Genomic DNA, 41,011 nt, shown 5'->3' on the forward strand with positions numbered 1-41,011 from the left:
GTTGTGATGGAATGATCGTAAATAACCACTCCCATATTTAGCCGGGCGTTGGTAAGCGCCAAACGTGCATCGTCGATAAACATTCCGTTCAGGTTAGGCAGAATGGTCTCCATATTTCCGCGGCTTTGTCCCACCACCAGTACAACCGAACTTCCTTTCTCCAAACGGTCTCCTTCCGCCAATTCCTTTTCGTTCTGAAAGGCATTCAGTACCAGGTCGGTGTATTCCGACGGCTGGTAGGAAATACTGTCGATGGTTAACCCGCAGTTCTCGAGCAATACCTGCGCCTGCCGAAACGAAATATCGGTAAGTTTTGGAATTGTCACCATTTCTGCCTCGCTGGCATTAATGGTCAGGTAGATCAAGCGGCCTTCCTTTACCTGTTGGTTGGCTTTGGGCACCTGGTCGACCACTGCTCCCGGGCTAACGTTTTTGTCGTACACCGAATCGAGCAGTTCAACTTTTAACAGGCTGGCCTCGGCAACTTGTTTTGCTTCGTCGTAAGTCATCCCCGATAAATCTGGAACACTGTAAGAAATGCCGTGGTGCGTGTAGCTTTTAAGGCTGCTGAGGGTAATGGCCGTAAGCGCTGCTACCAGTACAACAGCAATAAGCAAATTGATCCAGAAGATCCGGCTGATCAAGAATTTTTTAAGACTCATACCTGTTTTTGTCGATCTGTATTAAGGAAACAAAAATAAGTCAAAAAAAGTATGTTGAAAGGAAATTGTCGGGGAAAGCGTGATGAAAATTCCGATAAGCTTAATACGTGAAGTTTTTTGCCGGAGGAAACGATTGCAGATACCCATAAACACGAAAAGGTAAAGGAATAAATCCTTTACCTTCCCGTCAAAATCTTTGAAGATATTAATTATCTTTTGTGTCTCGGTTCGTCCGAAACAGTCAGTTTTTTCCGGCCTTTGGCTCTACGGGCTTTCAATACTTTCCGGCCATTAGCCGTAGACATTCTTTCTCTAAACCCGTGTTTGTTTTTTCTTTTCCTGTTAGATGGTTGAAATGTGCGTTTCATTTCTATAAAGTTTTACTTGTTATTTCTAAAATTTCGGACTGCAAAAATAGTCTTTTTTTTATTTCCTCCAAAACTAAGCTGTATTTTTCGGCGAAATTAATCCTGATGTGTTTAAAGTTCAGTAACAGCTTCTTATCTATTTCGAAAAGATAAGTTTAACGGCTACCAGGATCATTAAAACTCCAAACAGCTTCCGAAGGGTTTTGTCGGAGATGTGAAGCGTGAAATGCGAACCGAGGTAAGCGCCCACCACAAACGTAAGAGAAAGCACCAGCGCAATCTTCCAGTTTACATAGCCGGCTTTCCAGTAGTTCCAGGCTGCCAGAATGCCAACGGGAGGCAGCATGAAAGCCAGGCTGGTACCTTGCGCTTCGTGTTGTGATATTCCGATAATGAATACCAGCGCGGGAATGACAATTATGGCGCCGCCGATCCCAAAAACTCCGGACAATACTCCTGAAAATAACCCGATTAGAATGAGGATGATTAATTGTCCAATGGTCATGATAATAAATTTATTGATCGTCCTGTTTCACGGAGAAACGAAATCCGATGCCGTGCAGGTTGGTGATTTTTACTGCCGGATCGTCTTTAAAATATTTGCGAAGCCGCGAAATAAAAACATCAAGACTTCGACCTAAAAAATAGTCATCCGATCCCCAAACTTCTTCCAGTATCTCATTTCGGCTTAGAACTTTGTTGGGGTGCTCGGCAAAATAACGTATTAGTTCAGCTTCTTTTAACGTAAGATTGCGCGTTTCGTTACCAATACTTAGTGAAAGGTCTTCGGGGTGAAAGCTAAATTTCCCGATTTGCATAAACCCGTCGTTCGCCGGTTTCAGGAAAGGCTGCGAATGGCTGCGTCGAAGAAAGATCCTGATTTTCAGTAAAAGCTCTTCCATACTAAAGGGCTTGGGAATGTAGTCGTCGCCGCCAATGGTGAGGCCTTTTATTTTGTCTTCGGTCATGCTTCGGGCTGTCAGAAAAATGATCGGAACCTGGTCGTTTTGTGCACGGATTTTTTCGGCCACCCGGAACCCGTCAATTTTAGGAAGCATTACATCGAGGATGATCAGGTCGAAGCTTTCCTGTTTAAAAAGCTGCAAGGCAATTTCCCCGTCTTCGGCTGCCGTTACTCTGAAACTGTTTTGCTCCAGGTTGTCTTTTACGATGAAACGCAAAGCTTCGTCGTCTTCTACCAATAAAATTCTAAAGGCTGTTTCACTCATTTTATGCGCTAATAATGATCGTAAAAATACTTCCTCCCGTTGGATTTTCACTCACGTGAATTTTCCAGTGATGGGCTTTAACAATTTTATAAACGTAATCGAGGCCAAGCCCGAATCCTTTTACGTTGTGAACATTCCCTGTAGGAACACGGTAGAATTTCCTGAAGATTTTCTTCCGGTATTCTTTGGGAATTCCAATGCCATTGTCGGCAAAACTCAACACCCATTGTTTTTTACTCCGGGTCAAAGTTATGACCATTTGAGGAGTGGTCTCGCAATATTTTACGGCGTTTTCGAGAATGTTGCTGAGCAAATTGGCAAAATGAAATTTATCGGCACTGATGGTGGGGTTTAATTCATCAAAATTGATTTCGATGTGCAGTTTTTGCCCGTTGTCGCTTTGACGGAACAGTTCGCAGTTTTTGTCAATGAACGATTTCAGTTCAATGACTTCGCGGTTTAGTTTTATCCTGCTTTTTTCGAGCGAGGCAAGGTTCAGTACCTTTTCTACGTTCTTCATCAGCCGGGCATTTTGATCCTGAATAATTCGCGCGTATTGGTGCAGGCGTGCCGGAGTTTCTGTAATATTTTCTTCGGTGAGCACTTTGGCCGACAAGGCAATCGACGAAATAGGGGTTTTTAGTTCGTGCGTGAGGTTATTGATAAAGCTTTTCTGTACTTCGGACAGCTGACGCTGGCGGATAATTACCGACAAAGTATAACCAAAAAAGAAAACCACCAGTACCAAAAGCCCGGTCATAAAATACCAGATCGAAAGCCGTGAACTGAAATAGGCTTTGCGGTCGGCAAAATGAATGGCAAAATAGTAGGTGTAATCTTCGTTGGTGGGAAAAGAATAGGCCGATGTAAGAACATCTCCGGTGGCAGTCACCAGAGTGCCTTCTTCCATTTGTTCTTCCTGCGGATTAAAAAGTGCAAATTCAAATCCATAATATATGTCGTGTTTTTTTAGCTGCTCCTCCAGGTTGTTCATCAGCAGTTCCTTGTCGAAAAGCACCCCCACATTTACCAGGTAGGTATTGTCCGAAATCATTTCAACGGGAGTAATGCTTTCAAAATTGGAAGTGGTTCCGGTGGCCAGCATAATCTGCCAGGCTACCTCTTTTAGCGCTACGCTGGCGCTTTCTGTAAATTGTTTTTCAGATAACTGGTAAGAATAGCGGATAAAGGCAAACTGAATCAGGAAAACCCCGGCAATGGAAACGGTAGCCAGCAGAATAATATATTTCAGAGTTTTGCCTTTCATTTATCAGTTGGGTATTGGCACATGAACGAAACTACTAATTTTTGCCCCGGGATTTGCCCGGTTAACAACTCATTAACAAAATATTGGGCTTGATTAACAGCCATTGCGCGAAACGCTTCCTACCTTTGTTTGACAGAAACGCTTATAGCTGACAAATTTAAAATATTTATTATGAAAAAGATTTTACAATTGCTGACTGTTTTCGCGTTGGTTATTGCTTGTAATTTTGCAATGGCACAGGGGAAAGCAAAAATTGTATTCGATGAAATGGAGCATAATTTTGGCTCTTTCAAAGAAGCAGACGGTGTGCAAACCACCACATTCAAATTTAAAAACAGCGGAGATGTGCCATTGGTGTTGTCCAATGTGCGTGCTTCGTGTGGATGTACAACTCCGAAATATACCCGTGAGCCGGTTGCTCCGGGCGAGAGTGGTACCATCGATGTGAGCTACAACCCAAAGAACCGTCCGGGCTCTTTCAATAAAACGGTGACGGTTAGTTCGAATGCCGAAAATGCAACCGTTGTTCTGAAAATATCAGGAACAGTTGCTCAGCGTGAAAAAACACTGGCCGAAGAGTATCCCAGAACCATTGGTGAACTGCGTGTAAAAACCAACTATGTTTCGTTTGCCAAATTGAAAATGGGTGAAACAGCCACGCAAGAGCTGGAGTTGGTTAACGATACCGACAAACCCATTGAAGTAGGTTTTCGTACGGTTCCCGGTCACCTGACTGCAAAGGTGGAGCCTTCCACCATTCCTGCACATAGCAAAGGGAATTTGATTGTGACCTATGATTCAAAGAAAGTGGATGAATATGGATTTACTTCGCACCGGATTTACCTGTCGTTAAACGGAAGCAACGATTATAAAAACTCGGTGGGCGTAAGTGCTACCATCGAAGAAGATTTTTCAGTCCTGACACCCGAACAGCTGGCCAATGCGCCCGTTGCAGCTTTCGAGCCAACTTCGTTTGATTTTGGCGACATGAAACAGGGAGATAAAAAATCGCATACTTTTCAGCTGACCAATAACGGAAAATCTGAGTTGCTGATCCGCCGGGTACGTTCATCGTGCGGATGTACCGCAGTTGCTCCATCCAAAAAAGTAATTGCACCCGGAGAAACAGCTCCGATCGAAGTTACATTTGATTCGAGAGGAAAACGTGGCCGTCAAAGTAAGTCGATTACCGTTATTACCAACGATCCTAAAAATCCGACTGCAACTTTGCGTGTGTCAAGCAATATAATTACCACTGCCGGTTAAGCATAATTGATGTTAATAATAATTCGAGGGTGTTGGAGATTCTGTCTTCAGCACCTTCTTTTTTATGCCGGAACGGGAAACTGCGTTTATTTATAGTATTTTTGAGGGCATAACAAACAATACAGATGACAGAAAAGAAGGATTTACACCACCATGTTGAGAATGATCCGGCTTTTAAAGGATTAGCGGTAAATGCCGGAATTGAACAACCCAACGTTGTGAACGACGATTCAATCAAACGTTTTTTGAATAAAAAAAGAAGGCTTTTGCCTGCAGAAGAATACGTAAAAGGTATTCTGGAAGGAAATATTACTTTGCTGAGTAAAGCGGTGACTTTGGTTGAAAGTTCCAAACGGGAACATCAGCAAATTGCACAGGAGATTATCAAAGAGTGCCTGCCTTACAGCGGAAAGTCAATTCGTGTGGGGATTACAGGTGTACCCGGAGTAGGGAAAAGCACCTTTATTGAAGCGATGGGAAGCTACATCACTTCCCGGGGGGGCAAGCTGGCTGTACTGGCAATCGACCCCAGCAGCGAACGCTCAAAAGGAAGTATTTTAGGCGATAAAACCCGGATGGAGGAGTTATCGGGCGACAAAAATGCTTACATCCGTCCCAGCCCGTCGGCAGGATCGCTTGGCGGTGTGGCCCGAAAAACCCGGGAAACGATTATTTTGTGTGAAGCAGCGGGGTTCGATCATATTTTTATTGAAACCGTAGGCGTAGGGCAAAGTGAGACTGCAGTGCATTCCATGACCGATTTTTTCCTGTTGCTGATGCTGGCCGGTGCCGGCGACGAACTTCAGGGAATCAAGCGAGGGATTATGGAAATGGCCGACCTGATTGCCATTAATAAAGCAGATGGAAACAACCTCGAAAAGGCAGAAATTGCCAAAGTGCAGTACCGAAATGCTATTCACCTGTTCCCCTCCAAGGATTCGGAATGGGCACCTCAGGTGTTGACTTGTTCAGCTTTCAATAAAATAGGGATAGAAGCTATTTGGGAGCAAGTGGAGAAGTACAAAAAGCTGACGCTTGATTCAGGTTATTTTCATCAGTTAAGAAATTCCCAGGCTACTTACTGGATGCACGAAACCATTGAGGAACAGTTGCGGAGAAATTTTTATGATCATCCGGAAATAAAAGAGAAATTAAAGGTGTTGGAGAATTATGTGCGAAACGATGCCATGAGTTCTTTTGTTGCAGCCGGCGAATTACTCGAAATGTACTCGAAATTAAAATAAAGACCGCTTTGTTTCGGCGCGGTTTTCTGTTTTGACAACGAATGCTGGTTTTATAATTTTGAACGAATGGCTACCCGTACAGTACAGGATTCTGAAATGTTTGAAAAGCCTTAGATTTGGAAAACCTTTCGGGAATAGAGGTGTTATTATAACTTAAAAATCAAAATTCAGGGAACAGACAGTGTATAACATCTTTTTATGATATCCGCGAAGGAGAGTAAAAATGAAGTTTCAATAGAAAAAACCATAGAAATAAAAAATAATTAAAATGAATTACGATGTAATAGTTATTGGCAGTGGTCCCGGCGGATATGTAGCTGCCATTCGTGCTTCGCAGCTGGGATTGAAAGTAGCTGTTGTCGAAAAAGAAAACCTCGGTGGTATTTGTTTGAACTGGGGATGTATCCCAACAAAATCGTTATTGAAAAGCGCGCAGGCCTTTGAATACGCAGTACACGGTGCCGATTACGGTGTGGCTATTTCAGGAGAAGTAAAAGCTGATTTTGAAGCCATGATAAAACGTAGCCGGGGTGTTGCTGAAGGCATGAGCAAAGGAATACAATTTTTGTTCAAAAAGAATAAAGTGGAGTCTATTTTCGGTTGGGGAAAACTTAGCGGTAAAAATACCGTTGAGGTAACCGACGATGCCGGAAAGAAAAGCACTTACACCGCGAAACACATTATTCTGGCAACCGGTGCGCGTTCGCGCGAATTGCCTAATCTTCCGCAAGACGGCAAAAAGATCATTGGTTACCGGAAAGCGCTTTCTCTGGAAAAACAACCGGAAAGCATGGTTGTGGTTGGTTCGGGAGCTATTGGTAGTGAGTTTGCCTATTTCTACCACACCATCGGAACCAAGGTAACTTTGGTTGAGTTTATGCCCACGCTGGTGCCCAACGAAGACGAAGAAGTGGCCAAACAGCTGGAACGTAATTTCAAAAAATCGAAGATGGCCGTCATGGTAAGTTCGTCGGTTGAAAGCGTTGATACCTCAGGAGACAAGTGCAAAGTAACCATCAAAACCAAAAAAGGACAGGAAGTGGTGGAAGCAGATGTGGTTCTTTCTGCAGTAGGAATCTCGCCTAATACAGAAGGCATCGGGCTGGAAGAGTTGGGTGTTGCCATGGAAAACGGACGTGTAAAAGTGGATGAATACTACCGCACAAACGTGGACGGTGTTTATGCCATTGGCGACATTGTGGCCGGGCCTGCTTTGGCACACGTTGCTTCAGCTGAAGGTATTGCCTGCGTGGAGAAAATTGCAGGAATGAATCCGGAGCCGATCGATTACTCCAACATTCCCGGGTGTACTTATACCAGCCCCGAAATTTCATCAGTTGGCCTTACCGAGGCAAAAGCCAAAGAATCCGGTTACGAAGTTAAGGTGGGTAAATTCCCGTATTCAGCCAGTGGAAAAGCAAGTGCTGCCGGTCAGAAAGACGGTTTTGTAAAGCTTGTTTTTGATGCAAAATACGGAGAACTGCTGGGCGCTCACATGATCGGCGGTAACGTAACTGAAATGATTGCCGAAATGGTGGTGGCCAAAAAACTGGAAATCACCGGTCATGAGCTGATCAAGACAATTCATCCGCACCCGACTATGAGCGAGGCCGTGATGGAAGCTGCCGCCGCCGCGTATGACGAAGTGATACATATTTAATAGCACATAGAATATAACAGGAAGCCCGTATAAAACTGCGGGCTTTTTTGTTGATTTTATTTCGACTAATAGTCGATTTTTTTCGAAAGGATCATAAGCTGCTGTTTATCAGTTTTGAATGTTTTGTATAATCATAATTAATTCTAAATTTGACCCTTAAAATCAACTACAGGTACCGGATAATTGCCCATAGTTTAATTTATTATAAGGGTCAATATCAAAGAATTAAAGTTATTTTACATGAAAAAACTAGCCTTGATCGCGGCATTGGTGATGCTGCTTCAAACCGCATTTGGTGGAGGTTTGCTAACCAACTACAACCAAAGTGCACAATATGTGCGAATGTTATCACGTAACGCTTCTCTCGACATCGATGGTGTTTTTTATAATCCTGCAGGTTTAACAAGTTTGCGGGATGGGTGGCATTTTGCTTTTTACAGTCAAACCATTTTTCAGAAAAGAGAGATAACTGCCGGATTTCCTTATCTGAACAGTCCTGATTATGAGGGCGAAACCACTATTCCGGTTTTTCCAGATTTGTATGGAGTTTACAAAAAAGGTAACTGGGCGTTTTCGCTGGGAGTGGGACCGGTAGCCGGTGGAGGAACCGCAACTTTTGACAACGGATTGCCGTCTTTCGAGATTCCTATCTCTAAGGCAGTTCCGGCTCTTGCAGGTCTTTCTCAAATTAGTCCCAACCTGGCTGTAACAGGATACGATCTTGATATGGAGCTGGAAGCATCTTCCATATTCTGGGGAATTCAGTTAGGGGCAACTTACGATATCAACGAGGTGATTTCTGTTTATGGTGGCGTACGTGTAATGCCATCAGTTAATACCTACAAAGGTTTTATTAAAAATGTAAAACTGACTGCAGGCGGACAAACCGTTGCAGCTCCCGAATTTTTAACCGGTGCTGCCGGGGTGGTGAATAACCTGGCCCAGGTTGCCTATACTGCCGCTTCGGGTTTGCAGCCTTTAATGGATGCCGGTGCTGGTCTTTATACTCTGGATCAGTTGGAAACAAACCAATATATTTCGGCGCAACAACGAGCTCAGATTGAAGGAGGATTGTTGGCCTTGGGTGTAAGCCAGGCTGCTATCGATCAAATGAATCTTGGAACGGTACAGGGAGCCTATACCGGAGCTGGTAATCAGTTGGCGGCACAGGGAGAATCGCTTAGCCAGAATGCAGCCTCGATGGAAGACCGTTATGTGGATGTGAAACAAAAAGGAATGGGTTTTACACCGATTATTGCGGTGAATATAAGTCCAAACGATGGTTGGAACATTGCCTTGAAATACGAACACAAAACGTATCTGAAACTCGAAAACGAAACGACTGTTGACGATATGGGATTGTTTCCCGACAAAGCCGAAACACAATACGACGTACCGGCTATCTTTACAGCCGGAGTTGGTTATCGCGGTTTGAAATGGCTGGAGGCTCAGTTGTCGTACAACCTATATTTTGACAAAAACGTTCACTACGGATACAATGTGCGTTACCAAACTACCGGGCAGCAAATGCTTCGGGAAATCGACAAAAACTATTACGAACTGGGGTTGGGATTGCAATTCAATTTAACCGACAAGTTTGCGATTAGTGTGGGCGGATTGCGTTCGGATATGGGAGTTGGCGATCTTTACCAGAGCGATTTCAGTTTTAGTAATTCTTCTCATACATTGGCGGGAGGGATTTGCTGGAAATTAACCGACCGGATCACACTGGATGCCGGAGTACTGAACACTTTCTACCAAAAGGAAAAAGTTACCTTTGCCGATCCGGTATTTGGAGACTACGACGAAAGCTACCAGAAAACTACCCTGAGTTTGTCAGCCGGTATTTCGTACAGCATTTTTTAGATCAATAACAGCATAGCAATTCATAAACGGGTGTAGACAAGTCTGCACCCGTTTTTTGTTTTGGAAGGGCGGAACTTAAAAACTTGATTGCGGAATTCTGATCCTCGATTCCCGATGCCGGTCCGTAACTGTGTGTTGTTAGTTTCAGCGGTCATCAATTTCAGCTGTATTTGATTTTAGACTAGAGAGTAGTGGACTTCCACTTAAACGACTGCTTGTCGATGGCGCGCTGAACAGCCAGAACCCCATCCAAGTGATCGTATTCGTGCTGAATGAGCTCGGCCATATCGTCTTCCAGCTCTTCGGTGTGCCTTTGCCAGTTGAGATCGAAATAAGAGACCGTTATTTTTTTGTGGCGTCTTACTTTTACAAGCAGGCTGGGAAAACTCATACAGTCGTCCCATAGTTCAATCATTTCATCACTCAGGTTTGAAAGTTCCGGATTGATCATCACCGAAGGTTTGTTAATGTGCAGCGCAATAATGCGCTTGTTCAGTCCGATCTGCGGTGCGGCAATGGCGCGGCCAAATCCATATGTTTTTTGAATGTCGAGGATGGCTTCCCACATCAGTTGGATTTGAGAATGCAGTCGCAATAATTCTTCTTTATCTACCGGCTCCGCAGTTTTGTAAAGGTCGGGATGACCCAGCAACAAAATATCTTTTATGGCCATGGCAGGTACTTTTGTTAAAAATACAAAAGCTGCCTCTTTAAACAGAAACAGCTTTTATATCCTCTTTTTAGCTATTATTTACGGTGAACTGGTTTCAATTTTCAGAACAAAATAAGTTTCCACAACAAAATTCATGGGAGCACTGTTGGTGGTTCCTGAAACCAAAACCGTTAGCTCTTGCTCTGATTTCAATATATTTCCAATTAGCACCAGTATTGAGCTGTTGATTTCAGGTTGTTGCGGCGGATTTGAAGACGCAATATTTTCGAAAGTAGCGATTACACCAATTCCTTCAATCGAAATATCAATGGAGTCAATACTTTGGTTGCTTTGTATTCCGCTGAATTTAACATAGAAATCTTCTACTCTTAACGACTTCAGATTGTCTATGAATTCTTTTAAATTTTCATCTTCCTCCAGCGACTCAGTCAGCGACTGGGAAAAGGCATAACTCATCGCTTCCGATTTTGTTGCGGTACTTGTTGTGTCTGCTACCTCAACCGGGACTTTTACCGACAGCGTGGTGGTGGAAACTTCTGTTGTGTTGCACGACGAAAACACAATCAGGCTATACAAAATGAGTGAAAGTGAGAAAATGCGTTTCATAAGAACATATTATGGATTTGTTACCACAAGATAAGACAAAAACGTTGTGCCGCGAAAGCTATTGGCCGAATTGTTAGGGGGCTTTAAAGATTTGTTCAAAAAAAGCTGCCCCCAACGAGGCAGCTTTGTAGAACTAACTGTGCAACAAATTTAGGAATACCCTTCCTAATTTAATTCAAATGTTTTATTGTAGATTTCTCCGCTAATCAGTTTGGTGGCCAGGGTAAACTTACTAATGCCCTCCTGGCGTAAATCGCTGATGTCGAACCTGAAATCGCGTGTAAACCAGGCTTCGCACAGGTCGTCGTTGGCGTTGTGCCTGATTTCAAATACCGGCACTTCATCGTTGCCGTTGATCGGATGAAGACGTGCCAGCGTAATGGTGTGTTCCTGGCAACCACCGCCGTAGGAAAGTCTGAAATACAGGCAGTCGCCGTCAACATAGGCATCGTGCATGTGTACCGGATCGCGAGCCAGGCTGTCGTAGTTCTCAAAATAAAGATCTACATAGGCCGCGCAGGATAATTCTTCCACATAGTTTATTTCGCAGGAAATCCCTTCTCCACACTTATTTACAACTTTACTTAACTTGCTGTATTCAATCAGTACCCGCTGTCCTTCCGTAAAAATAAAACCTTTGGGGTAGTACAATGGCTGAATGACTGTTCCGTTGTCGAGTTCAATCACAATTCCGCATCCACCGGTTCCGGCATAATCCATTACGGTTCCCGTTTCGGTAAGTAGCATGGGAGAGTCATCGTCGTTGCAGCTTGTTAGGGCAACAATAAATAAAATGAATATAAAAATGAGTTGTTTCATGGCTTTCTGACTTTTACATAAAACGAAGTAATCTTTGTTTTAGTCTGTTCATTCTTCATATTCCGGATGTAGAATTTTCTGTTATAAGCGAATACATTGCCAAGATGTTTTTGAACTGTAAAAGGTTGCGTGGCAATGATAAATTTTTGGAAACGGGTAGTCATAAACGGCTCTGGTAGCTAATTTTATCGCCGAAGTTCATTGTCTGTTTTTCTGAATTACAGTGGGAAGACTGGCCGTTTCATTGCCTTTGGTTTTTAGATGAACAGGAATCACCCAAAATCTTTTTTAAGTACTACGCAACCTTTTTGTTCCTGAATCCATCTAAGGGGTGATTTAGTAGTAATAACCGTGTAACCAATTTGCAAATGAAAGGGAGTAGAGACACGATACAAGTCGGCAATATTACTTACTTTTACGGCACATTTGCAATAAACTTTGGAAGACCTGAAACATATAATAGCAGAGTGTGCCTCGGGCAAAATGCGTGCCCAGGAAAAGCTGTACCGCATGTTTGCATCCAAAATGTTTGCAGTATGCCTGCGTTATTCGCGCGATAATGCCGAAGCGGAAGATAACTTGCAGGAAGGCTTTATGAAGGTGTTCGCGAGTATAAAAAGTTTCAGGCACGAGGGTTCTTTTGAAGGCTGGATGAGGAGAATTATGGTAAATGTTTCGCTGGAGAAATTCAGGAAACAACAGGTAATGTATCCGGTGGAAGATGTCTCCATTTATGAAAGTCAGCAATATTCTGACGAGATCATGGATGATATATCGGCACAGGAGCTTATGGAGTTGATCCAGGAATTATCTCCGCGTTACCGCATGGTTTTTAATCTTTATGTGATTGAGGGAATGAATCATGAAGAGATCAGCCGCGAAATGAAGATTAGTGTGGGTACCTCAAAGTCAAACCTGGCACGTGCCCGGGAAATACTGAAGGGAAAGGTGAAAGCACTATACAGTGACAAGGGAAAAAGTAATAATTCGGCTTGATGAATGATAAAATAAATAGGGACCAATTGATTCGCGACAAGTTTGAGAACTTTTCGGTGGAGCCGTCTGCGCATATCTGGACAAATATCCAGGAGCAGATTACTGCCAAACGTAAAAGGACCAGGATGATTTATGTGGGATGGATTTCGGCCGCGGCAGTGGTGGTTTTTGCTTTTATTGCCGGATGGCTGATGAATGACAGGGCCGATAGCAGTTCACGCGAGATGTTAAGTGAGCAGGTGGTTGTTCAGCCGGTAGAAACAGCTCCTGAGAATGCAAATAAGAAACCGATAACAGATAACGAAGAAGTCAGCAGCGGGGAAGCTGACCTGATTCCTGAAACCGTAACGGAAATAACAGAAAACAGACCAGCTGCGTTGTTGGTGGCTGAAAACCCGGTAAGGGAAGAAGACAAAAAATTGGTGTTGACAGAAACCGTTGAACGGGTTTCCTACAGCATGTTGCAAAGTATCCGGGGGTTTGCCAAAGTGGAGAACGAACTTACCCTGGCGCAAAAACACGATGTTTCTTCTGATGATGAAAAGACTCAAACCGTGGATGAAATTAGCGAGGCTGATCGCTTGTTAATTGCAGCCAATGCAAAAGACTATAATAAGAAATCACATTCAGAATCGGCCTGGATCATTGGTGCCAATGTGGCTCCGGGTTATGCTTCACATAAAACTTCCTACAGCAATCAGTACGCCCGTAATTTAAATTACGATTCGAGCGAAGGTTCCGGAAATGTAGGGGGTGGTTTGTCGGTACAATACAAAACCAACGATCGTTTGCGGTTAGAAACCGGAGTTTACTATTCCAAAAACGGCATGAAATCCGGTTCAGCGTCCTCTGATCTTCTTTATTCGGCCAGCCCTTCGCACGATTATACCACGGGGCAACCCGAGAACGTTACAGGTGAAGATAAGTTTACGAATGCCGTTGAATTGCGGCGGGGCGATATCTTAATGAATACGGCTGCGGGGGTGGTAAACATCACCCAAACACCTGCAAATGCCACTCTTGTTTCTTCCAATACCTTGGAGACCGGTGGCTACTCATCTGTAATAAGTACCGAGGGGCGTTTTTCACAAAATTTTGATTTCGTGGAAATTCCGTTGTATCTCCGCTACAATGTGTACGATAAAAAAATAGGGGTCGATATTATGGGAGGTATTAATGCCGGGCTGGTTGTTGGAAACAATGCCTACATTGAAAGTAACGGAAGCAGGCAACGGATAGGAAGCACCGAGGATATTTCGACCCTGAATATTGCCGGTACAGTGGGCGTTGGACTGAATTACGCCATAAGCAAACATATTTCGCTGGCTGTGGAACCTCGATTTAATTATTACCTCAATTCAATCAATACCAATCCCGACGTGGTTTATAAACCGTATCGCCTGGGTTTGCACACGGGTATATATTATCAGTTTTAGCAGGTAGTTCAGCGCATTTTCCATTGATCCCTGCTCCTGAAGATTTTTACGGCTATGTATTTTATGGTGAATTTTGATTGTTAATTTCATTCAATACCATTACTTTAGGTCGGCGAATTTCAAGTTTATGATTGAATAATATCGTGGTATGATGCAGAATACAATACTGATGTTGGCCTTCTTCTGGTTCGTTTTTGTTTCTCCGGTTGATGCGCAACTTCCAAAAGTGCAGGTAAAAGTAGTTACCTGTGTTGAATCTTTGGTGCCGAATGGCGTAGGGCGCTCGCGCATGTTTGAAACCGATCTGGAAGTAAACTACCTGGATTTCACATCCAAACAAACCGACGACAAAGGGGACCGGAATAAGAGTAATCGAAAGGATATCCGGATAAAAGATTACCAGGAAACCAAACTTTTAAACCTTTACAACGAAGGTGGTATTCGTTTCCAGAATCTTGCAACCAACGATGCTCTTATGATGTCGAAGATTAATGACATGCTGGCTCAGGGCTGGGATCTTTTTTATGTGGGAGCCGGTGTCGAGAGTAAAATGATCAACGTCAGTGTAAAAAAGGCGCTTCTGAAAGCCGGGCTTAAAGCGTTGATGGAAGATGACAGTAAAGAAGAAAACAAAAATGACCCTAACGGATTGTATATGACCCGTTATTACTTCATGAAAAAACTATAATAATCTGAAACAAAGTTGAAAATTCTAACTATGAAGAAAATAGCATTGGCAGTCGTCGTAATTATGATGCTTTCATCGTTTGCGCAAGGACAGGATAAGCCTGTTTTCGAGGTGAAAATAATTACAAGTATCGAGTCGATTATTCCCAACGGAATAGGACGTTCGCGTTTAATCTCCACCGATTCGGAAGTTGATTACCGCGAGTTTACAAGTACGCAAACTGAAGAAAACGGCGACCGAAACAAAAGCGACCGCGACGAGATCAGGATTAAAGATTACGATGAAACGAAGTTGCTTAACTTTTTCAATGTGGGAGGTATTCGTTTTCAAAACATTGCATCAAACGACGCATTGCTGACCTCTAAAATCAACCAGATGCTGATGGATGGCTGGGACCTTGCCTTTGTTGTTACCGGGGTTGAAAGTTACGGAGGCACCGATGATTCAAACGGTATTTTTATTACCCGTTATATTTTCAAAAGGGTAAAACCGGCCGAAGAAGCCACAGAATCCGGCGACCCGGTTGAAGTTCCCACTGGTTCGGAGCAGAATTAGTTTTCTTTAAAGCCGGTATTTTCCGGCCATGTGTCGTTGTTATAGTGTTCTGTTCATCAGTCGGTTTGAGAAAACAAATTGGTTTTATACCTTGTTACTGTGTAAAACTTAAAAACCAATCGATATGGCGAAAGTGAATGTTTACCTGTTGTTTAACGGCGACTGCGAAGAGGCTTTCAACTTCTATAAAAAGGCATTTGGGGGAGAGTTTCAAATGATGAGTCGTTTTAAAGACATGCCTCCCACCGAAGGTCAGCTACCCGAGCGCAGTGAATTGTCAGAAAGAATTTTACATGTTTCGCTCCCGATCAGCGAAGAGACTGTTTTAATGGGAAGTGACGGAGGGGGAGACTGGGCCGCTCAACACCGGGTTGGCAATAATTTTTCGGTTTCCATCAGTGCCGAATCCAAAAAAGAAGCCGACAGTTTATTCAATGCCTTATCGGAAGGGGGAGTGGTGACCATGCCCATGCAAAAGACGTTCTGGGGCGAGTATTTCGGTATGTTGGTCGATAAGTTTGAAGTGGGGTGGATGGTTGGCTGGCGATCGTGAGCTTGGGACCGTTTCTGAATGTGAATGGAAATAAAGCAATCATGATCCCGGGGAATCACCAATCGAAATGAAAGTTAAGATGGATACTTCTATCCGGACTTTGTCGGATATTTTACATTCAAAATTGAGAACTGGATATTTTTAAAAATTGACTTTCATAAAAAAAAGGTGCTCCCCGTCGGAAGCACCTCTCACTTATAATTATTTTGCCAATTAGGCTAACATTTGTTTTACCTGTTTGTAAACATTCTCGCCATTGAATCCGAGTTTGTTGTCGAGTACGGTATAAGGAGCAGAGAATCCGAATGATTCCAATCCCCATACTTTGCCGTTTTCTCCTACCAGACCTTCCAGTGTCACTGGTAAACCGGCGGTCATTCCAAAACGTGGAATGCCAAGCGGAAGAACACTGTCCTGGTAATCTTTGGTTTGCGCCCTGAATACACCTTCAGAAGGCACCGAAACTACCTGTACTTTTAATCCGTCCCTTTCTGAAAGCAATTCAGCTCCGGCTACCAAAGTGGCAACTTCAGAGCCGCTGGCCAGAAGTACAACATCGGGTGTTCCTTCAGGTTTGATAACGACATAAGCACCTTTTTCTGCCTGTAGTGCAGCCTGGTAAGCATCGCCTTCTACCGGAAGGTTTTTGATGTTCTGGCGCGAAAGAATCAGTGCCGAAGGAGTGGAAGTATTCTCAAGTGCCATTTTCCAGGCTACCGTTGCTTCGTTGGCATCAGCCGGACGAAGTACCAGTGTACTGTTGTGCCCTTTGTGGTTTTTCAGTTTTTCCATTAAACGGATCTGCGCTTCCTGTTCCACCGGCTGGTGGGTTGGACCGTCTTCTCCTACACGGAAAGCATCGTGTGTCCATACAAATTTAACAGGCAGTTCCATTAAGGCTGATAAACGGAGTGCCGGTTTCATGTAATCGGAGAAAACAAAGAAAGTACCGCAAACCGGAATAACGCCACCGTGCAATGCCATACCGTTCATGATGGCTGCCATGGTAAGTTCGCTTACGCCAGCCTGGAAGAATGAACCGCTGAAATCACCTTTTGTAAAGGCGGTTGTCTTTTTCAGGAATCCATCTGTTTTATCAGAGTTCGACAAGTCGGCTGAAGAAACGATCATGTTTTCGATTTCGTCAGCAAAAGCGGCCAGTACGGTCGACGATGCGGCACGTGTGGCAGTGTTGGCTTTTTGTTCTACTTTGGAAAAGTCGAAAGCAGGAGCTTCTTTTGCGAAGAATTTAACCAGTTTTGCTGCCAGTTCCGGGTTGGCTGCTGCCCATTCGCCCTGCGCTGCTTTTTTAGCTGCGGCAGCTTTGATCAGTTCTGCTTTGCGCTTTTCATACAGTTCTTTTACATCATCAAAAATCACAAACGGATTTTCCGGATTGCCACCCAGGTTCGCGATGGTTTTTTCGAAAGAAGCACCGGCTTCGCCCAACGGCATACCGTGTGTGGCACATTTACGTTCGAAATTGCTGCCGTCGGCCGTTAAAGCACCTTTCCCCATAATCGTTTTACCGATGATCAATGTAGGTCTCTCGGTTTCGGCGTTGGCTTCTTTTAGTGCGGTGCGGATCTGGCCCACATCATTACCTTCAATGGTAATTACTTTCCAGTTCCAGGCTTCGTATTTTTTGGCAGTATCTTCGAGCGATACTGCATCGGTTTCAGTTGATAGCTGAATGTCGTTGGAATCGTAGAACATAATCAGGTTGTTCAAACCCAAAAATCCTGCAATTCGTCCGGCACCCTGAGAAATTTCTTCCTGAACACCGCCGTCCGAAATAAAAGCATAGGTTTTGTGTGCCATCCATTCGCCAAAGCGGGCTACCAGAAAGCGTTCAGCGATTGCTGCACCTACAGCCATAACGTGTCCTTGTCCAAGCGGGCCTGATGTGTTTTCCACGCCGCGGGCTACATCCACTTCAGGGTGCCCGGGAGTGACGCTTCCCCACTGGCGGAAGTTGGCCAGGTCTTCCATGCTGTAAAATCCGCCCAGGGCAAGCACCGAATACAACATCGGAGACATGTGTCCCGGATCCAGGAAAAACCTGTCGCGGTTGGCCCAGTTCATATCTGACGGGTCGTAATTCAAAAATTCAGAATAAAGAATGTGTACAAAATCTGCTCCGCCCATTGCGCCTCCCGGGTGGCCTGATTTTGCTTTTTCAACCATTGACGCAGCGAGGATTCGAATGTTATCGGCTGCTTTTACTTCGATACTTTTACTCATTTTTAAATTTTTAATTCATAAACTATCAGGTATGGACAGGAAGTGCCAAAAATAACAAAAATGGGGGAAGATTAAGTGTCTTATTTACTGAATGATGTTAACGATTCGTTACGATTTAATGCAAGTGGCTGGAACTCATTCTTGTTTAGCTGATTTCCGAAAAACAAAAAAGGGAAGCCTTCCGGAGAAAGAGTTCCCTTTTTACGATATGCAATATTTTTCTTAACTATTCAGAATGCGAACCATGAAAATGCCATCCACTTTCATTAATTCGTCTTTTACAGAAGGATCAATGCTTTTTGATGTTACGTCGATAATGTTGTAAGCAATTTCTTCGTATTTTCGGTTTAACATATGATCGATATTGTGTCCTTTCGCAGCCAATATGCTCGATATCTGGCTTACCATGTTAGGTACATTTCTGTTGGCGATCAGGATACGGGCTCCGCCGGCACGCTCCATTTCGGCAGCGGGGAAATTCACCGAGTTTTTAATGTTTCCGTTTTCGAGGTAATCCTGTACCTGTTCCACGGCCATAATGGCACAGTTGGTTTCCGATTCTTTGGTGGAAGCTCCCAGGTGAGGGATGGAAATAACCTTGTCCATTTTCAGCGTATCTTCATCCGGAAAGTCGGTTACATAGCTGGCTACTTTTCCTGCCTCAATGGCTTCTTTCAGATCGGCGTGATTTACCAGTCCTCCGCGGGCAAAGTTCAGGATCTTCACCCCGTCTTTCATCATGGCAAACTTATCCTTGTTCAAATAACCTTTGGTTTCAGGTGTCAGCGGCACATTAATGGTTACAAAATCGGCTTGCGATAAAAGCACCTGAATGCCTTCCACCCAGGTAACTTCGCGGCTTAGTTTCAGCGCGTGTTTTACCGACATATAGGGGTCGTAACCGATCACTTTCATCCGCAGCGCCGATGCAGCGTTGGCCACCAGCACACCAATGGCTCCCAGACCGATAACAGCCAGTGTCTTTCCTTTGATCTCTTCGCCGGCAAAATTGTTTTTCCCTTTTTCAACCAGCGCACCTACGTTATCACCTTCCCCAATCAATGTTTTAGCCCAGTTTACTGCACCAATGTAATCGCGCGAAGCCATCAGCATTCCCGCAATCACTGCTTCTTTTACTCCGTTGGCGTTGGCCCCGGGAGTATTGAAAACTACAATCCCTTTCTCGGTACATTTATCTACCGGGATATTGTTGACGCCTGCGCCTGCCCTTGCCACCGCTTTCAGCGACGAAGGGAGTTCCATGTCATGCATTTTAAAACTTCTCAGAACGATGGCATCCGGGTTGGGGATTTCGCTGGCGATTTCGTACTGGTCGAGTGGAAAAAGCTTTAACCCGTCCGGGTCAATTTTATTCAAAGTCTGGATTTTGAACATGTGGCTAATATTTAAAGTTGATACTTTCTGTCGATGCAAGTGACAAATATCAGCATTTAATAAATAATTCGTAAGTAAATGCGGGGATTACTTTTCAATATGAAATTAACATTAAACGATTGGAAATAAAAAAAGCCAGACTCTACAGTCTGGCTAATCAACCTTCAACTACTAACCGATTTTATAACCCAAAAAATTATGAAACAATAGTTATGAACAATGTATTCTTGTATTGTTTACGCAAATAAATAAAGACTTTTAGTTCCTGTATGTAATCTAAGTCACACAAGCGCGGAAAAATCAATAAAATTTCGGGATTGTTCTATTTTCCCGTCTTTTTCGAGTTTTTTAAGTAAGCGGGAAATGACCTCGCGCGATGAGTTGAGTTGTAAAGCCAGGGTTTGGTGCGTGCCTGAGAAGGTTGTTGCGCCTGATTTTTTGTACCTGTCGATGAAAAATTTTTCCAGGCGTTCGTCCAGTTTCATAAAAGCCACTGCATCCAGTGCATCAATCAGTTCACGAAAGCGGTTTTGGTAGGTTTGCATCACAAATTGTTTCCAAAGCGGATAACGGCTGATCCACGAATCCAGCATTTCAACCGGAATGAGCAGTACCTCGGTTTCTTCTTCGGCCACAGCGTTCAAATCGCTTACCTGGCGGGTCATGCAGCAGGTGAGCGACATGGCGCAAACATCGTTTCCTTTGAGGTAGTAGAGCAGCAATTCGTTGCCGTTATCGCTGGTGCGCGAAACCCGGATTAAACCGCTTAGCACAAGCGGAAAGCTGGAGATAAACTGCCCCTCGCGAATCAGTGATTCGTTGGCCTGAAAAGTTTTTCTTACCGCTATGCGGGCGATTTCTTTTTGTAGCTCAGGTTCCAGAAAATTATATTGTTTTATAAAATCTTCCACAGTAGTTGAAACGTTGTCAACAAATTTAATTGAGATACCGGGTTTTCCAAAAAAAATGACCGTTAAGTGTATTAAACAGAATAATTATAAGGAAGGTCTCCGTGTCACATGCTTTTGGGCTTTCCGATGACACAAAATAAGATCAAAAACAGACTGCCGGAACTTTCCGAAGATCAGAACCCAATTGAAAATAAACTGTCGGTACTTTCCGAAACCCTGAATCCGGAAAGGAACAACCTTTCGGAATCGTCCGAAACCCTGCCCCTGCCAAAGTTGACACTTTCGGAGCCTCCCGCTAAGCTGTTTTTTCTCCGGTTCGGGCTTTCGGGAATGTCCGCTTACCGGAAAACGATTGAACGTTTAATTCTGCTGAAGTTCTGAACCATGGAAACGATCCCAGCAAAAAGAGCCGCTCTTTCAGGTAAGAGCGGCTCTTTTGTATTCTTTTGAATGGATTGTTTATTCAAACATATCCCTCATTTTGGCAAAAAATGATTTTTCGGAACTGGATGGTCCTTCCTGGAACCCCGGAGAACTTTGTAGTTTTTCCAGCATCCGTTTTTCTTCGTTGCTTAGTTTTTTAGGAATCCAAACGTGTACACGCACCAAAAGATCGCCCCGGCCGTATCCGTTTACATCCGGAATTCCTTTACCACGCAGGCGAAGAATTTTCTCGGGCTGAGTTCCGGCTTCTATTTTCACTTTTACTTTTCCTTCCACTGTTGGTATTTCAGCAGTGGTTCCCAGCGTAATGTCGGGGAACGAGAGGAAAAGGTTGTGGATAAGGTTGTTCCCGTCGCGCACCAGTTCTTCGTGGTCTTCCTCGGTGATAACCACCAGCAGGTCGCCGTTGATACCGCCGCGGCGCCCCAGGTTTCCTTTTCCCGAAACATTCAGCTGCATGCCTTCTCCAACCCCGGCCGGTATTTTGATGTTGATCACTTCTTCGTCGCGCACCACGCCTTCTCCGGCACAGTGGTTACATTTGTCGGTGATCATTTTACCATCGCCCTGACAGGTAGGACAGGTGGAGGTGGTTTGCATTTGCCCCAGCAGCGTATGCTGGATACGCGTTACCTGTCCGTTTCCGCCACAGGTGTTGCAGGTGGTGTACGACGAACCGTTTTTGGCGCCCGTGCCGTTGCAATGCTGGCACGCCACGTATTTTTTTACCTTGATCTTTTTTTCAACGCCGTTCACAATCTCGTTAAGGTTCAGTTTTACCTTCACCCGCAGGTCGGAACCCCGGCTGACACGTCGTCCGCCCCGGCCCCGGCTGCTTCCGCCAAAACCACCAAAACCGCCAAAGTGACCGCCAAATATATCGCCGAAAGCAGAGAAAATGTCTTCAATATCTGAAAAACCTCCACCACTATAGCCACCTCCGGCAGCGCCACCTACACCGGCATGGCCGAATTGGTCGTAGCGTTGTTTCTTTTCCGGATTGCTCAACACCTCGTAGGCTTCGGCAGCTTCCTTAAATTTCTCTTCAGCTTCGTGGTTCCCCGGGTTTTTGTCGGGGTGAAACTGAATGGCCTTTTTCCGGTAGGCCTTTTTTATTTCCTCCGGTGTGGCGGTTTTGCTTACTTCCAGTACTTCGTAATAATCTCTTTTTGCCATTTCCCTGATTTCTCCCAATTATTCTCCGATTACAACTTTGGCAAACCGGATTACCTTTTCGTTCAGGCAGTAGCCCTTTTGTATCACATCCACTACTTTTCCTTTCAACTCTTTTGAGGGAGCCGGAATTTTTGTAATGGCTTCGTGCAGATCCACATCAAACACCTCGTTTTGAGCTTCGATCTCTTTCACGTTGTTTTGTTTCAGGAATTCCTTGAACTTGTTGTAAATCAATAAAGTTCCTTGTTTTCCTGCATCTTCGTCTGCCACTTCTTTCAGTGAATCAATCGCTCTTTCAAAATCGTCGATCACCGGAAGGATGTTTACCAACACGGTCTCGCCACCCGATTTAATGAGGTCGGCCTTTTCCTTCAGGGTTCTTTTTCTGAAGTTGTCGAATTCGGCCTGCAAGCGAAGGTGTCTGTCCTTCATCTCGTCAAGTTTGGCCGTTAATTCTTCCATTTCTACTTCGTGTTTATCCTTCTTGCCTTTTTTCTTTTTATCCGATTTTTCTTCGGCAGCGTGCTCCGTCTGCGCGCTGTTGTCTGCTGTTTCCTGATTGGTATCTTTTACTTCTTCCGAAGTGGTTTCATTTGAAATTTTTTCTTCTGCCATTTTTACCCTTTTTTCTGAATTTGTCCATCAAAAATGTCATATAATTTTAATCGTCGGTCTTTTTCCCGGGTTTCTTTTTATTGAAACGAAAAAAGCTCCACTACAAATATCCCGTAATTACCTGGTTTCTTTGGCGGAAACAGTAAATACGGGGTAAATTGCTACGCTTGTATTGCAAATAGTTTGCCATGCAAATATAAAAGACAAATTGACACCCGACAGAAGCGTCAAGTGTCAATTTGCATGAATTCGTTTATTCTTAAAATAGTCTCTTTTTCAGCCTATTTCAGGTATTTGTCGAGGGCAGCTTCGAGGGCCGGCCCGCGCAGGTCTTTAGCGATAATTACACCGTTCTCATCCAAAAGGAAATTTGAAGGTACGCTTCTGATCCGGTAAATGGCTGCCAGTTTCGAATTCCATCCACCCAGGTCGCTGATGTGGTAAGGCCAGTCGAGTTTATCCTGTTTAATGGCTGCTTTCCATTGGTCAGCGGTACGGTCGAGCGAAACATTAAAAACAACAAAACCTTTACCTACGGTGAATTTTTTGTCTTTGTAGTGGTTGTAAGCTTTTACCACGTTGGGATTTTCCCTCCTACAGGGAGGGCACCAGCCAGCCCAAAAATCAAGCAGTACAACCTTCCCCTTTGTATCCGAAAGTTTAATGGTTTTCCCGTCGGGGCTTGTGCCTACCAGTTCGGGCGCTTTATTGCCAATTCCGGTTCCGAGTTGCTGGGCATCCAGTCCTGCTGTTCCCAGAAACAAAACGACGATGATAAGTGCTAATTTCTTCATTTCCTGTTTCAATATTTATAAGATATCAAAAATAAATAATCTGACTTTAGTAACGGAAAAGCTTACGTTTTGTTCTTTCACGCCTTTTCTTTTGACGATCAGATCCGGGTGATTTTTGCACCCAGTGCATTTAACCTTCCGTCGATGTTTTCGTAGCCTCTGTCGATTTGTTCGATGTTGTCGATCAGGCTGGTGCCTTTGGCCGACATGGCAGCAATCAACAGGGCAATCCCTGCACGAATATCGGGCGATACCATTTTGGTGGCACGAAGGCTGTGTTTGCGGTCGAGCCCGATGACAGTGGCGCGGTGCGGATCGCAAAGAATGATTTGCGCGCCCATGTCGATCAGTTTGTCCACAAAGAACAAGCGGCTTTCAAACATCTTTTGATGAATGAGCACACTTCCTTTTGCCTGCGTGGCCACTACCAGGAAAACACTCAGTAAGTCGGGTGTAAGTCCCGGCCACGGTGCATCGGCAATGGTCATAATCGATCCATCGATATAAGATTCTATTTCGTAGTGGTCGGTATCTTTGATCAACAGGTCGTCGCCCACCTGCGCAACATTGATCCCAAGTCTTCTGAACGATTCGGGAATAATACCCAAATGTTCGATCCCAACGTTTTTAATACAGATCTCGGAAGCGGTCATGGCAGCGAGGCCAATAAAACTTCCTACCTCGATCATGTCGGGAAGAATCCGGTGTTTGCAGCCTTTCAGCGAGCTAACTCCTTCAATGGTTAGAAGGTTGGAACCTATTCCGCTGATTTTTGCACCCATCGAAACCAGCATTTTGCACAGTTGCTGCAGGTAAGGTTCGCAGGCGGCGTTGTAAATGGTGGTGATTCCTTCGGCCAGTACAGCAGCCATAACAATGTTGGCCGTTCCGGTAACCGAAGCTTCGTCAAGCAACATATAGCTGCCGGTCAGTTTCTGTGCCGAAACCAGGTACCACTGGTTTTCCTTGTCGAAGGTAAATTCGGCCCCCAGTTTCTGAAGCCCGATAAAATGGGTGTCCACTCTTCGGCGGCCAATTTTGTCGCCTCCGGGCTGCGGAATAAAACCTTGTCCGAAACGCGCCAAAAGCGGACCGATGATCATGATCGATCCCCGCAAACCAATGGCTTGTTGTGTATACTCCGGGCTTTTTAAAAACTCCAGGTTAACTTTGGAAGCATTGAAACGGTATTGTCCCACTCCAAGTCTTTCTGTTTTCACACCCAGGTTTCCCAGAATTTCGATCAGTTTCAACACGTCGCGGATTTCCGGAATGTTGTCGATAAAAACATCCTGATCGGTTAACAAAGCGGCACAAATAACCTGGAGTGCTTCATTTTTTGCTCCCTGCGGTTCAATATCTCCTTTTAACGAGTAGCCTCCTTCAATCTTAAAAGTTGACATAAGTTTTTGGGATTTGAGAATGAAAACGGCTATTTCTTCTTTTTATTCGGAATTGGCTTCTTCTTTTTCCCTACTAGTGTTTTGGTATCGGCCAGGTGCATTCCTTCTCTGATGACCAGCTTCCCTTCTGACAGTTCTTCCAGATCGCCAAAAATCTTTTCGTCTTCCACGGCGTCTTTGTTCCAGGCCAGGTACGATTTTTTCATTTGGTTGGCAATCTGCGCAATCATGATTTCGCGTTCTTCTCCTTCATATTTCTCAGCTTCCTTTATCAGTAATTCCATGGTTCTTCCATAGTGTTTGTACTTAATATAGTGCTGGTTGTAAGGAACTTTATTGGGTTTTTCCAACAGGCTGTCGGGTGTTGGCGGTTCGTACGGATAATCAATATCCAGTTTGAAGTCGGCCATAATAGCGAGGTGATCCCACAGTTTATGGTTGAACTCCGGAACATCACGAAGGAAAGGATAAAGGTTGCCCATTACATCGATCACGGTTTGTGCCGATTTGTTCCTTTTTTCGCGGTCTTCAATGGTCATCAAATAGTCGACCATGTTTTGTATATTCCTCCCGTATTCAGGAAGGGCTAGTTTTTTTCTTTTCGAATTGTAATCCATCTAAAAAATCTTAAGTGATGTTTAATCTTCGTGTAAATGTAGGAATTGTTCCGAAGTGATGCTGCAAAGCTAATGATTTCCTGTCAATTCGCGAATATTTTTCATCGAAAGCCTGTTTAGCTTTTGATCCGGAGTTTGGCAAATTTTAAAAGCAATTGCTTTTGTCCGGTTGTTCGGAAAAATACAGTCGCCTTTAGATCGGGTGCAATGCCTTCAATTTTCAGAACTTTTCCTTCACCAAAACGCTGGTGTTGTACCGTCATGCCAGCCTGGATTTTTCCTGGATCGTCTCCCTGGAATGTATCCTGTGCGCGGCCGCTTTCTTTGAGAGAAACGAGTTTCTTGTTTAAAATGTTTTGCGACTCGCGTGTTTTAAAGGAAGAAGATGGCTGCCTTTGTGCAAAACGCTGTGCCGGACTGCTGTACGACACGTTGCTTTGTTCGGCAGAGGCTCTTCCCGAAACTCCTGTTGGAACTTGTCCTTCGGTGTAACGTTCATCCAGTTCTTCGAGAAAACGGCTGGGGGTGCAAAAATCGAGGTTACCCCAGCGGTAGCGCTGGTTGGCATACGAAAGCCAGGCATTTTCTTCGGCACGGGTAAGGGCTACATAAAACAAACGGCGTTCTTCCTCGAGCGATTCCTGCGTGGCCTTTTCGCCCTGACGTTGCGAAGGGAAGAGGTTTTCTTCCATCCCCACGATAAAAACATTTTTGAACTCAAGCCCTTTGGCCGAATGCACGGTCATCAGGGTTACCTTGTTCTTTTCCTCGTCTTTTTCGTTGTCCTGGTCGGTGAGCAAAGCCACATCTTCCAGGTAATTTTCCAGTTTATCCGGATCGCCCTGTTCTTTGGCTGAAATTGAAAACTCCTGGATACCGTTCAGTAATTCCTGGATGTTTTCGTGGCGGCTAAGTCCTTCGGGCGATTTATCGTTATACAGGTCTTTTAAAATACCCGTTTGCTCGGCAATGGTTTTGGCGGTTTCAAAAGCATCGCTTTCCTGCGATAGTTTTTGGAAACGGTCGATCAGGGCAACAAAACCCATCAGCTTTGTTGCGGTGCCTTTGTTTACCTGCGAGTGGTTGATTTCAGGAAGTGCGGTAAGAACTCTCCAAATCGAGGTTTCGTTGCTCACTGCCGAAACTTCGAGCTTGCCAACGGTTGTTTGCCCAATTCCGCGCGCCGGGTAATTGATGATCCGTTTTAGCGCTTCGTTGTCGTCGGGGTTAATGGTCATCCTGAAATAGCTCAGCAGGTCTTTGATTTCTTTCCGCTGGTAGAAACTCAGGCCTCCATAAATTTTATAGGGGATGTTTCTTTTTCGCAGCGACTCTTCAAAAATCCTCGACTGCGCATTGGTGCGGTAAAGAATGGCAAAATCTTCAAACTGGTAATGATCGCGCAGTTGAAGCTGTGAAATTTCCTGTGCCACCAGAAATCCTTCTTCGTTGTCGGTGAGTGCCGAAAGGATTTTGATGGGTTTACCCAGAGCATTTTCAGAGAAAACGTTTTTGGGTATTTGTTTTTTATTCCTGGCAATGATGCTGTTGGCCGCGTTCACAATCGTCTGCGTGGAACGGTAGTTTTGCTCCAGTTTGAATACCCGGTGATCGGGGTAGTCGTTTTTGAAATTGAGAATGTTTTCGATACGCGCCCCCCGAAACGAATAGATACTTTGTGCATCGTCGCCCACCACACAAATGTTGTTGTGTTTGGCCGCCAGTTTTTTGATGATCAGGTATTGCGAGTAGTTGGTATCCTGGTACTCGTCTACCAACACATAGCCAAAACGTTCCTGGTATTTCTTCAGAATTTCTTCATGATCTCGAAACAGAAGATTGGTAATAAGCAGCAGGTCGTCAAAGTCCATCGAGCCCGACAAACGGCATCTCTTTGCATATTCCTTGTAAATTTCCGAGATAGCCGGCATGCGCATGTTTTTGTCTGCCGAACGGATCTCTGGCGAATTGGCGTATGCCATCGGGGTAATGAGGTTGTTTTTCGCCATCGAAATTCGGCTGGCCACCACATTGGGTTTATACGTTTTGTCATCAAGCTGAAAATCCTTGATAATGGTTTTTATCAGGCTTTTGCTGTCGGAGCTGTCGTAAATGGTAAAGTTGGACGGATAACCGATGGTTTCGTGCTCTGCCCTTAAAATGCGAGAGAAAATACTGTGAAATGTTCCCATCCACAAGTAGCGGGCAACGTTTTCGCCGGCAACGCGGCCAATCCTGTCTTTCATTTCGCGGGCTGCCTTGTTGGTAAAAGTAAGCGCGAGAATGTTCGACGGGCGGGCACCCTGTTTTAGCAAATGGGCAATCCGGTAAGTCAGAACCCTTGTTTTTCCCGAGCCTGCACCGGCAATCACCAACGACGGGCCTTCGGTGCGTACCACCGCTTCCCGCTGAACTTCATTTAATTCTTTTAAATAATCGAGCACGTTTTATCCTTTCTGTTCAAAGCCACAAAAATAGAGTATGTATATCTAATCACCTTATTTCGCAGTGGCTTTTATCAACAAATTATCCGGCCGGCCGGTTCATCTTGCTTTTTATTGCCCGTTGGAGGCGGCACTAAGTCCTGATTTTTTGGCGGCTGCACGCAATTAAATAAAATTTATACGTTAATATTGTATCTCAAAGAAGAAGGTTTTATGAAGAGAAGTCTCTATTTGGCAGGAATTCTGATTTTGTTTTCTCAACTTTTGAACGCGCAAATCACGGCTCCGCAATCCACTGGCAGCGATGTAACCCAATATCCTGCTTTTTTGGAAAATGATAGCATTTTCATTTTTTGCACCACAGATTCTTTATCCGAAGTTGGGGCGCTTGCCGTTTCAACTGCTTTGGAGGGAACAAAAACCTTTCTTTGGGAAAAATACAACGAGGAAACCGCAGCCTTCGAGTTTTTTGCGCAGGAAAGTTCCGATGCCGCTTCGCACCAGATCAGCAATTTGGGGAATGGCTGTTACCGTGCTACGGTTACGCTTGGAAGTACCACCAATATACACCGGGCCTGGGTTTTTAATAACTGGGCCCTTGCCGAAGGATCTGTTGCAAGTTCTGATTGTGAGTCTTTCAGCCTTGCCGGTACATTCAGGGCAGCCACACTTACCTATTACGATTTAAGTGACAACACTCCGGTAGACCTGTTCAAAGATGTAAAAGTTCAATGGCTGGATGGTTCGGAGGTGGTAAGTACCCTGTTAAATCCTGAGTTTTTTGATCCGCCTGCAGAAGACGGGAATTTCACGTTGCGGGTGTACGATAAGTACGGTTGCGAAGCGCGGTCAACGGTTGCTTATGAATCGCTGGTGACCCAAGCAGAATTTACGGTTCAAGCCAATTGGACAAATCCTGGCGGTTTGGTAGGAGAAGCTCCGTTAACAGTAACATTTACCAATACATCAAAAAATGCTACCCCGGGCTATTACGAATGGTTCTTTTACCGCGATATGGATGAAATAACCGAAGAATCGCAGGGAGCCAGTGAACCTGTAGACAGCATTCTGATTGTTGCTTATGACGATTCGCCTATCTATACCTATCAGAGTTCCGGGAGATACCTGGTGAAACTTGTGGCCAAAAAAGTAACGCAAACACATACCTGTGTGGATACTTTCGCGCTCGAAAAATTAATTGTGGCAGATACTTCGTCAATAATTGTCCCCAATGTATTTACTCCGAATAATGGCGATGATGTTAATAATGAGTTCAAAATCAAGTTTTGGTCGATGAAAAGTATCGAAATTACTATTGTTAATCGTTGGGGTAAACGAGTTCATTATTGGCGAAGTGGTGATATTCAGGACCCTGAGAACGCAAGGGTTGAAGCTGTTTGGGATGGTACAATCAATGGGAGGAATGCAAGTCCCGGTGTGTATTACTACGATGTGGTAGGCCGTGGCCGCGACGGGCGAAAACAGACCAAGCACGGCTTTCTTCATCTTTTCAGGAATAAATAATTCAGGTATTTTCTTTTAAACATCCTGTTTCCCGAACATGGTTTCGAGAGCGGCTTTTCTGTACGCAAAAATCTGTGCTAGTTTCTTTTTAATGATCAGCCGGTTGGCAATGGCCCCCAAAAAGCCAAGTGGCGGCTGGTACGATATAATATCCATCATTTCAACGCCTCCCGGTACTTCTTTCAGGAAATGTTCGTGGTGCCACATTTGGTAGGGCCCGATTCTCTGTTCGTCAACAAAATAGTGCTTTTCTTTTACGTGCGTGATTTCAGTAACCCAGGTCGTGGGGATGTTAAACAGCGGTTTTACCTTGTAACTAATGATTTGCCCGGGATACATTTCTCCTTCAGATTCCGAAGTAATCGTAAAATCCATACCGGGAGGTGTGATTTTGCTCAGATTGGCCGGATTGGAGATAAAGTTCCAAACCTGGTCTAAACCTGCCGGAATAAGTTGTTTTTGCCTGAATTGATAGAATCCCATTTGTTTAATATTCTTTTTGAATAGATAAACAAAGTGGGGTAGAATAAGTTGAATGTAAGCAAAATGTTCCAGCTAGCTCATGATTCCTCAATGATGGGAAGCACCTCCTCTTCCTCGTTTGGGAATACATTGAAATCATCTCCGAACTGGGCCAGAAACTCAATGCTTAAAGCCCGGTAGGTATAACTAACCGGCAGAAGCATTACGGTTCCGATGTATGGAATGGCAAGCAATAAAAGCCCGATGCAACAGGTAACCAGGGCGAGGAACAGGACGCCGATTCCAACCGCTATACTCAGGATGAAAATAAAGAACCCGTATCCGATAAAGGAAAAAAAGTACCTCCCAAACAACGACAGAAATTTTCCCCATGCACGAAGTACGCCTATGCGGTGTTTGTACATAATGGGCACCACAAAATCTTTCAGAAACAAAGAAGCAAAGCCCATGGTGAGTAAATAGGCGATCAGAAGTAAAATCATTTGCGCAATGGCCCAAAAGATGGCAACGTTGGTAAAATCGCCGTAGTATAGTTCTTTGGCTGACAGAAAGCAGTAAGCGAGAAAACAGCCAAAAAGTACGATGGAGAGCCACCCAAAGAAAAGCTGGAACAAAAACAGGGAATTTCCTTCTTTCCGGTACTCGTACCATGGCTGGCTGATGTCTGACTTTTCCTGGGCCACATTGTGCAGGAACATAAACTTCCCGCGGCTGCTGACCCAGATAAACACACTGATTACAACAATCAGGAAAACAATGCCGGCGATAATGAGGTTGGCCCACAAAGGATGGGTAGAAAACCAGTCCCAGGCGTTTTGCGGGAAACTGAAAAAATCATCGAAGCCATGAGAGTGAGAGTTGTAGTTGGAATGATTGCCTCCAGAGCTTCCTCCTTCACAGTCGGTGAGTCCGGCAAGCCAGGCGGTAAAACCAATGCGAAACCATTTATTCAAATCAAAAGGTTGAAACAAGGCTTTTTTCATGCGTTGGAAGCCAAGAGACAAGGGACGGCTGTAGCTTATGTTCATAACGGTAGGTGTTGATCGTTTGCAAATTACATTTTTTGATTGAACGGGAAAAGAACTTTTTCCCTAAAGTTTTTGGGCTGAAATGCAGCCGAAAAAGCTGAACTCTTTGTAATTAGAATTTCCAACCGTAATCAGGGACTTGTTTTCTTGTTTTTTGGGCAACAAGGCTTATATTTATTCGTTGATAGTGTATTCAAATATGCCGTATGAAGAGATTATTATTTTTGACCATTTTATTTACCTCCCTGATTTTTGACACATTCGCTAAAGACACCAATGCCTGGAAGCAGGAGAAGAGTTTGGAGCAGCAATACGAAGTTTTTAAGGAAAATCTGAACTTTTGGAGTGGGAATTATTTTATGAGCCCAACCCAGCTCGACCAGTTTCACGGAGCTATGACCGATACCATTGCGCGCCTGCAGAAAGAAGTGAACAACGGATTAAGTAAAATTGATCAGCAAAAACAGGAGCTGGTAGCCAAGCAAGCATTGGTGAACGAAACGCAGCAAAAACTGGATGAAAGTATCCGGGATCAAAATTCGATCAATGTGCTGGGAGCACGAATAAATAAAAACGCTTATTCCACGGTCATGTATCTTTTTATCGTAGGAGTGCTGGTGCTGGCGGGTGTGATGTACATGATGTTTCAGCGGAGCCACAAAATTACCCGGCAAACTAAGAAAGAGTACGACGAGTTAAAAGCAGAGTACGAAGAGCACAAAAAAGTGGCATTGGACCGCTACACCAAAATCAACATGGAACTTCATAAAACCAGGTTGGAACTTCAAAAGAAATAAATCTGTACGATAGTCTGAAAGGGGAGTGATTGCACTCGCTTTGCCGAATCATTTAAACTGTTCAACATCCGGGAGGTGAAGTTGCCAATTTAGGTATGTACTTTCTGTGTGTATTTAACTGCGAATGGGAGAGTTTGTTTGAGGGCTTGATTGCACCGGCCGGTATCTAAAATGGAAAACCCCGATTCATCAATTGACGAACCGGGGAATTTCGTATAGTAAAATGGATTAGAAAATGGTCTATTCTTCTTCCTGCTCTGCTTCGTAAGCTTTCAGCAGTTCGTCCTGTACATCGGCAGGAACTTTTTCATATCCGTCGAAAGCGATGGCAAATACTCCGCGGCCACCGGTAATCGAACTCAGCGAAGTGGTATACTTGTTCATTTCCTTTAACGGCACTTTGGCAGATATTTTTTCCATTCCGTGTTCAGAGCCCATACCCATGATCATGGCACGGCGCCCCTGCAGGTCACTCATGGCATCACCCATTCTGTCAGACGGAACCCAAACTTCGAGGTTGTAGATCGGTTCCAGGATTTTTGGAGCGGCGTTTTTGAAAGCCATGCTAAAGGCATTACGACCGGCGAGTTTGAACGAGATTTCGTTCGAGTCAACCGGGTGCATTTTACCGTCGTAAACATAAACGATAATATCGCGTGCATACGAACCTGTCAGCGGGCCTTCTTCCATTTTTTCCATGATTCCCTTCAGAATGGCAGGAAGGAAGCGGGCGTCGATTGATCCACCAACAATACAGTTGGCAAAAACAAGTTTTCCACCCCAGGAAAGTTTGTGTTCTTCAACGGCACGTACCGAAAGTTTTTGCTCCTTATCGCCAAATTTGAACATCGATTTTGGCGCTGCACCTTCATTGTAAGGTTCAATAATCAGGTGTACTTCACCAAACTGTCCGGCACCTCCCGATTGTTTTTTATGACGGTAATCGGCCTGGGCAGGCTTGGTAATGGTTTCGCGGTACGGAATTCTCGGAGCCAGGTAATTCACTTCAATTTTATGAATAGTGTCGAAATACCATTTCAACACATTCATGTGGTATTCGCCTTGTCCGTGCACCAACAATTGTTTTAATTCTTTTGAATATTCAACAACAAATGTCGGGTCTTCGTATTTTATTTTATTTAATACTTCTCCTACTTTCTCATCGTCCGAATCATTGACTGCTTTAACAGCTACCGTATGACGGGGAGTCGGGAACTGAATCGGTTCAAATACCGTCCCGGCTTCTTTTAACGAAAGCGTATGGTTGTATTTGGTTTCTTTCAGCTTAACGGTGCAGCCAATATCGCCGGCTACCAGCTCGTCCACTTTTTCGCGGTTTTTACCGGCCGAAACAAAAACTTGCGAAAGACGTTCCTTGTTGCCTGATTTTGAATTGACCAGGTCCATGCCTTCTTTCACTGTTCCTGACATTACTTTGAAGAAAGTGATCTCTCCAACGTGAGGTTCAACCGAAGTTTTGAATACAAACAGGCTGGGCGAGTCTGCTGCATCCATTTTCACTTCTTTCCCTTTAATAATGGGGCGTAATTTCTTTTCATACGGAGCAGGCGCAATGTTGGTAATGAATTCCATTAAACGGGCCACTCCGATGCCTTTTTTGGCCGTGGTGCAGAACACCGGGTACAAGCTTCTGGCCAGCATGCCCAGCTTGATCCCTTTCCGCATTTCGTCCTCTGTTAAAGAGCCTTTGTCGAAATACAGTTCCATCAAAGCTTCTTCGTTCTCTGCGGCTTTTTCCACCAGCTCGTTGTGAAGCTCATCTGCACGGTCTTTTTCCGAATCCGGAATATCTAAAACTTCCACTTTCCCGTCTTTCGAATATTTGTACATTTTCATTTTCAGTACATCGATAATCGACGAAAAGTTAGGGCCGGCATCTACCGGATATTGTACAATGGTGGTTTTACCCCCAAAAATATTTTTACACTCTTCCAGAGTGTTTTCGTAGTTCGAGTTGTCGTGATCCAGTTGGTTGAAAACAAGAATCAGCGGAGTATGTGCCTTGCTGGCATGACGAATGGCCGCTTCTGTGCCGGCTTCAATACCGCTGGTGGTATTAATGGTTAACAGGCCCAGGGCAGTTACACTAAGTGCAGAAACAACCCCTCCGCACAATTCATCCATCCCGGGAGTATCAATAATATTGATCTTTTTCCCGTTGAATTCGGTGTACAATAATGTAGAAAAAACAGAATTGCCATAATCCTGTTCTATCTGGTTGTAATCTGAAACTGTATTTTTTGAGGTTACTTCACCTCTGCGACTTATAACTCCACCCTCGAACAGCATAGCTTCTGCGAGGGTGGTTTTCCCACTGCCGGCATTACCAAGTAAAGCAATGTTCCGGATTTCTTCCGTTTTATAGACTTTCATTCTATTTTAGTTTTATTGGTTATTGATTCTCGCTTGAACTTCTTGTTTTCGAAGCAAGGACACCAAAAATAGCAATATTTTGCAAAGAATCAAGTGCTGTTAAACAGCCCCCTATACTATTGATATGCAGGAGGTATGAATCGTGAAATTAAGTAACATTCAGTGAGCCGATTAGATGGCTTTTGTTAATAAATGTTATAGTCTGGAATGGCTCTGAATAAGCCCTTGTTGGAAGGGTTTCAGGGGACTTTACCTGCTGTTTTCAGGGAGAATTTCACAGCGGAAATAAAGCCGGTTTTTGCGGCTGATTTTAATACAAAAGAGTTCAACGAAATCCGGTTTTGGAATTTCCAATGTTAATTTATTTAGAACGATTAAAAAAAAGAATAATAAAAGTGTTTTTTGTCTGAAATAAGCATTTATATTTGCAACGTGACAAAAGTCATATAAATAGAAGTTTTTAATATTGACACAATGAGAAAATATTCTTCTGAAATAATGGAAAAATCAATGGCATGTATGATGTGTATGTGTTGTGATTGGCTATCCTTGCAGAAGAATAACTGAATAAGTAAGAATTATAACTACCTAATAATTACGGCTCTTCTGCACTTGCGGGAGGGTCGTTTTTTTTTATCGTTGAAACGGAACAAGGCAAAAATACTTGCACATCGGATGAACCAAAAGACAAACAAATGGAAAATACAGCTACCGGGAAAACCATAGAGCGGAAACGCCGCAGCATTGCTAAAACAATTTCGTGGCGAGCTGTTGGTACGCTCGATACCATTCTTATTTCGTGGCTTGTAGTTGGAAATTTAAATTTTGCAGTAACCATTGGCGGGGTAGAGTTGTTTACCAAAATGGCGCTTTACTTCTTTCATGAACGAGCGTGGAATAAATGCAATTACGGAAGAGAAAAAGAAGTACCGATTGAATACGAGATATAAGAAATGAAGAAGAAGTTTTTACCCATATCGATCGACATTGCCAACGAGAAAATCCTGGTAATAGGAGGTGGTCCGGATGCCCTGAAAAAGCTGCGGATACTTCAGCGCTTTGAGGCCGAGGTAGAAGTGCTGGCTCCGGAAGTGTGTGAAGAAATCAAACAAAGTGGTGTAAAGTACATCGAAACAGAATACGACAAGAAGTATCTGAAAGATTACTTAATGGTTTATTCCTGTTTGGATGATGAGGATGCTGACCAGCAAATTGTTAAAGATTGCAGGGAAGCACGTGTTTTGGTGAACATCCACGATAAACCTGCGTTGTGTCAGTTTGTATCGCCCGCCATTTACCGGCAGGGGAATATTACGGTAGCCGTTGGATCAAACGGCGAAAACGTTCATGAATCGATAAGAATCAGAGATCTGATAAAAGATAAATTGCAATTTAATTTAGGATAGAAATGAGTTTAAAGTTGAATCCATTAAGTGACCAACAGTTAACAGGGTTGGATCAGCTGGTACAAGGATTAACAAAGGAGCAAACCCTTTGGCTAAGCGGCTATTTCGAAGGCAGGCTGGCAGTTTTAGGCGCCGGCTCCGAAGTTCAGCCAATAAGTGCGCCGGCAGCAGCTGTTGCTCCGGCACCGGAAAACCGTATCAACCTGACGATTTTGTTTGGTACCGAAACCGGACATTCGCAGGGATTGGCCGAGCGCCTGGGTGAAAAAGCAACCTTTAAAGGTATCAATGCACAGGTGTACAGCCTGTACGATTACAACTACAAAAAACTGAAAGAGGAAGAAAATGTAGCAATAATCGTGAGTACCCACGGCGAAGGCGACCCGCCGGATATGGCCGAAGATTTTCACAAGTATGTAACCGGCAACCGTGCCCCGCAGCTCGGAAGTACCAATTATTCGGTGCTGGCACTGGGCGATAAAACGTACCGGAACTTTTGTAAAACCGGCGAGGACATCGATGATGCGCTGAAAAGCTGTGGTGGCTACCGGATCACGTCGATGGTGAAATGCGACGTTGATTACGAACAAAGCGCCGAAATCTGGATGAACAACGTGTTGCTGAACCTTACTCCGGCCGAAGCACCGGCAGCATCAAATTCTGCAGCACCTGCTGCTACCGCACCTGCAACTGCGGTAAACGGGGCTGCTGTGGTGGGAGAGACCTTCTCGAAAAACAATCCTTACATGGCGACCGTTCTCGATAAGGTGAAAATTACCGGGCGCGATTCGGACAAGGAAGTGTACCATGTGGAACTTTCGCTCGAAGGATCAGGGCTGGAATACGAACCTGGAGATTCGCTGGGGATTTTTACCCAAAATCCAACCGACCTGGTGGAGGCGATTTTCGAACAAACCGGTTTTGATCCGGAGCAACAGGTGGATTTTGGCGAAGATAAGATCGGTCTGAAAGAGGCGCTGAGTCACCACCTCGAAATCACAACGCTGACATACGACCTGCTGGAAAAATACTACGAGAAAACCAAGAATGCCGATCTGCTGAAGATTCTCGAAGACGAAGATGCTTTAAACGACTATTTGTACGGACATGATGTACTGGACTTACTGGAAGATTTTCCGTTTCAGTGGAACGCCAACAAACTGGTGAGCATTTTGCGCCCTGTTCCGCCGCGTTTGTACTCGATATCCTCGAGCATGGAAAGTGTGGGTGAGGAAGTACATGCCACGATTTCGGTGGTGCGTTACGAGCGTAAAAACCGTACGCGCAAAGGTGCCTGCTCCAGTTATTTGAGCGATGGGGTGGAGGTAGATGACCAAATCCCGGTTTACATCGAGAAGAACCCGGCGTTTAAACTGCCGCTGAACGGTTCCAGGATCATAATGGTGGGCGCCGGTACCGGTGTGGCGCCTTACCGTGCCTTTATGCAGCACCGCGAAAGCCAGGGAATGAAAGGAAACACCTGGTTGTTTTTTGGCGACCGCAGGTTTAGCTCCGATTTTCTGTACCAGGCCGAGTGGCAGAAACTGCTGAAATCAGAACACCTCGAGCGGATGGATGTGGCGTTTTCGCGCGATCAGGAAGAGAAGGTTTACGTTCAGCACAAACTCAAGGAAAATCAAAAGGAAGTATTTGAATGGCTCGAAAACGGCGCTTATCTATACCTCTGTGGCGATATGAAGCACATGGCCAAAGATGTGAACAAAGCCTTGCTCGAAATTGTGCAGGCGCAGGGAGGCATCAGCCAGGAACAAGCAGAAAAATACATTAAGAATCTGAAGCGCGAAAAGCGTTTTCAAACCGACGTTTACTAACGATACTACAACAACTCAACAACAACCCGATTTTAATAACCCGAAAAATGAGTGAAACAATCAACTGGAAAGAACTGTCGGAGGTAGAGCGCCTGAAACACGAGAGCAACTACCTGCGTGGTACCCTGGTCGAAAGCCTGGCCAACCCGATTACGGGAGCCATTTCGGACGGCGACACGCAGATCTCGAAATTTCACGGTATCTACCAGCAAACCGACCGCGATCTCGACAAAGAACGAAAACACCAAAAGCTGGAGCCGCTGTATTCCTTCCTGCTGCGGATCAGGATGCCCGGAGGACGGTTTACCCCGGATCAGTGGCTGCGCATGGATGACCTTTCGGACAAGTACGCCAATGGTACGCTAAAGCTTACCACGCGGCAAACCTTTCAACTGCACGGTGTTTTAAAGAAGAACCTGAAGAACACCATCAGCGAAATGAATCAAAGCCTGCTGGATACGATCTCGGCCTGTGGCGACGTTAACCGAAACGTGATGAGCCATGCCAACCCGGCTGAATCGCCTTTTCATGCCGAGCTAATCGACCTGGCGCGGAAGATCAGCTTACACCTCTTGCCGCGGAGCACCGCTTACCACGAAATCTGGCTCGACAAAAAGCTGGTAGCCGGTGGTCAGCAAGACCAGGAACCTATTTACGGAGACCGTTATTTGCCGCGTAAATTCAAGATTGGCGTGGTGATTCCTCCGTATAACGATTGCGATGTTTTTTCGCAGGACCTGGGATTTATTGCCATTGTGGAGAAAAACAAGATCGTGGGATACAATGTGGTCGTAGGCGGCGGTTTGGGATCTACTTTTGGGATGCCCGAAACCTATCCGCGCGCCGGAACGGTTATTGGCTATTGTTTGGCTGATCAGGTGATAGATGTGGCCGAAAAAGTGTTGCTGGTGCAGCGCGACAACGGCGACCGTAAAAACCGCAAGCAGGCCCGTCTGAAATATACTTTCGACCGGATGGGAGAGGAGCTGTTCAAAGCCGAAGTGGAAAAGCGCCTGGGGTACTCGCTGGAGGACGCAAAGCCTTTTGTGTTGACCCATAACGGCGACGATTACGGCTGGAAAAAGGGAACCGACGATAAATGGCACCTGACGTATTTTGTGGAAGGTGGCCGTGTGCGCGACGACGAAAAGTTTCAGCTAAAAACCGCGGTAAAGGAAATCGCCAAAATCAGTGACGGGGATTTTATCATTACGGGTAATCAAAACCTGATCATTTCCGGCGTTTCGGCACCTGTGAAGAAAAAGGTCGATGCCCTGCTTAAAAAGTACGGCGTAGCGCCTACCGAACTTTCCGGATTGCGGAAGAACTCCATCGCTTGTGTGGCTTTGCCTACCTGTCCGCTGGCCTTTGCCGAAGCCGAACGCTACTTGCCGACACTGATCTCAAAGATCGAGACCATCCTCAACGAATTCAAACTGGGAGAGGAAGAAATTGTGATCCGGATGACCGGCTGTCCCAACGGTTGCGGAAGGCCTTACCTGGCCGAAATCGGGCTGATCGGGAAATCGCCGGGTTACTACAATCTATACCTGGGCGGCAGTTTTAACGGCGACCGTTTGAATGCCCTGTACAAGGAAACCCTCAACGAAGAAGAGATTTTGCAGGAGCTGAGAACCATCATCGAAGACTTTGCGGCGAACCGCACGGAGAAAGAACACTTCGGCGATTTTGTGATCCGCAAGGGATACGTTCAGGAGATCCGTGAAGGGAAAGATTTCAGGCATTGATGCTGTCATTCCGATCCCGAGCACTCGGAGAGGAGTCTCCATCAATTATTAGGACACTAACTACAAAGGTTATGAGCAAAACAATATCAATATTAGGCAGCGGCTGGCTGGGAACGGCATTGGGTAAATCGCTTTTGCGCAAAGGCTGGGACGTAAAAGGTTCCACCACATCGACACAAACTTACAACGACCTCGAGATGACCGGCATCAGTACCTTTTATGTAAAGGTGCAGCCGCAGGGCATCCGGATCGATTACAACAGTTTCTTTAACACCGATGTTTTGCTGGTCAGTTTTCCGCCTACGCGTACTTCTTGCGTGGAAGAATCGTTTCCGCAGAAAATTGAGCAGGTGGTGCAAAAGATCAAGGAAATCGGCATCAAAAAGGTGCTGTTTATTTCTTCTACATCGGTATACGAATCCCGAAACGGCGAGGTGAAGGAAGGAAACGAAGGAAGGCCTGAAAAAGCCAGTGGCCGGGCTCTGCTTTCGGCCGAAAAGCTTTTCATCCAGGAAGACGCTTTTCAAACTACGGTGCTTCGTTTTGGTGGTTTGATCGGTTACGACCGCAATCCGGCGCGTTTTGTTCAGCACCGTACCGAGGTGGCGGGCGCCGTGCCGGTAAACCTGATCCACCGCGACGATTGCGTCAGCATCATCACCGAAATACTTGAAAAGGAGGTTTGGGGAGAGGTGTTTAACGCCGCTTCGCCCGAACATCCGACCAAAGCCGAATTTTATGCCAAAGCCGCCAAAATAAGCGACTTGCCGGTTCCGGCGTTTACCGGTACTTTGGAACCCTTCAAAATCGTGAACAGCGACAAACTCCGGGAAAAGCTCGGCTATCAATTTATTTACAACAGCCCGATGGACTATCTGCGTGAAGTGGAAGAGTGGGCCTACCGTATTTGAGAGTGCGGTAAAATTTGGAGGAAATCATGCAGAAAGGAAAGGTATATATTGTGGGGGCGGGTCCCGGGCCGGCCGACCTGCTGACCATTCGTGCGCATCGTGCGATTGGTGAGGCCGATGTGGTGTTGTACGATGCCCTGGTGTCGCGCGAAGTGCGGCAGCTTTTTCCCGAAAAGGCCGAACTGGTGTTTGTGGGAAAAAGGGCAGGGGACGGCCGCGATGTAACAGTGCGCCAGAATGCCATACACGCCAAAATGCTTCAGCACTCCACGGAAGGAAAAACAGTAGTGCGCGTAAAGTCGGGCGACCCGATGGTGTTTAGCCGCGGCGCCGAAGAGACTTCTTTTTTAAAGGAAAATGAAATTCCGTATGAAGTGATTCCCGGAATCTCGGCTTTTAATGCGGCGGCTGCCGAATTTGGCGTGGCGCTCACCGACCGCCGCGGAAGCAACTCGCTGCACCTGCTTTCGGGTACCGATGTGTCGGGAAAGCCGGTAAATGCACAACACCTGGCCGATATCCTCGAGAAACGCGGAACGGCGGTGCTTTACATGGGCACAAAAGTGCTGGAGCAGATTGTCGAGGCTTTTGATCCCGGCGCGCGCGGACAAATCTCTGCCACCATTGTTTCCCGCACGGGCTTGCCCGATTCGGCGATCATGGAAGGAAAACTTACCGAGGTGGCGGAGCTGCATTCGGTGGCTCCTTTAAAAACTCCCGCTTTGATTTTTTTGAAAAAATATTGATCGTTGTTACACGCTTAGCGCCTGTTTCCTGAACGCAGGTTTATCTGCATAAGCGGAAGTAGGGAACCGTTCTTTCTTAGAGAGAACGGTTCCTTAAACATCCATTCGAAATGTTTGAAAGCAGGGGCAAGGAATGACTCGTCCTAAAAAAAGTTTACAGGTTATAACTCCAAATTTATTTGTTTTCTGTAGTAGTTCTTCCATCTTTTTT

General features: G+C 45.0%; 37 protein-coding genes (1 of these 37 only partly in view). 17 read left to right on the forward strand and 20 right to left on the reverse strand.

The genetic code is table 11. The features are described from left to right. From D1614_RS17120 to D1614_RS17140, 5 genes are all read right to left on the reverse strand, one after another. Window positions 1-662: the 5' portion of a PASTA domain-containing protein gene (locus D1614_RS17120; RefSeq protein ID WP_119439195.1), read on the reverse strand. Its footprint begins 145 nt before the window's first position; 662 of the gene's 807 nt are visible here — the first part of the coding sequence; it begins with the start codon at window positions 660-662; the stop codon falls past the left edge of the window. Between the two features lie 209 nt (window positions 663-871). Further along, window positions 872-1,030: a 50S ribosomal protein L34 gene (gene rpmH / locus D1614_RS17125; protein ID WP_119439196.1), complete on the reverse strand. Its 159-nt coding sequence runs from the start codon at window positions 1,028-1,030 to the stop codon at window positions 872-874. Between the two features lie 136 nt (window positions 1,031-1,166). Beyond that, window positions 1,167-1,535 carry a sulfite exporter TauE/SafE family protein gene (locus tag D1614_RS17130; protein ID WP_206610061.1) on the reverse strand — a complete coding sequence of 123 codons (369 nt, stop codon included), beginning with the start codon at window positions 1,533-1,535 and terminating at the stop codon, window positions 1,167-1,169. Window positions 1,536-1,545: 10 nt separating this feature from the next. Continuing rightward, window positions 1,546-2,259, reverse strand: a complete 714-nt coding sequence (locus D1614_RS17135) for a response regulator transcription factor (RefSeq protein WP_119439197.1) — start codon at window positions 2,257-2,259, stop codon at window positions 1,546-1,548. A gap of 1 nt (window position 2,260) precedes the next feature. Continuing rightward, window positions 2,261-3,526: a sensor histidine kinase gene (locus tag D1614_RS17140; protein ID WP_119439198.1), complete on the reverse strand. Its 1,266-nt coding sequence runs from the start codon at window positions 3,524-3,526 to the stop codon at window positions 2,261-2,263. Window positions 3,527-3,697: 171 nt separating this feature from the next. Between D1614_RS17140 and D1614_RS17145 the strand changes: the two genes are divergently transcribed. The 4 genes from D1614_RS17145 (at window position 3,698) to D1614_RS17160 (ending at window position 9,562) form a co-directional block, all read left to right on the forward strand. Next, entirely contained in the window at window positions 3,698-4,792 is a 1,095-nt protein-coding gene (locus tag D1614_RS17145) for a DUF1573 domain-containing protein (protein WP_119439199.1), read from the forward strand. Window positions 4,793-4,917: 125 nt separating this feature from the next. Beyond that, window positions 4,918-6,036, forward strand: a complete 1,119-nt coding sequence (gene meaB, locus D1614_RS17150) for a methylmalonyl Co-A mutase-associated GTPase MeaB (protein WP_119439200.1) — start codon at window positions 4,918-4,920, stop codon at window positions 6,034-6,036. A gap of 268 nt (window positions 6,037-6,304) precedes the next feature. Further along, window positions 6,305-7,696, forward strand: a complete 1,392-nt coding sequence (gene lpdA / locus D1614_RS17155; RefSeq protein ID WP_119439201.1) for a dihydrolipoyl dehydrogenase — start codon at window positions 6,305-6,307, stop codon at window positions 7,694-7,696. A gap of 240 nt (window positions 7,697-7,936) precedes the next feature. After that, window positions 7,937-9,562, forward strand: a complete 1,626-nt coding sequence (locus tag D1614_RS17160; protein WP_119439202.1) for an OmpP1/FadL family transporter — start codon at window positions 7,937-7,939, stop codon at window positions 9,560-9,562. Window positions 9,563-9,743: 181 nt separating this feature from the next. Here the strand turns inward: D1614_RS17160 and D1614_RS17165 are convergent, their stop codons facing one another. The 3 genes from D1614_RS17165 to D1614_RS17175 form a co-directional block, all read right to left on the reverse strand. Continuing rightward, a complete protein-coding gene (locus tag D1614_RS17165) occupies window positions 9,744-10,235 on the reverse strand; it encodes a peptide deformylase (protein ID WP_119439203.1) in 492 nt (163 codons plus the stop codon). A 78-nt stretch (window positions 10,236-10,313) separates the two neighbouring features. Further along, complete coding sequence (locus D1614_RS17170) at window positions 10,314-10,841, reverse strand: hypothetical protein (RefSeq protein WP_147384296.1); 528 nt, start codon at window positions 10,839-10,841, stop codon at window positions 10,314-10,316. Window positions 10,842-11,006: 165 nt separating this feature from the next. Further along, window positions 11,007-11,660 (reverse strand): NigD1/NigD2 family lipoprotein, encoded by a 654-nt coding sequence (locus tag D1614_RS17175; RefSeq protein ID WP_119439205.1) that lies wholly within the window; start codon window positions 11,658-11,660, stop codon window positions 11,007-11,009. Window positions 11,661-12,098: 438 nt separating this feature from the next. Between D1614_RS17175 and D1614_RS17180 the strand changes: the two genes are divergently transcribed. From D1614_RS17180 to D1614_RS17200, 5 genes are all read left to right on the forward strand, one after another. Next, window positions 12,099-12,656: an RNA polymerase sigma factor gene (locus D1614_RS17180; protein WP_241558129.1), complete on the forward strand. Its 558-nt coding sequence runs from the start codon at window positions 12,099-12,101 to the stop codon at window positions 12,654-12,656. After that, on the forward strand, window positions 12,656-14,092 hold the full coding sequence (locus tag D1614_RS17185; protein ID WP_119439206.1) for an outer membrane beta-barrel protein: 1,437 nt from the start codon (window positions 12,656-12,658) through the stop codon (window positions 14,090-14,092). The genes D1614_RS17180 and D1614_RS17185 overlap by 1 nt, the downstream gene beginning before the upstream one ends. A 148-nt stretch (window positions 14,093-14,240) precedes the next feature. Next, a complete protein-coding gene (locus D1614_RS17190; RefSeq protein WP_175579289.1) occupies window positions 14,241-14,780 on the forward strand; it encodes a hypothetical protein in 540 nt (179 codons plus the stop codon). Between the two features lie 30 nt (window positions 14,781-14,810). Beyond that, a complete protein-coding gene (locus D1614_RS17195) occupies window positions 14,811-15,335 on the forward strand; it encodes a hypothetical protein (protein WP_206610062.1) in 525 nt (174 codons plus the stop codon). A 124-nt stretch (window positions 15,336-15,459) separates the two neighbouring features. Further along, entirely contained in the window at window positions 15,460-15,888 is a 429-nt protein-coding gene (locus D1614_RS17200; RefSeq protein ID WP_119439207.1) for a VOC family protein, read from the forward strand. Between the two features lie 213 nt (window positions 15,889-16,101). On the opposite strand, the gene D1614_RS17205 is transcribed toward D1614_RS17200, so the two are convergent. The 9 genes from D1614_RS17205 to D1614_RS17250 all read right to left on the reverse strand — a co-directional run bounded on the left by D1614_RS17205 (window position 16,102) and on the right by D1614_RS17250 (window position 27,931). Next, window positions 16,102-18,132, reverse strand: coding sequence for a transketolase family protein (locus tag D1614_RS17205; protein ID WP_119439208.1), 2,031 nt, complete (start codon window positions 18,130-18,132; stop codon window positions 16,102-16,104). 222 nt (window positions 18,133-18,354) lie between these two features. After that, on the reverse strand, window positions 18,355-19,527 hold the full coding sequence (locus D1614_RS17210) for a 3-phosphoglycerate dehydrogenase family protein (RefSeq protein WP_119439209.1): 1,173 nt from the start codon (window positions 19,525-19,527) through the stop codon (window positions 18,355-18,357). Between the two features lie 281 nt (window positions 19,528-19,808). Next, complete coding sequence (locus D1614_RS17215) at window positions 19,809-20,438, reverse strand: Crp/Fnr family transcriptional regulator (RefSeq protein WP_119439210.1); 630 nt, start codon at window positions 20,436-20,438, stop codon at window positions 19,809-19,811. 459 nt (window positions 20,439-20,897) lie between these two features. Then, window positions 20,898-22,058, reverse strand: coding sequence for a molecular chaperone DnaJ (gene dnaJ, locus D1614_RS17225; protein WP_119439235.1), 1,161 nt, complete (start codon window positions 22,056-22,058; stop codon window positions 20,898-20,900). 18 nt (window positions 22,059-22,076) lie between these two features. Next, complete coding sequence (locus tag D1614_RS17230) at window positions 22,077-22,673, reverse strand: nucleotide exchange factor GrpE (protein ID WP_119439212.1); 597 nt, start codon at window positions 22,671-22,673, stop codon at window positions 22,077-22,079. Window positions 22,674-22,954: 281 nt separating this feature from the next. Continuing rightward, window positions 22,955-23,467 carry a peroxiredoxin family protein gene (locus tag D1614_RS17235; protein ID WP_119439213.1) on the reverse strand — a complete coding sequence of 171 codons (513 nt, stop codon included), beginning with the start codon at window positions 23,465-23,467 and terminating at the stop codon, window positions 22,955-22,957. Window positions 23,468-23,565: 98 nt separating this feature from the next. Then, window positions 23,566-24,870, reverse strand: coding sequence for a UDP-N-acetylglucosamine 1-carboxyvinyltransferase (murA, locus tag D1614_RS17240; protein ID WP_119439214.1), 1,305 nt, complete (start codon window positions 24,868-24,870; stop codon window positions 23,566-23,568). A gap of 29 nt (window positions 24,871-24,899) precedes the next feature. After that, window positions 24,900-25,487: a DUF4290 domain-containing protein gene (locus D1614_RS17245; RefSeq protein ID WP_119439215.1), complete on the reverse strand. Its 588-nt coding sequence runs from the start codon at window positions 25,485-25,487 to the stop codon at window positions 24,900-24,902. Window positions 25,488-25,603: 116 nt separating this feature from the next. Next, window positions 25,604-27,931 carry an ATP-dependent helicase gene (locus D1614_RS17250; RefSeq protein ID WP_119439216.1) on the reverse strand — a complete coding sequence of 776 codons (2,328 nt, stop codon included), beginning with the start codon at window positions 27,929-27,931 and terminating at the stop codon, window positions 25,604-25,606. Window positions 27,932-28,144: 213 nt separating this feature from the next. Here D1614_RS17250 and D1614_RS17255 point away from each other — a divergent pair, with 213 nt between their 5' ends. Continuing rightward, window positions 28,145-29,455: a T9SS type B sorting domain-containing protein gene (locus D1614_RS17255; RefSeq protein ID WP_147384298.1), complete on the forward strand. Its 1,311-nt coding sequence runs from the start codon at window positions 28,145-28,147 to the stop codon at window positions 29,453-29,455. Between the two features lie 15 nt (window positions 29,456-29,470). Here D1614_RS17255 and D1614_RS17260 read toward each other — a convergent pair whose 3' ends face one another. Further along, a complete protein-coding gene (locus tag D1614_RS17260; RefSeq protein WP_119439218.1) occupies window positions 29,471-29,938 on the reverse strand; it encodes an SRPBCC family protein in 468 nt (155 codons plus the stop codon). Window positions 29,939-30,015: 77 nt separating this feature from the next. Next, the gene (locus D1614_RS17265) at window positions 30,016-30,966 is read right to left on the reverse strand and encodes a DUF7544 domain-containing protein (RefSeq protein WP_119439219.1); all 951 of its coding nucleotides are present in this window, start codon (window positions 30,964-30,966) and stop codon (window positions 30,016-30,018) included. Window positions 30,967-31,172: 206 nt separating this feature from the next. On the opposite strand from D1614_RS17265, the gene D1614_RS17270 reads away from it, so the two are divergent. Beyond that, a complete protein-coding gene (locus D1614_RS17270; protein ID WP_119439220.1) occupies window positions 31,173-31,763 on the forward strand; it encodes a hypothetical protein in 591 nt (196 codons plus the stop codon). Between the two features lie 240 nt (window positions 31,764-32,003). On the opposite strand, the gene fusA2 is transcribed toward D1614_RS17270, so the two are convergent. Further along, window positions 32,004-34,157, reverse strand: a complete 2,154-nt coding sequence (fusA2, locus tag D1614_RS17275; protein ID WP_119439221.1) for an elongation factor G2 — start codon at window positions 34,155-34,157, stop codon at window positions 32,004-32,006. 695 nt (window positions 34,158-34,852) lie between these two features. Between fusA2 and D1614_RS17280 the strand changes: the two genes are divergently transcribed. The 6 genes from D1614_RS17280 to cobA all read left to right on the forward strand — a co-directional run bounded on the left by D1614_RS17280 (window position 34,853) and on the right by cobA (window position 40,800). Continuing rightward, window positions 34,853-35,107 (forward strand): DUF2061 domain-containing protein, encoded by a 255-nt coding sequence (locus tag D1614_RS17280; protein ID WP_119439222.1) that lies wholly within the window; start codon window positions 34,853-34,855, stop codon window positions 35,105-35,107. 3 nt (window positions 35,108-35,110) lie between these two features. Then, the gene (locus D1614_RS17285; RefSeq protein WP_119439223.1) at window positions 35,111-35,563 is read left to right on the forward strand and encodes a precorrin-2 dehydrogenase/sirohydrochlorin ferrochelatase family protein; all 453 of its coding nucleotides are present in this window, start codon (window positions 35,111-35,113) and stop codon (window positions 35,561-35,563) included. A 2-nt stretch (window positions 35,564-35,565) separates the two neighbouring features. After that, the gene (locus D1614_RS17290; RefSeq protein ID WP_119439224.1) at window positions 35,566-37,395 is read left to right on the forward strand and encodes an assimilatory sulfite reductase (NADPH) flavoprotein subunit; all 1,830 of its coding nucleotides are present in this window, start codon (window positions 35,566-35,568) and stop codon (window positions 37,393-37,395) included. A gap of 47 nt (window positions 37,396-37,442) precedes the next feature. Continuing rightward, window positions 37,443-39,143: an assimilatory sulfite reductase (NADPH) hemoprotein subunit gene (gene cysI / locus D1614_RS17295; protein ID WP_119439225.1), complete on the forward strand. Its 1,701-nt coding sequence runs from the start codon at window positions 37,443-37,445 to the stop codon at window positions 39,141-39,143. Window positions 39,144-39,214: 71 nt separating this feature from the next. Continuing rightward, complete coding sequence (locus D1614_RS17300; RefSeq protein WP_162304544.1) at window positions 39,215-40,054, forward strand: Rossmann-fold NAD(P)-binding domain-containing protein; 840 nt, start codon at window positions 39,215-39,217, stop codon at window positions 40,052-40,054. A gap of 26 nt (window positions 40,055-40,080) precedes the next feature. Further along, window positions 40,081-40,800, forward strand: a complete 720-nt coding sequence (gene cobA / locus D1614_RS17305) for a uroporphyrinogen-III C-methyltransferase (RefSeq protein WP_119439227.1) — start codon at window positions 40,081-40,083, stop codon at window positions 40,798-40,800. Window positions 40,801-41,011 lie beyond the last annotated feature (211 nt).

Origin of the sequence: Maribellus luteus, assembly GCF_003576475.1 — a bacterium.
In the GTDB taxonomy this organism is placed as follows: Bacteria; Bacteroidota; Bacteroidia; order Bacteroidales; family Prolixibacteraceae; genus Draconibacterium; species Draconibacterium luteum.

Coding starts and splice junctions, on each gene's coding strand:
- dnaJ (WP_119439235.1), bottom strand. CDS start 22,058: ATGGCAAAAAGAGATTATTACGAAGTACTGGAAGTAAGCAAAACCGCC.
- D1614_RS17165 (WP_119439203.1), bottom strand. CDS start 10,235: ATGGCCATAAAAGATATTTTGTTGCTGGGTCATCCCGACCTTTACAAA.
- D1614_RS17200 (WP_119439207.1), top strand. CDS start 15,460: ATGGCGAAAGTGAATGTTTACCTGTTGTTTAACGGCGACTGCGAAGAG.
- cysI (WP_119439225.1), top strand. CDS start 37,443: ATGAGTGAAACAATCAACTGGAAAGAACTGTCGGAGGTAGAGCGCCTG.
- lpdA (WP_119439201.1), top strand. CDS start 6,305: ATGAATTACGATGTAATAGTTATTGGCAGTGGTCCCGGCGGATATGTA.
- D1614_RS17290 (WP_119439224.1), top strand. CDS start 35,566: ATGAGTTTAAAGTTGAATCCATTAAGTGACCAACAGTTAACAGGGTTG.
- D1614_RS17205 (WP_119439208.1), bottom strand. CDS start 18,132: ATGAGTAAAAGTATCGAAGTAAAAGCAGCCGATAACATTCGAATCCTC.
- D1614_RS17260 (WP_119439218.1), bottom strand. CDS start 29,938: ATGGGATTCTATCAATTCAGGCAAAAACAACTTATTCCGGCAGGTTTA.
- D1614_RS17195 (WP_206610062.1), top strand. CDS start 14,811: ATGAAGAAAATAGCATTGGCAGTCGTCGTAATTATGATGCTTTCATCG.
- D1614_RS17245 (WP_119439215.1), bottom strand. CDS start 25,487: ATGGATTACAATTCGAAAAGAAAAAAACTAGCCCTTCCTGAATACGGG.
- fusA2 (WP_119439221.1), bottom strand. CDS start 34,157: ATGAAAGTCTATAAAACGGAAGAAATCCGGAACATTGCTTTACTTGGT.
- D1614_RS17235 (WP_119439213.1), bottom strand. CDS start 23,467: ATGAAGAAATTAGCACTTATCATCGTCGTTTTGTTTCTGGGAACAGCA.
- D1614_RS17160 (WP_119439202.1), top strand. CDS start 7,937: ATGAAAAAACTAGCCTTGATCGCGGCATTGGTGATGCTGCTTCAAACC.
- D1614_RS17185 (WP_119439206.1), top strand. CDS start 12,656: ATGAATGATAAAATAAATAGGGACCAATTGATTCGCGACAAGTTTGAG.
- D1614_RS17270 (WP_119439220.1), top strand. CDS start 31,173: ATGAAGAGATTATTATTTTTGACCATTTTATTTACCTCCCTGATTTTT.
- D1614_RS17300 (WP_162304544.1), top strand. CDS start 39,215: ATGAGCAAAACAATATCAATATTAGGCAGCGGCTGGCTGGGAACGGCA.
- cobA (WP_119439227.1), top strand. CDS start 40,081: ATGCAGAAAGGAAAGGTATATATTGTGGGGGCGGGTCCCGGGCCGGCC.
- D1614_RS17265 (WP_119439219.1), bottom strand. CDS start 30,966: ATGAACATAAGCTACAGCCGTCCCTTGTCTCTTGGCTTCCAACGCATG.
- D1614_RS17135 (WP_119439197.1), bottom strand. CDS start 2,259: ATGAGTGAAACAGCCTTTAGAATTTTATTGGTAGAAGACGACGAAGCT.
- D1614_RS17230 (WP_119439212.1), bottom strand. CDS start 22,673: ATGGCAGAAGAAAAAATTTCAAATGAAACCACTTCGGAAGAAGTAAAA.
- D1614_RS17255 (WP_147384298.1), top strand. CDS start 28,145: ATGAAGAGAAGTCTCTATTTGGCAGGAATTCTGATTTTGTTTTCTCAA.
- D1614_RS17140 (WP_119439198.1), bottom strand. CDS start 3,526: ATGAAAGGCAAAACTCTGAAATATATTATTCTGCTGGCTACCGTTTCC.
- D1614_RS17130 (WP_206610061.1), bottom strand. CDS start 1,535: ATGACCATTGGACAATTAATCATCCTCATTCTAATCGGGTTATTTTCA.
- murA (WP_119439214.1), bottom strand. CDS start 24,870: ATGTCAACTTTTAAGATTGAAGGAGGCTACTCGTTAAAAGGAGATATT.
- D1614_RS17190 (WP_175579289.1), top strand. CDS start 14,241: ATGATGCAGAATACAATACTGATGTTGGCCTTCTTCTGGTTCGTTTTT.
- D1614_RS17210 (WP_119439209.1), bottom strand. CDS start 19,527: ATGTTCAAAATCCAGACTTTGAATAAAATTGACCCGGACGGGTTAAAG.
- D1614_RS17145 (WP_119439199.1), top strand. CDS start 3,698: ATGAAAAAGATTTTACAATTGCTGACTGTTTTCGCGTTGGTTATTGCT.
- D1614_RS17280 (WP_119439222.1), top strand. CDS start 34,853: ATGGAAAATACAGCTACCGGGAAAACCATAGAGCGGAAACGCCGCAGC.
- meaB (WP_119439200.1), top strand. CDS start 4,918: ATGACAGAAAAGAAGGATTTACACCACCATGTTGAGAATGATCCGGCT.
- D1614_RS17175 (WP_119439205.1), bottom strand. CDS start 11,660: ATGAAACAACTCATTTTTATATTCATTTTATTTATTGTTGCCCTAACA.
- rpmH (WP_119439196.1), bottom strand. CDS start 1,030: ATGAAACGCACATTTCAACCATCTAACAGGAAAAGAAAAAACAAACAC.
- D1614_RS17285 (WP_119439223.1), top strand. CDS start 35,111: ATGAAGAAGAAGTTTTTACCCATATCGATCGACATTGCCAACGAGAAA.
- D1614_RS17170 (WP_147384296.1), bottom strand. CDS start 10,841: ATGAAACGCATTTTCTCACTTTCACTCATTTTGTATAGCCTGATTGTG.